The organism is Janthinobacterium agaricidamnosum NBRC 102515 = DSM 9628 (assembly GCF_000723165.1).
GTDB lineage: Bacteria > Pseudomonadota > Gammaproteobacteria > Burkholderiales > Burkholderiaceae_D > Janthinobacterium > Janthinobacterium agaricidamnosum.
The window spans coordinates 494,723-550,943 of record NZ_HG322949.1; the positions used below are offsets into that span (position 1 = coordinate 494,723).

The 56,221-nt window shown below is 57.1% G+C and carries 56 protein-coding genes, 1 tRNA gene and 2 pseudogenes (1 of these 59 only partly in view); 30 read left to right on the top strand and 29 right to left on the bottom strand.

The features are described 5' to 3' along the window. Positions 1-46 precede the first annotated feature (46 nt). The 7 genes from GJA_RS28110 to GJA_RS02040 all read left to right on the top strand — a co-directional run bounded on the left by GJA_RS28110 (position 47) and on the right by GJA_RS02040 (position 4,450). Positions 47-850 carry a tetratricopeptide repeat protein gene (locus GJA_RS28110; RefSeq protein ID WP_479686739.1) on the top strand — a complete coding sequence of 268 codons (804 nt, stop codon included), beginning with the start codon at positions 47-49 and terminating at the stop codon, positions 848-850. Between the two features lie 267 nt (positions 851-1,117). After that, the gene (locus GJA_RS02015; protein ID WP_038488206.1) at positions 1,118-2,077 is read left to right on the top strand and encodes a CsgG/HfaB family protein; all 960 of its coding nucleotides are present in this window, start codon (positions 1,118-1,120) and stop codon (positions 2,075-2,077) included. Positions 2,078-2,082: 5 nt separating this feature from the next. Next, entirely contained in the window at positions 2,083-2,388 is a 306-nt protein-coding gene (locus GJA_RS02020) for a hypothetical protein (RefSeq protein ID WP_038498399.1), read from the top strand. A 14-nt stretch (positions 2,389-2,402) separates the two neighbouring features. Continuing rightward, entirely contained in the window at positions 2,403-2,783 is a 381-nt protein-coding gene (locus GJA_RS02025; RefSeq protein ID WP_038488208.1) for a DUF4810 domain-containing protein, read from the top strand. Then, positions 2,780-3,442: a DUF799 domain-containing protein gene (locus GJA_RS02030; RefSeq protein WP_081905207.1), complete on the top strand. Its 663-nt coding sequence runs from the start codon at positions 2,780-2,782 to the stop codon at positions 3,440-3,442. Before GJA_RS02025 ends, GJA_RS02030 begins: the two co-directional genes overlap by 4 nt. Before the next feature lie 150 nt (positions 3,443-3,592). Then, positions 3,593-4,288: a DUF4197 domain-containing protein gene (locus tag GJA_RS02035; RefSeq protein ID WP_038488214.1), complete on the top strand. Its 696-nt coding sequence runs from the start codon at positions 3,593-3,595 to the stop codon at positions 4,286-4,288. Positions 4,289-4,376: 88 nt separating this feature from the next. Further along, positions 4,377-4,450, top strand: a tRNA-Gly gene (locus GJA_RS02040). A gap of 6 nt (positions 4,451-4,456) precedes the next feature. Here the strand turns inward: GJA_RS02040 and GJA_RS25940 are convergent. Further along, on the bottom strand, positions 4,457-5,440 hold the full coding sequence (locus GJA_RS25940; protein WP_081905208.1) for an NPP1 family protein: 984 nt from the start codon (positions 5,438-5,440) through the stop codon (positions 4,457-4,459). Between the two features lie 276 nt (positions 5,441-5,716). On the opposite strand from GJA_RS25940, the gene trmB reads away from it, so the two are divergent. After that, positions 5,717-6,397 (top strand): tRNA (guanosine(46)-N7)-methyltransferase TrmB, encoded by a 681-nt coding sequence (gene trmB / locus GJA_RS02050; protein WP_038488217.1) that lies wholly within the window; start codon positions 5,717-5,719, stop codon positions 6,395-6,397. Between the two features lie 119 nt (positions 6,398-6,516). Here trmB and GJA_RS02055 read toward each other — a convergent pair whose 3' ends face one another. The 4 genes from GJA_RS02055 to GJA_RS02070 all read right to left on the bottom strand — a co-directional run bounded on the left by GJA_RS02055 (position 6,517) and on the right by GJA_RS02070 (position 11,137). Next, entirely contained in the window at positions 6,517-7,803 is a 1,287-nt protein-coding gene (locus GJA_RS02055; protein WP_038488219.1) for a Glu/Leu/Phe/Val family dehydrogenase, read from the bottom strand. A gap of 147 nt (positions 7,804-7,950) precedes the next feature. Then, a complete protein-coding gene (locus GJA_RS02060; RefSeq protein ID WP_038488222.1) occupies positions 7,951-8,904 on the bottom strand; it encodes a LysR family transcriptional regulator in 954 nt (317 codons plus the stop codon). A gap of 74 nt (positions 8,905-8,978) precedes the next feature. Continuing rightward, positions 8,979-10,181 carry a cation:dicarboxylate symporter family transporter gene (locus GJA_RS02065; protein WP_038498402.1) on the bottom strand — a complete coding sequence of 401 codons (1,203 nt, stop codon included), beginning with the start codon at positions 10,179-10,181 and terminating at the stop codon, positions 8,979-8,981. A 32-nt stretch (positions 10,182-10,213) separates the two neighbouring features. Beyond that, positions 10,214-11,137, bottom strand: a complete 924-nt coding sequence (locus GJA_RS02070) for a LysR family transcriptional regulator (RefSeq protein ID WP_038488225.1) — start codon at positions 11,135-11,137, stop codon at positions 10,214-10,216. Positions 11,138-11,250: 113 nt separating this feature from the next. Between GJA_RS02070 and GJA_RS02075 the strand changes: the two genes are divergently transcribed. After that, complete coding sequence (locus GJA_RS02075; protein ID WP_081905209.1) at positions 11,251-12,543, top strand: alpha/beta fold hydrolase; 1,293 nt, start codon at positions 11,251-11,253, stop codon at positions 12,541-12,543. Between the two features lie 99 nt (positions 12,544-12,642). After that, positions 12,643-13,698, top strand: a complete 1,056-nt coding sequence (locus GJA_RS02080) for a porin (RefSeq protein ID WP_051780164.1) — start codon at positions 12,643-12,645, stop codon at positions 13,696-13,698. Here the strand turns inward: GJA_RS02080 and GJA_RS02085 are convergent. Further along, entirely contained in the window at positions 13,695-14,585 is an 891-nt protein-coding gene (locus tag GJA_RS02085; RefSeq protein WP_038488232.1) for a DMT family transporter, read from the bottom strand. The genes GJA_RS02080 and GJA_RS02085 overlap by 4 nt on opposite strands. A gap of 146 nt (positions 14,586-14,731) precedes the next feature. Between GJA_RS02085 and GJA_RS02090 the strand changes: the two genes are divergently transcribed. Both GJA_RS02090 and GJA_RS28065 read left to right on the top strand, forming a co-directional pair. After that, positions 14,732-15,646: a helix-turn-helix domain-containing protein gene (locus tag GJA_RS02090; protein ID WP_038498404.1), complete on the top strand. Its 915-nt coding sequence runs from the start codon at positions 14,732-14,734 to the stop codon at positions 15,644-15,646. A 114-nt stretch (positions 15,647-15,760) separates the two neighbouring features. Next, a complete protein-coding gene (locus tag GJA_RS28065) occupies positions 15,761-15,928 on the top strand; it encodes a hypothetical protein (RefSeq protein ID WP_156484106.1) in 168 nt (55 codons plus the stop codon). 24 nt (positions 15,929-15,952) lie between these two features. Here GJA_RS28065 and recQ read toward each other — a convergent pair whose 3' ends face one another. The 12 genes from recQ to GJA_RS02150 all read right to left on the bottom strand — a co-directional run bounded on the left by recQ (position 15,953) and on the right by GJA_RS02150 (position 27,066). After that, positions 15,953-17,788, bottom strand: coding sequence for a DNA helicase RecQ (gene recQ, locus GJA_RS02095; protein WP_038488235.1), 1,836 nt, complete (start codon positions 17,786-17,788; stop codon positions 15,953-15,955). A 4-nt stretch (positions 17,789-17,792) separates the two neighbouring features. After that, positions 17,793-18,641, bottom strand: a complete 849-nt coding sequence (locus GJA_RS02100; RefSeq protein WP_038488238.1) for an undecaprenyl-diphosphate phosphatase — start codon at positions 18,639-18,641, stop codon at positions 17,793-17,795. Between the two features lie 253 nt (positions 18,642-18,894). Next, positions 18,895-20,040 (bottom strand): MFS transporter, encoded by a 1,146-nt coding sequence (locus GJA_RS02105; RefSeq protein ID WP_038488241.1) that lies wholly within the window; start codon positions 20,038-20,040, stop codon positions 18,895-18,897. Positions 20,041-20,080: 40 nt separating this feature from the next. Next, positions 20,081-20,851 carry a DeoR/GlpR family DNA-binding transcription regulator gene (locus GJA_RS02110; protein ID WP_038488243.1) on the bottom strand — a complete coding sequence of 257 codons (771 nt, stop codon included), beginning with the start codon at positions 20,849-20,851 and terminating at the stop codon, positions 20,081-20,083. Between the two features lie 304 nt (positions 20,852-21,155). Further along, complete coding sequence (locus GJA_RS26460; RefSeq protein ID WP_061301566.1) at positions 21,156-21,434, bottom strand: YkgJ family cysteine cluster protein; 279 nt, start codon at positions 21,432-21,434, stop codon at positions 21,156-21,158. Between the two features lie 135 nt (positions 21,435-21,569). Then, a complete protein-coding gene (locus GJA_RS02120) occupies positions 21,570-22,493 on the bottom strand; it encodes a catalase family peroxidase (RefSeq protein ID WP_051780169.1) in 924 nt (307 codons plus the stop codon). A gap of 38 nt (positions 22,494-22,531) precedes the next feature. Further along, positions 22,532-22,750 carry a hypothetical protein gene (locus tag GJA_RS02125; RefSeq protein ID WP_038488246.1) on the bottom strand — a complete coding sequence of 73 codons (219 nt, stop codon included), beginning with the start codon at positions 22,748-22,750 and terminating at the stop codon, positions 22,532-22,534. After that, positions 22,747-23,331 carry a sigma-70 family RNA polymerase sigma factor gene (locus GJA_RS02130; RefSeq protein WP_051780171.1) on the bottom strand — a complete coding sequence of 195 codons (585 nt, stop codon included), beginning with the start codon at positions 23,329-23,331 and terminating at the stop codon, positions 22,747-22,749. Before GJA_RS02130 ends, GJA_RS02125 begins: the two co-directional genes overlap by 4 nt. A gap of 15 nt (positions 23,332-23,346) precedes the next feature. Next, complete coding sequence (locus tag GJA_RS02135) at positions 23,347-24,333, bottom strand: catalase family peroxidase (protein ID WP_051780173.1); 987 nt, start codon at positions 24,331-24,333, stop codon at positions 23,347-23,349. Positions 24,334-24,457: 124 nt separating this feature from the next. Beyond that, a complete protein-coding gene (locus GJA_RS02140) occupies positions 24,458-24,859 on the bottom strand; it encodes a RidA family protein (protein WP_038488249.1) in 402 nt (133 codons plus the stop codon). A 91-nt stretch (positions 24,860-24,950) separates the two neighbouring features. After that, positions 24,951-25,844 carry a LysR family transcriptional regulator gene (locus GJA_RS02145; RefSeq protein WP_038488252.1) on the bottom strand — a complete coding sequence of 298 codons (894 nt, stop codon included), beginning with the start codon at positions 25,842-25,844 and terminating at the stop codon, positions 24,951-24,953. A 289-nt stretch (positions 25,845-26,133) separates the two neighbouring features. Then, positions 26,134-27,066, bottom strand: coding sequence for an alpha/beta fold hydrolase (locus GJA_RS02150; protein ID WP_038488255.1), 933 nt, complete (start codon positions 27,064-27,066; stop codon positions 26,134-26,136). A gap of 759 nt (positions 27,067-27,825) precedes the next feature. Between GJA_RS02150 and GJA_RS02155 the strand changes: the two genes are divergently transcribed. Then, positions 27,826-28,149 carry a hypothetical protein gene (locus tag GJA_RS02155; protein WP_144241404.1) on the top strand — a complete coding sequence of 108 codons (324 nt, stop codon included), beginning with the start codon at positions 27,826-27,828 and terminating at the stop codon, positions 28,147-28,149. A gap of 92 nt (positions 28,150-28,241) precedes the next feature. Here GJA_RS02155 and GJA_RS02160 read toward each other — a convergent pair whose 3' ends face one another. The 6 genes from GJA_RS02160 to GJA_RS26475 form a co-directional block, all read right to left on the bottom strand. Continuing rightward, the gene (locus tag GJA_RS02160) at positions 28,242-28,730 is read right to left on the bottom strand and encodes a 3'-5' exoribonuclease (RefSeq protein ID WP_038488261.1); all 489 of its coding nucleotides are present in this window, start codon (positions 28,728-28,730) and stop codon (positions 28,242-28,244) included. Positions 28,731-29,221: 491 nt separating this feature from the next. Continuing rightward, positions 29,222-30,361, bottom strand: a complete 1,140-nt coding sequence (locus GJA_RS26465) for a TniQ family protein (RefSeq protein ID WP_081905210.1) — start codon at positions 30,359-30,361, stop codon at positions 29,222-29,224. Then, on the bottom strand, positions 30,358-31,311 hold the full coding sequence (locus tag GJA_RS02170) for a TniB family NTP-binding protein (protein WP_038488267.1): 954 nt from the start codon (positions 31,309-31,311) through the stop codon (positions 30,358-30,360). The genes GJA_RS26465 and GJA_RS02170 overlap by 4 nt, the downstream gene beginning before the upstream one ends. Before the next feature lie 3 nt (positions 31,312-31,314). Further along, positions 31,315-33,219 (bottom strand): DDE-type integrase/transposase/recombinase, encoded by a 1,905-nt coding sequence (locus GJA_RS26470; RefSeq protein WP_081905211.1) that lies wholly within the window; start codon positions 33,217-33,219, stop codon positions 31,315-31,317. Beyond that, on the bottom strand, positions 33,216-33,908 hold the full coding sequence (locus tag GJA_RS27055; protein ID WP_144241405.1) for a PDDEXK family nuclease: 693 nt from the start codon (positions 33,906-33,908) through the stop codon (positions 33,216-33,218). The genes GJA_RS26470 and GJA_RS27055 overlap by 4 nt, the downstream gene beginning before the upstream one ends. A gap of 287 nt (positions 33,909-34,195) precedes the next feature. After that, positions 34,196-34,423 carry a DNA-binding protein gene (locus tag GJA_RS26475; RefSeq protein ID WP_081905212.1) on the bottom strand — a complete coding sequence of 76 codons (228 nt, stop codon included), beginning with the start codon at positions 34,421-34,423 and terminating at the stop codon, positions 34,196-34,198. Between the two features lie 258 nt (positions 34,424-34,681). On the opposite strand from GJA_RS26475, the pseudogene GJA_RS27060 reads away from it, so the two are divergent. The 5 genes and pseudogenes from GJA_RS27060 to GJA_RS28115 all read left to right on the top strand — a co-directional run. Next, positions 34,682-34,893, top strand: a pseudogene (locus GJA_RS27060) (IS5/IS1182 family transposase); the annotation flags it as partial. A gap of 454 nt (positions 34,894-35,347) precedes the next feature. Beyond that, a complete protein-coding gene (locus GJA_RS02180) occupies positions 35,348-36,511 on the top strand; it encodes a dsDNA nuclease domain-containing protein (RefSeq protein WP_038488270.1) in 1,164 nt (387 codons plus the stop codon). Further along, entirely contained in the window at positions 36,508-36,987 is a 480-nt protein-coding gene (locus GJA_RS02185; RefSeq protein WP_038488273.1) for a hypothetical protein, read from the top strand. Before GJA_RS02180 ends, GJA_RS02185 begins: the two co-directional genes overlap by 4 nt. After that, the gene (locus GJA_RS02190; RefSeq protein WP_156484105.1) at positions 36,984-38,762 is read left to right on the top strand and encodes a hypothetical protein; all 1,779 of its coding nucleotides are present in this window, start codon (positions 36,984-36,986) and stop codon (positions 38,760-38,762) included. Before GJA_RS02185 ends, GJA_RS02190 begins: the two co-directional genes overlap by 4 nt. A gap of 37 nt (positions 38,763-38,799) precedes the next feature. Then, positions 38,800-39,738, top strand: a complete 939-nt coding sequence (locus GJA_RS28115) for a hypothetical protein (RefSeq protein ID WP_038488278.1) — start codon at positions 38,800-38,802, stop codon at positions 39,736-39,738. Between the two features lie 32 nt (positions 39,739-39,770). Here GJA_RS28115 and GJA_RS28640 read toward each other — a convergent pair. Beyond that, positions 39,771-39,863, bottom strand: a pseudogene (locus GJA_RS28640) (ATP-binding protein); the annotation flags it as partial. Positions 39,864-40,257: 394 nt separating this feature from the next. Between GJA_RS28640 and GJA_RS02200 the strand changes: the two are divergent. The 10 genes from GJA_RS02200 (at position 40,258) to GJA_RS02235 (ending at position 51,006) form a co-directional block, all read left to right on the top strand. Beyond that, complete coding sequence (locus GJA_RS02200; protein ID WP_038488281.1) at positions 40,258-41,586, top strand: AAA family ATPase; 1,329 nt, start codon at positions 40,258-40,260, stop codon at positions 41,584-41,586. After that, positions 41,573-42,214, top strand: a complete 642-nt coding sequence (locus tag GJA_RS26490; RefSeq protein ID WP_167541079.1) for a retron system putative HNH endonuclease — start codon at positions 41,573-41,575, stop codon at positions 42,212-42,214. Before GJA_RS02200 ends, GJA_RS26490 begins: the two co-directional genes overlap by 14 nt. A 113-nt stretch (positions 42,215-42,327) precedes the next feature. Next, a complete protein-coding gene (locus tag GJA_RS27065) occupies positions 42,328-42,663 on the top strand; it encodes a hypothetical protein (RefSeq protein WP_144241406.1) in 336 nt (111 codons plus the stop codon). Positions 42,664-43,325: 662 nt separating this feature from the next. After that, the gene (locus GJA_RS02205) at positions 43,326-46,385 is read left to right on the top strand and encodes a DEAD/DEAH box helicase (RefSeq protein WP_051780180.1); all 3,060 of its coding nucleotides are present in this window, start codon (positions 43,326-43,328) and stop codon (positions 46,383-46,385) included. A 244-nt stretch (positions 46,386-46,629) separates the two neighbouring features. Then, the gene (locus GJA_RS02210; protein WP_038488285.1) at positions 46,630-47,289 is read left to right on the top strand and encodes a TetR/AcrR family transcriptional regulator; all 660 of its coding nucleotides are present in this window, start codon (positions 46,630-46,632) and stop codon (positions 47,287-47,289) included. A gap of 184 nt (positions 47,290-47,473) precedes the next feature. Next, entirely contained in the window at positions 47,474-48,124 is a 651-nt protein-coding gene (locus GJA_RS02215) for a protein-L-isoaspartate O-methyltransferase family protein (RefSeq protein ID WP_038488288.1), read from the top strand. A 13-nt stretch (positions 48,125-48,137) separates the two neighbouring features. Then, positions 48,138-48,461: a rhodanese-like domain-containing protein gene (locus tag GJA_RS02220; RefSeq protein ID WP_038488290.1), complete on the top strand. Its 324-nt coding sequence runs from the start codon at positions 48,138-48,140 to the stop codon at positions 48,459-48,461. A 143-nt stretch (positions 48,462-48,604) separates the two neighbouring features. After that, entirely contained in the window at positions 48,605-49,921 is a 1,317-nt protein-coding gene (locus GJA_RS02225) for a TolC family outer membrane protein (protein WP_038488293.1), read from the top strand. 202 nt (positions 49,922-50,123) lie between these two features. Next, positions 50,124-50,804, top strand: coding sequence for a GNAT family N-acetyltransferase (locus tag GJA_RS02230; protein WP_038488296.1), 681 nt, complete (start codon positions 50,124-50,126; stop codon positions 50,802-50,804). Between the two features lie 16 nt (positions 50,805-50,820). Then, complete coding sequence (locus GJA_RS02235) at positions 50,821-51,006, top strand: type 2 periplasmic-binding domain-containing protein (protein WP_038488300.1); 186 nt, start codon at positions 50,821-50,823, stop codon at positions 51,004-51,006. An 11-nt stretch (positions 51,007-51,017) separates the two neighbouring features. On the opposite strand, the gene gloA is transcribed toward GJA_RS02235, so the two are convergent. The 4 genes from gloA to GJA_RS02255 form a co-directional block, all read right to left on the bottom strand. Beyond that, positions 51,018-51,425, bottom strand: coding sequence for a lactoylglutathione lyase (gloA, locus tag GJA_RS02240; protein WP_081905217.1), 408 nt, complete (start codon positions 51,423-51,425; stop codon positions 51,018-51,020). Positions 51,426-51,506: 81 nt separating this feature from the next. After that, a complete protein-coding gene (locus tag GJA_RS02245; RefSeq protein WP_038488303.1) occupies positions 51,507-51,932 on the bottom strand; it encodes an OsmC family protein in 426 nt (141 codons plus the stop codon). 108 nt (positions 51,933-52,040) lie between these two features. Beyond that, positions 52,041-53,357: a PQQ-dependent sugar dehydrogenase gene (locus GJA_RS02250; RefSeq protein ID WP_038488306.1), complete on the bottom strand. Its 1,317-nt coding sequence runs from the start codon at positions 53,355-53,357 to the stop codon at positions 52,041-52,043. A 167-nt stretch (positions 53,358-53,524) separates the two neighbouring features. After that, the gene (locus tag GJA_RS02255; RefSeq protein ID WP_038488309.1) at positions 53,525-53,791 is read right to left on the bottom strand and encodes a hypothetical protein; all 267 of its coding nucleotides are present in this window, start codon (positions 53,789-53,791) and stop codon (positions 53,525-53,527) included. Positions 53,792-54,105: 314 nt separating this feature from the next. On the opposite strand from GJA_RS02255, the gene GJA_RS02260 reads away from it, so the two are divergent. Beyond that, complete coding sequence (locus GJA_RS02260) at positions 54,106-55,017, top strand: NAD kinase (protein WP_038498425.1); 912 nt, start codon at positions 54,106-54,108, stop codon at positions 55,015-55,017. Between the two features lie 45 nt (positions 55,018-55,062). Beyond that, positions 55,063-56,221, top strand: partial view of a DNA repair protein RecN gene (recN, locus tag GJA_RS02265; protein ID WP_038488312.1) — the 5' portion only. Its footprint extends 506 nt past the window's final position; 1,159 of the gene's 1,665 nt are visible here — the first part of the coding sequence; the start codon lies at positions 55,063-55,065; its stop codon lies off the right edge, out of view.

Here is a 56,221-nt window from a genome sequence, read left to right on the forward strand (position 1 = left end):
CAGTTCGCAATTCAACCTCGGCCTGATTTTCGACAATGGCCAGGGCGTGCCGCGCGACGACGGCAAGGCGCAGGAATGGTATCGCAAGGCGGCCGGGCAAGGCCATGCGGCGGCCCAGCACAACCTGGGCCTGCACCATGAACACGGCAAAAGCACGCCGCAGGATTATGGGCTGGCGCTGGTCTGCTACCGCCAGGCCGCCGAACAGGGTTTCCCGACCGCGCAATACCAGCTCGGCCTGTTGCACGAAAACGGCCACGGCGTGCCGGCCGACCAGCAGGAAGCGATCTTCTGGTACCGCAAGGCGGCCGGCCAGGGCCATCTGCGGGCCCAGCTTGACCTCGGCCTGCGCTACGAAACCGGGCAGGGCGTGCCGCTGGATTTGCGGCTGGCGATGCACTGGTACCGGCGCGCGGCGGAACAGGATTATCCGGCCGCGCAATACCTGCTGGCGCTGCTGCACGACCTCGACGACGGCCCGGCGCCGGATGGCAGGCAGGCTGTCGAGTGGTACCGCAAGGCGGCCGGGCAGGGCCACGCGCTGGCGCAATTCGCGCTCGGCCTGCGCTACGACAATGGCCAGGATCTGGCCCAGGATTATGCGGCGGCGCTGGGCTGGTACGCGCAGGCCGCGCGCCAGGGCCATACGCGGGCGCGCTTCAACCTTGGCCTGATGTACGCCAGCGGACAAGGCGCGCCGCAAGACCCGGTGCAGGCATACCTGTGGCTGGTCATGGCCAGCCAGGACGGTATCGCGGACGCCGCCAAATTCCTCAAGCAGGCGGCGGCCCGCTTGACGCCGGACGAATTGGCGTTGGCGCAACAGCGGCTGGAATTGCTGCCAGCATAAATCTGTCATAAAAATGACCGCCGGTTTTTATCGCGCGCGTATTGTATCTATTCCTTTCATTTCCGATTTCCTTTGCAAAGCCTGATGTTTGGCTGATTAGGTACTGCGCACGATATTTTTGCCAGCGACTTTTAACATGATATTCATCTTAAAACGGCTTAAATGTAAAGATATTTTTGTAAGAATAAGTGCAAAAATAATAAATTATCTTGCTAATTTAAAAGTTATACTTGCCGACCCAATAAATTGCAAAGAGGAAATATTGTGATGCATCGTACAATCACCGGGGCGGCGTTGTTATTGGTATTGGGCGGCTGTGCCGTCGTCAATACCCCGCCACAATCGGTGGACGCACCGGTTTCGCGGGTTCAACAGCAGCAAGCGCAACAAGCGGTCGCGATACCTGAAGTAAAGTCTTTCAAGCGTAAAGTGGCAATTGGCCGTTTTACGAATGAAACACGTTATGGCCGTACCTTCCAGACCGACGCCAATGCCGATCCTTTGGGCAAACAAGCGTCCGACATGCTGGCAACCCGCTTGGTTGCATCGAATAAATTCCTGGTATTTGAGCGTCAGGACTTGAATAAGATCAAGGACGAGCAAAAAATCACCCAGCAATCCGATCTGATTGGCGTCGATGCGCTGATCCTGGGTTCGGTGACGGAATTCGGCCGCAGCACCAGCGGTAAAACCGGTTTCCTGAGCAATACCAAAATTCAAACCGCACGCGCCAAAGTCGAAATCCGTTTGGCCGATGCACGCACTGGTTTTGTGTTCTTTACCGCCTCCGGCGTTGGTGAAGCCAATACCGAGTCAGGCGAAGTCGCCGGCTTTGGCAGCAAGGCCGATTACGACAGCACCTTGAATGACCGCGCCATCGGCGCCGCCATTTCGGACGTGCAAAATGCGCTGATGTCGAAACTGGCTGAACGTCCATGGCGGACCGACATCCTGAAAATGGAAGACCAGCGCGTCTTCATTTCCGGCGGCAAGAGCCAGGGCATTAAGGTCGGCGATACGCTGGCGGTGATGCGCGAAGGTGAAAAAGTAAAAAGCGCCCAGACCGGTTTTGAAATCACCTTGCCTGGTACGACGGTAGCAACGCTGCGCGTGCAAAGCTTGTTTGGCGATGCTGAAAGCAATGAAGGCGCGGTTGGCGAATTGATTTCCGGATCGCTGCCGAAAAACCAGGGTTCTGCATTTTTTGTTACTGAAGTTAAAAACTGATGACCATGAAAAAACTGACTATCGCGCTGGCATTGCTGGCGTTGGCCGGCTGCGCCCTGCCTGTCACCCAAGTGAAAACCGGCGCTGTGCGGCCGACGCTGAAAGTACTTGGCGCCCCTCCGTATTCCAGCCTGTATGTCGACGGCTTGCTGATCGGCGACGCGACCATTTATAACGGCAGCCAGAAACAGGTGTTTGTCGAAGAAGGCGTCCATCAAGTCGAATTGAAGCTGGATGGACGCGTTTTATATACGGCCAAAGTATTTTCCAGCAATGGCGAAACCAGCACCGTCACTTATCAGGCCGAATAGGCCGAGGTTAAATAATGAAAATATCCTTACTGTTTGCCGCCATTGCCATGAGCTTGCTGAGCGGTTGTGCCACCGGACCTCAAAGCAAATATGACTGGGGCAATTACGAACAATCGGTGTATAGCTACTATAAAGAGCCGGCCAATATCGATGCATTCAGCACCTCGCTGAACAATGTTATCCAGGCGGCGGAATTGAACAAGCGTCCGGTGGCGCCTGGCGTGTATGCCGAATACGGCTATCTGTTGACCTTGCAGGGTAAAACCGAAGATGGCCTCGCATTCTTTGACAAGGAAAAAAAGCAATGGCCTGAATCGGCCGTTTTCATGGACACCATGAAAAAAGTTACCTTGGGAAGCGCTAAAAAAACTGCTGACGAAGGAGTCGCAAAATGATGAGAATCAAAAAAAGACTGATCGCATTGATCGGTGTGCTGGCCGTATTAAGCGGTTGTGCGGCTCAAAAACCAATCGAGAAAGCCGACTATAGCAAGTTGCGCGCCGCCAACCCGCACTCGGTGCTAGTGGTGCCGGTGGTCAGCCGTAGCGTCGATGTCGATGCGCCCGATTACTTCCTGTCGACCATTGCGCGTCCGCTGGCGGAACGCGGCTTTTACGTTTTCCCGATCAACCTGGTGAAACGGGTGATGGAAGATGACGGCCTGGGCGACGCCGACATGGTGCATGGCAGCGATACGCATAAACTGGCGTCAATGTTCGGCGCCGACAGCGTACTGTATGTCACCATCGAGCGCTGGGATTCGAAATACATGGTGTTGTCGACCGTGACCACGGTGGAGCTGACATATAGCCTGAAAAGCGGCAGCAGCGGTGAAGAATTGTGGAAAAAGACCGAGCATGTGGCGTACGACCCGAGCGCCAATTCGCAGAATGGTTTCCTGGGCAAGCTGATTGCCGCTGCGATTGAAAAAGCCAAGCCTAACTATCTGCCGTTGGCACAGCAAGCCAATAACAAGGCGATTTACCAGGCTGGTCAGGGTTTGCCGGCTGGACCGTACGACGCGCTGTATCAAAAAGACCAGGAACAATTCTGATCTTTTCCTGCCGGCGGCTCTTGGTGTATCAGACTTGGCGGCAGGTACTCATGGCGTTGGCGGCGCAGGCCGCGACGATAGCAAAAAGCTCTTGCATGATGCACCACTGTCTTGAGATGATTTCAGTATCATCTCAGACAAGGAAAAACCATGCCGCGCCCATCCCTCTCTTCTGCCACCGCGCTGATTTGCGCCATCGTTTGCACCCCGCTGGCGCTTGCCGGCACGTTGGACGCCATCAGCAACCAGGAAGCGTCTAGCGGTTTGAAAGCCGCATTGGACGCCGGCTCGGCCGCCGCGGTCGCCAAGCTCGGCGTCGAAAACGGCTTCCTGAACAACGACAAGGTCAAGATCAAGCTCCCGTCGATTCTCGAACAGGCGCGTCCGCTGCTGAAAATGACCGGCCGCGGCCAGCAGCTCGACGACCTGGTGGTGTCGATGAACCGCGCCGCCGAATCGGCGATCCCGCTGGCCAAGCCGCTGCTGGTCAACGCCGTCAAATCGATGAGCGTGACCGACGCGAAAAACATCCTGAGCGGCGGCGACACATCGGTGACCGACTTCTTCCGTCAAAAAACCGCGGCGCCGCTGGCCGTCAAATTCCTGCCGATCGTCAAATCGGTAACCGACCGCTCCGGCCTGGCAAGCCAATACAATGGCGTGGTCGGCCAGGTCGCCAAATCGGGACTGGTGCCGCAGCAGCAATCGACGGTCGAAGGCTACGTCACCGACCGCGCGCTGGACGGCTTGTACCTGATGATAGGCGAAGAAGAAAAAGCGATCCGCAAGGACCCGATTTCGTACGGCAGCAGCATCATCGGCAAGGTGTTCGGCAGCTTGAAATAAATTGCAGCGGGTACGGCGCCGGGATGCCGGCTCCGTATGGTTGGAAAGATTGCCAGTGGCTGGCAATCACGCGTAAAATGCAGGCCACGCGGGTGTAGCTCAATGGTAGAGCAGAAGCTTCCCAAGCTTACGACGAGGGTTCGATTCCCTTCACCCGCTCCAACCCGCCTACTCCCTGATCTGCTGATAATTCTGCGGATAATTCGCCTGAAATTCCCTGGCCCGGGTGGCCCATACGTCATCGAAGCTGAACGAGAAATTTTGCCAGAATGGATCGTTGCGCGGGATCGCGCTGTTGGCGTTATACAGAATCTCTCCGTCATTGCGCGTCTTGAAACTGGCGCTGCCGAAATTGGACCCTTCCAGTGTCAGCCGGTAGTTCCGGTTCGCTTGATAGCGGTTCCATTCATCGTTGTCCCATGACGCCAGCGCGCTGTAGTGGCTGACGATGTCCGGCGCATAAAATTCGCCCCAGTTGCCGAGGAATTCCACATGGGCCTTGTCCTGCGCATTGGCGTAGCGGAAGGCGTGGGTGCCGGCGCCGTCCTTGTGGTAGACCACCATCGGGTGTCCGGACTGGATCAGGATCTCGTTCAGGCGTCTGGTGGTGAATTTGCCGTGGGCGCTGACGCTGGTATGGGACGCAAAATCTCCCTGGCCGTTGATTTTCGCGGTCCAGACGATGACGGTTTCGACATCATGCCGGTGGCCGCCCAGGAAAGAAAATCCGACGGCCTGGTCTTTTTCGAAGTACAGCTCGTAAAAGTGCGCGCAGCGTTCGACCTTGTTCGAGCCTTCATCCGTCTCTTTGCAAAGTTGCCGGTGTATCGTGTTGGCGTATACGCCCCAATGGCTATACTGGCATGAGCCCGATAGCGAGGCAGTGGCATTTCTCCCGGGATTCTGGCGCAGATTCGCATTGCGGTCGAATGGCGTGGCCGGATAGCAGCCGTCCGAGTCGAAATCGAATACCGGATGGAAGTTCCGCACCTGTTTTTCATTGTATTTCGTGATCGCGGTATCCCATCTTGGCAGCTCGTCGGCGTGCACGGCGAATGCCTGCAGCGTCAGCACCGAGACCACGCCGGCGGCGGCAAGAGCTTTGAGGGACCGGGAAGAAGTGGAGTGTCCGAGGCTGAATGTATTGTTCATCGTATTTCCTTTTGGTAGAGGAGCGCTGCGGTCCGAAGTGACGTAAAAGCAGATGAAATAATTCTTTTGGATAATAGTGCCAAGCTGATACTACAGTATGTATATGACAATTTGTTGACAGTAGTAAACTTTTTAAGCGTGGCCGTGGCATGCCGGCCGGTGGCCGGGGGCTGGTATAATGACCCTTGCGCCGCCTAGGCTTTTTTCTCCTTTATCCTGTACGTTTGCCTTATTCCCATGTCTTCAGATACGCCACAAAACGGCCCAGCGCGGCCGATGATGTACGACCCTACCGAACACCGGATCCGCAGTTTCGTCACGCGCGCCGGCCGCCTGTCGGTGGCGCAGGCGCGCGCGCTCGATACGCTGGGGCCGCAATTCCTGCTGCCGTTCGCCAGGCAGCCGCTGGATGCCGCGCAGGCGTTCGGCCGCAGCGCACCGATGATCCTGGAAATCGGTTTCGGCATGGGCGCCACCACCGCGCATATCGCCAAGGCGATGCCGGAAAAGGATTTTATCGGCGTCGAAGTGCACACCCCCGGCGTCGGCAGCCTGCTGAAACTGATCGGTGAAGAGCAATTGACCAATCTGCGGCTGCTGCAGCACGACGCGGTGGAAGTGCTTACGCATATGATTCCGGCCAATTCGCTGGCCGGCATCCACGTATTCTTCCCCGATCCGTGGCACAAGGCGCGCCATAACAAGCGCCGTTTGATCCAGGCGCCGTTCGTCAAGCAACTGACCGATCGCCTGGCGCCGGGCGGCTACCTGCATTGCGCCACCGACTGGGAAGACTATGCCGTGCAGATGCTAGAAGTATTGAGCGCCGAGCCGCAGCTGCAAAACAGCGCCGAAGGCTACGCGCCGCAACCGGCCTACCGTCCGTTGACCAAGTTTGAAAACCGCGGCCTGAAACTGGGGCATGGCGTGTGGGACCTGGTGTTTATCAAAAAATAAGCAGGAAGTCAGCCCGTCGCCGCCCATAAAAAAATCCCGCTCACGATATGAAGTGAGCGGGATTTTTTTTGAGCAGCCCAATGACACCTGAAATGTCCTGGGCAAGTTCACTACAGGTATTAAGGGTACAAACCGCGCACTTCACGCGCCTGCAATACGCGCGTGCACGCCAGGATGAAGGTGGCGGTGCGCATCGATACTTTCTTTTCCTGCGCCACTTGCCATACCGCGTCGAACGCTTCGCGCATGATGCGGGTCAGGCGGCTGTTGATTTCCTCTTCGGTCCAGAAGAAGCTGGAGAAATTTTGCGCCCATTCGAAGTAGCTGACGGTCACGCCGCCGGCATTGGCCAGCACGTCCGGCACGATCAGCACGCCCTTGTCGGTCAGGATGTCGTCGGCGGCCGGCAGGGTCGGACCGTTGGCGCCTTCCAGGATGATCTTGGCGCGGATGGTGTGCGCGCGCTCGGCGGTGATTTGCTGTTCCAGCGCGGCCGGAATCAGGATGTCGCAATCGAGGCCCCAGAAATCGTCGCGCGGCAGGAAGGTCTCGGCGCCTGGGAAACCTTCGACGCTGCCCGCTTCGGCCACGTGGGCCAGCAAGCGTGGAATATCCAGGCCGCCGGCGTGCACCACGGTGGTCTTGTGGTCCTGCACCGCGACGATTTTCGCGCCGGCTTCGGCGAACATGCGCGCGGCCACGCCGCCGACGTTACCGAAACCCTGGATGATCACTTTGGCGCCTTCGATCGGCATGCCGATCCTGGCGGCCGCATCGCAGCCGACCACGTACACGCCGCGGCCGGTCGCATCGCGGCGGCCCAGGCTGCCGCCCAGCGAGATCGGCTTGCCGGTCACCACGCCGGTCGACATATTGCCGCCGATCATGGCGTAGCTATCCATCATCCACGCCATCACTTGTTCATTGGTGTTGACGTCCGGCGCCGGGATGTCCTTGTTCGGTCCGATGATCATGCTGATCTCGCTGGTGTAGCGGCGCGTCAGGCGCTGCAGTTCGTTGCGCGACAGGGTCTTCGGATCGACCCGGATGCCACCCTTGGCGCCGCCGTACGGCACGTTGACCGCCGCGTTCTTGACCGTCATCCAGGCCGACAGGGCCATCACTTCGGACAAGGTCACGTCCTGGTGGAAGCGCACGCCGCCCTTGCCCGGGCCGCGCGACAGATTGTGCTGCACGCGATAGCCTTCGTAGTGGGCGATGCTGCCGTCGTCGCGTTCGATCGGCACGTCGACCGTCAGGATGCGCTTCGGACGTTTCAGCGTTTCGACCCAGCGCGACAGGTTGCCCAGGTAAGGCGTGACGCGGTCGATCTGTTCGAGGTAGACGCCCCATGGACCGAGATCGTCCGGATTCAGATAGGAAGGCAATTCGTGTTGGCGTGTCATGCTTGATGCTCCTGACGATACGTTAAGGCGTCGCAACTCGTGGCGGCGCGCGGTGACCCGCATCGTAGGGCAGGAGAGAGGGTGGCGGCCAATGCTTTTGGCGCATCCGATGATGCATTTATTGCATAGTTTCTTGAGCCTGTATCGTTAGGGCTGGTTTTTCCTGGGTCTTTTTTTTGCCGATTGCGCCAGCGTCAGGTATTGCCACAGGCTTTCGACCAGCGGTTTGCCCGGCCGCAGCGGCGACGGCCGTTCGCGGTACAAGCGGATTTCCATCTCGATTTCCCAGTCCGGCGCGCCGCCGTCGGCGCGCGCCAGCAGCTTTTGCTTGACTTCGCGGGTCACCGCCGATTCGGGCAGGAAGGCGATGCCGCGGCCCTCCAGCGCCATCACTTTCAAACCCTCTGCCATGTCGGTTTCGTAGCAGGTGTCGAGGAACAGCGGCTGCTTGGCGTCGGCCACGATCAATTCCACCATGCGGCCCAGGTAGGCGTTGCTGGTGTACGATAAAAACGGCAACGGCGCCTTGACGCTGCCCGGCAGCGCAAAGTCGGGCGTCTTCACCTTGTCGCAGCGGGCATAGGCGCGTACTGCTTCGCGGCCCAGCACCAGCATGTCGTAGCGGCCCGGGTCGAGCTGCACCGGCTGGCGCGGATGGTGGTAGCACAGCAGCAGGTCGCAGCCGCCGTCGACCAGTTGCAGCACCGCGTCATGCACGTTGAGCGCCATCAGCCGGGTGTTGAGCGGCGCAAAACCCTGTTCCAGCGCGGTCAGCCATTTCGGCATGAAGGTCAGCGACAGCGTGTGCGGCACGGCGAAATCGACGCTGGCCTGGGTTGCCGTCCGCTTGCCGCGCAACAGCGCGCGCACGCCGTTGATCTGGCTCAGCATTTCCAGCGCCTGCTCGTAAAACACGGCGCCGGCCGGCGTCAGGCGGGTCGGGTATGAGGTGCGGTCGACCAGGTCGATGCCGAGCCAGTTTTCGAGCGACTGGATGCGCCGCGAAAAGGCCGGCTGGGTGACATGGCGCAGCGCCGCCGAGCGGCTGAAATTATTGGTTTCAGCGAGCGAAATGAAGTCTTCTAGCCATTTGGTTTCCATCGCGTGATGGTACGCGGCTTGCGGGTTAAAAGCAAAACCGCCAAAGCAAAACCGTCAAGGCAAAACCGGCATCGCTAGCGCGCCAGGCCGCAGCTGCGCAGCTTGGCGCGGTCCAGTTGCCGGTCCCACGCGGCGATGGCCAGGCAGGCCACGCCATTGCCGGCCAGGTTGGCCAGCGGCCGGCATTTCAGCAAGCGTTCGATGCCGACGATGAACAGCAGGCTGGAGACCGGGATTTCCGGCACCGCGGCCAGCGTCGCCGCCAGCGCGACAAAGGCCGAGCCGGCGACGCCGCTGGCGCCCTTGGAGGTGATCATCGCCAGCGCCATGATGGACAGCAGATGGGCCGTGCCGAGGCTGATGCCCTGCGCCTGCGCCAGGAACACCAGCGCCATGCCGAGATAGAGATTGCTGCCGTTCAGGTTGAAGGAGTAGCCGGCCGGTATCACCAGGCCGGTTACCTGCGCCGGGCAGCCCGCGCGGGCCATTTTTTCCATCAACGGCGCCATCGCCGTGATCGACGACGCGGTGCCGAACACGATCAATAATTCTTCCTTGATGTAGGCGATGAAGCGCAGCACCGAGAAGCCGCAGGCGCGGCCGATCGCACCGAGCACCAGCAGCACGAACAGCGCCGTCGCCAGGTACAGCGCGGCCATCAGTTTGAGCAGCGGCGCCACCGATACCAGGCCGTATTTGCCGACCGACCAGGCGACCGCGCCGAAGGCCGCCAGCGGCGCTGCCCTCAGCACGATCCTGAGCCCGGCCAGCAGCGCGCCGGCGGCCCGGTCGCACCAGCCGGCCGGCCGCCGGCCGCGTTCTCCCAGCAGCGCCAGCAGCATGCCCGCCGCCAGCGCCAGCATCAGCGCCAGCAGCAGCGGGCTGTGCATGAACGCGTCGCCGATGGCGGCGCCGATCGTCGGCGCCGCCATGGCGCCAGCCGGCGTGCCGGCATCGATATGGAAGCCGGCGCCGGGCCGCAGCAGCAGCGCCGCGACGATGCCGCTCATCAGCGACAAGAACGACAAGGCTTCGAAGTACAGCAGCGCCTTGATGCCGATGCGGCCCAGCTGTTTCAGCTTGCCGATGCCGGCGATGCCGCCGCTGACGGTAAAGAAAATCAGCGGCGCCACCATCAGCTTGATGACGCTGATGAAGACGGCGCCCAGCGGCTGCATGGCGAGCGCCAGCGCAGGCTTGCACAGGCCGAGCACGATGCCGCAGGCAATCGCCGCCAGGATCTGGCAGAACGGGCTGCGCAGCGCGCTCATGCTCATGTGCAATTTCACGCGCAGGTTCATGCGCAGTTTCATGGATTCGCGCCGGCCAGCACGCGCCGGGTCAAGTCCAGGAAGTGCCGCGCGGCGGGCGAAATGTCGTGTTCCCGGCTGGCCAGCGTCAGCGGCGCGCTCAGGCCGGGACCGGCGTCGGCGATTCGGCAATACACCACGCTGTCGGCATGAAAACCCTTCATCGACGCCGGCACCGCCGACACGCCGGCGCCGGCCGCGACCAGGCTGATATTGGTCAGCATGCGTTCGACTTCGATCACTTTCGACGGCGTGAAACCGGCCCGCAGACAGGCATCCATCAAGTTCGAATACATGCCCGGCGCACCATGCCGGCGCACCAGGATGAACGGTTCGTTTTTCAGCGCGGCCAGCGCCACGGTCGGCGCGCTGTTGCCGCGCCCGGGCGGCAGCGCGGCATGGCCGGCCGGCAGCACCAGCAGCATTTCCTCTTCCTGCAAATGGGCGAACAGCACGCCCGGCGGACGGCTGACCGGCAGCCGCAGGAAGGCCACGTTGAGTTTGCCGGCCGCCACCGCATCGCTCAGTTGCGCGGCGTTCGCTTCGCTGAAATCGAGGCTGACATCGGGCCATGCGGCGCGGTAGGCGCGCACGATTTTCGGGATCAGGGGATGCGCCGCGGCCGAGCTGGTGAAGCCGATCGACAGCTTGCCGGCCGCGCCGCGCGCCGCTTGCGCCGCCCTTGCCGCGCCTTGCTGCAAACCGTCGAGGATGGCGTGCGCCTCCTTCAGGAAGGCATGGCCGCCGGCGGTCAGTTCGGCGCCTTTCGGATGGCGCCGGAACAGCGCGAAACCCAGTTCGTTTTCCAGTGCGCGTATCTGCAGGCTCAGTGGCGGCTGCTGCATGCCGAGCCGTTCCGCCGCGCGCGTGAAGTGGCCTTCTTCGGCGACCACGACGAAGTAACGCAAGTGTCTCAGTTCCATCTTGTTTGTCTCTTATCTTGATACTTTTTTAGTATGGTACTCGATGAGTCAAGATATTTTACATTAGGTTTAAAACTCCCTACCATGTTTATCAAAGACTACAGGAGACCTGCATGAATCGTATTTTGAGTGCGCTGCTGTGCGCCGGCGGCTTGCTGGCCGCATCCGGCGCGATGGCGCAAACGGCGGCGTCCTGCCCGGCCGGACTGGACCCGGTCGCGCAGTGCTACAACGGCCAGGACGCCAACGGCGCCTTTTACTGGATCGCGATGCCGAAACAATGGAACCATACGCTGATCATGCACAGCCATGGCGGGCCGCGCCTGTCGGCCATCACGCAAGACAGCAATATCGAAGACCTGGAACGCTTTGCCGTCACGGTGCGCCAGGGCTATGCGTGGGCCGGCTCGACCTACCGCCGGCCCGGCTACGGCGTGCGGATGGCGGCCGAAGATACCGAAAACCTGCGCCGGATCTTTGTGGCGCGCTTCGGCCAGCCCGGGCGCAGCATCTTGCATGGCCAGTCGTGGGGCGGCAACGTCGCGGCCAGGGGCATCGAACTGTATGGCGCGCATTATGACGGGCTGGTGCTGACCAACGGCATGCTGGCCGGCGGCAGCCGCAACTATATGCACCGCGCCGATTTGCGCGCCGTCTACCAGTATTACTGCGCCAATCACCCGCGTCCGGACGAGCCGCAATACCCGCTGTGGACGGGCCTGCCGGCCGACTCGGCGATGAAGCCGCAGGAGCTGGCGGCGCGGGTCAACGAATGCACCGGCGTCGCCTTGCCGGCGGCCAGCCGCAGCGCGGCGCAACAGCGCAAGCTGGATGATATCCTGGGCGTGATCCGCATCCCCGAACGCACGCTGGTGTCGCACCTGAACTGGGCCACGTTCACCTTCCGCGACCTGACCCAGCGCGTGCTGGGCGGCCGCAATCCATTCTCGAACCGCGGCGTGGCCTATCACGGTTCGCATGACGATGCGGCGCTCAATCGGGGCGTGCCGCGCTTCGACGCCGACCCGCAAGCGGTGGCCGATCTGGCGCACGATTCCGACATGGACGGCAAGCTGAACGTGCCGGCCATCAGCCTGCATGCGATCGACGATCCGACCGCGCTGGTCGAGTATGAAACCGAGTATCGCAACCTGCTCAAACGGACTGGCCGCGACGCCAAGCTGGTGCAGGTGTTCAGCGACGAACACGATCACAGCAAGCTGGCCGACGCCGAATATGCGGCGGTGTTCGACACGCTGTCGGCCTGGCTGGACAGCGGCAGGAAACCGACCCCGGACAGTATCGCGGCGGCCTGTGTCAAACAGTCGCAACAGTTCGGCGGCGGCTGCCATATCAAGACGGACTTCGTTCCGGCGGCCTTGTCTTCGAGGGTCGAGCTACGTTAATCAACAGTTTTATCGCAGTACCATCAGCACCCATAAAGGACCGCCATCAAGGACCAGCAATAGGTCCATGGCGGTACCATAAAAACTACAGGAGACAACATGAAACATGCAATCATCGGCATCGCCCTGCTGGGCGGTTTGCCGGGCCTCGTGCTGGCCCAATCGAACGTCGATGTCTACGGTTCGATCGACGCCGGCCTGCGCAACAGGACCAATGTCAACCAGGCCGGCGACAGCCAGTTGACGATGGGCTCGAACGGCACTTTCCGTTCCAACCGGCTCGGCTTCAAGGGCACCGAAGACCTGGGCGGCGGCCTGAAGGCCAACTTCCTGCTGGAGTCGGGTTTTAATACCGCCACCGGCGCGCTGAACAACACCACCGGCACGCTGTTCCAGCGCGAAGCCCATATCGGCCTGGAGAGCGCGCTGGGCGCGATCGACCTGGGCCGCCAATACACGGTGGCCTATAAAACCATCGTCGCTTTCGATCCCTTCGTCTACCGCTATCCCAGCATCACCTACGTGCTGTCGTCGACCGCCGGCACGCGCCATAGCAACGACGTGCAATACACCGGCCGTTTCAATGACCTGACGCTGCGCGCCGAATATGCGCTGGGCGAAGTGGCCGGCGACAGCAGCAGCGGCAGCGCCAAGGCGGTCGGCGCCAACTACGTCAGCGGGCCGCTGAAGCTGGGCGCCTCGTACACCAGGTCGAAGGAAAACGTCGGCAGCACGGCCGCGCCGGTGTACATGGATTACGACCATGTCGCGGCCGGCGGCGCTTATACGGTCGGCGCGGTGACGCTGGCGCTTGGATATGTCGATGAAAAGCAGGCCACCATCGTCGCGCGCGACGACCGCGCGACATGGCGCTGGGCCGGCCTGACCTATCGGACCAGCGAGCGCTTCAGCGTGACCGGCGCGTGGTACGGCAACAAGGTACACAACCGCAAGGCCGGCGCCACCGTGGCGGCCGGCGACGGCAAGAAGGATTTGTACATGCTGGGCTTGCGCTACGACCTGTCGAAACGCACCGTGCTGTATGCCGAAATCGACCGCAACAAGTTCGACGGCGCGTTCGCCAGCGGCGGCACCACGCCGCTGAACCAGCGCGGCCAGACCGGCACCTCGGCCGGCATCATGCACATGTTTTAAGCGGTGCCGGCCGGCTTGCCGCGCTGCGGCAGGAAGGCCAGCACGTTGCCGAGCAAGACCAGGGCCAGGCCGGCGAATGCCGGTCCGGTCCAGACATAGCCCTCGAAGAAGGTCGAGACCGTCAGCGCCACCACCGGGAACAGCACGGTGGCATACGCGGCGCGGTCCGGGCCGATGCGGCCGAGCAGCAGCAGGTAGGCGGTAAAGCCGACCACCGAACCGGCGATCGCCAGGTACAGCAGGGCGCCGATGTAGCGGCCATCGGCCGGCAGCGCGAACGGCATGCCGAGCGCCAGCGCGCCGGCGCCGACGATGGTGGCGCCGATCAGCATGGCCCACGCATTGGTCAGCCACGGCGCCAGGCCGAGCGCCTGCATGCGGCTCGACAGCAGGCTGCCGCTGGAAAAGCACAGGGTGCCCAGCAGCGCCAGTCCCAGGCCCAGCAGCATGCCGCCATCGTGCCAGTGGCCGCGCATCTGCGGCAGCGACAGCAGGGCGATGCCGGCCAGTCCCAGCAGCGCTCCGGCCACTACCTGGCGGCGGATAGCGCGGCCCAGGAACAGGCGTCCATTGAGCGCATTCCAGATCGGCGCGGTCGAGAATATCACCGCCACCAGGCCGCTCGGCACCGATTTGCTGGCGTAATAAAAACACAGGAAATTGCAGCAAAACAGGCCGAAGCCTTGCGCCAGCAGATACGGCCAGGCGCGCCTGGGCGGCCACAAAGGCTGGCGGCGGGCCAGCAAGATCAGCATCAGCAGCGCCGACGCCAGCCAGAAGCGGTAGGCGATCGACACCGGCGCCGGCACCGCACCCAGCTGGAAGGTGATGGCGATCCAGGTGGTGCCCCATATCAGCACGGTGAGCAGGTAAAGGAAGACGTTCATATTGATCGGGTAGCTTGAAAAACCACAGCATCGCCGATGGCGCCGGCGCCGGATTGTCTGTGCTTGCTGTTTTTGGGGCCGCCGCCAGCGCCCGCTACACCGTCGTGTTAAGCTTTTTGATACCGATGATTACCTGTGATTGCACGATGTCCGTCCGACCCGTCCCCGCCGCCGACAGCCCGCCCGCCGCCGATATTGCGCACAAGGTATTCCATACCATGTCGCAAACCGAAGCGCGGCTGGAACGTTATGCTTTACTCGGCGACAATCTTGCAATGGCGATATGGGACCGCCGTACCGAACACTCGCACACCTCGTATATCCAGCCCGGCCACCATACGCTGTCGTTTTACCTGGGCGGCGGCTACGGCACCCAGCGCCGCGAGGAACCCGGCTCGCATGGCGCGCCGCAATTGCTGTGCGCCTTGCCCGACTGGCATGAATCGCGCTGGCTATTGCGGGGCAATGTGCGCATGCTGCACATCTATTTCCTGCCCGAGCATTTCACCCGGCGCGCGGTAGTCGAGCTGGACCGCGAACCGCGCGGACTGACGCTGGCCGACCGCACTTATTTCGAGCATCCGCGCATCGTCAGCCTGTGCCGCACGCTCAGTGACATGCCGTGGCATGGCCCGGATGCGGCATTGCGGGCCAATGAAGTCACGCATGAAACGTTGAGCGAATTATTACGTTCGCAGACCGTTCCGCAGCGCCAGGGGCGCCTGAACGGCGGCCTGGCGCCGGCGGTGCGGCGCCGCCTGGCCGAATTCATCGACGCTGAACTGGCGCGCAATCTGACGCTGGGGATGCTGGCGCAAGTGGCGTGCCTGTCCGAATTCCACCTGGCGCGCATGTTCCGGGTCTCGTTCGGCATGCCGCCGTCGGCCTGGATCGCGCAGCGCCGCATCGACCGCGCGCGCCATTTGCTGAAAACCACCGCCTTGCCGCTGCAGCAGGTCGCCGACGCCTGCGGCTACGCCGACGCCAGCCATTTCAGCCACCGCTTCCGCGCCGCCACCGGCGTGCCGGCCGGACATTACCGGAAATTGCTGCTGGCTTGACGGGGGCATCCGCGTAAAAACGTGCGCACGGTATTGTGCGTGTCATGTGTGTAACATATGATTGCGTATAAAATAACATCATTGGATGCGTTATTTTATTCATGTGGAGTGCATATGAAGACGATCGCCAGATCCCCATCGCCAGGGGGAACGATGCAGCGTACGCCGCGCAGCGGCTTGCATGACGCGACGGCGTTGCTGCCGCCACGGGTGCGCCAGGCCGCCGCCCGTTACCGCCGCGACGGCGCCACGCTGCAGGCGCTGCCGCGGCGGCGCGGCTGATTTGCCCGTATCAAGCGGCCTGGATCAGGTCAGCTCGATGATCATCGCGACGATTTCCTCGCCATACGACGCCAGTTTTTTCTCGCCGACGCCGGTCACGCCGCGCAAGTGTTCCAGCGAAGTGGGCTTGGCCTTGGCGATTTCGCGCAGCGTCGCATCGACAAAGATCACATACGCCGGCACGTTGTGGGCGCGCGCGGTTTCGACGCGCCACCAGCGCAGCTTGTCGAAGATCGCCTGTTCGCTGGCCGACAGGTCGGTTTCGACATAGCCCTTGGCGGCGGTCGAGGTGCGCTTGCTGGTCTTGACCGGTTTCTGGTACTGGCGCAGCTGCACTTTCTGGCCGCCCTTGAGCACCGGGCGCGCCGCATCGGTCAATTTCAGCGAACTGTATTGTTCATGGTCGACGCTGACCAGGCCCAGCGCGATGGCCTGGCGCAAGATGGCTTTCCATTCCAGTTCGCTGCGGTCGTTGCCGCAGCCGAATACCGACAGGGCATCGTGGTGCCAGGTCTTGATGCGTTCCGATTCGACGCCGCGCAGCACGTCGATCACGTGGCCGCCGGCGAAACGCTGGTCGACCCGGTAAATCGCCGACAGCAGTTTTTGCACCGGCACCGTGCCGTCGAACGACACCGGCGGCATCAGGCAAGTGTCGCAATTGCCGCACGGCGTGGCCGGTTCGCCGAAATATTCGAGCAGGCGCATGCGCCGGCAGCTGAGGGTTTCGCACAGGCCCAGCATCGCGTCGAGCTTGACGCCCAGCACGCGTTTAAAGGTTTCGTCGGCTTCCGATTCGTCGATCATGCGCCGCTGCAGCACCACGTCCTGCAAGCCGTAGGCCATCCATGCATTGGCGGCCAGTCCGTCGCGGCCGGCGCGGCCGGTTTCCTGGTAATAGCCCTCGATACTTTTCGGCAGGTCCAGGTGGGCCACGAAGCGCACGTCGGGCTTGTCGATGCCCATGCCGAAGGCGATGGTGGCGACCATGACGATGTTTTCTTCGCGCAGGAAGCGGGCCTGGTTGGCGCTGCGCTTCGCGTATTCCATGCCGGCGTGATAGGGCAGCGCGCGGATGCCGCTCTGGTTCAGGAATTCGGCGGTTTCCTCGACTTTTTTGCGCGACAGGCAATACACGATGCCGCAATCGCCTTCGTGTTCGGTCGTGATGAAGTCGAGCAGCTGCTTGCGGCCGTTGCCCTTTTCGACGATCTGGTAGCGGATGTTGGGGCGGTCGAACGACGACACGAACTGGCGCGCATCGGCCAGTTGCAGCCGCATCGCGATTTCGGCGCGGGTTTGCGGGTCGGCGGTGGCGGTCAGCGCGATGCGCGGCACGTCCGGGAATTGCTCGTGCAGCACCGACAGCTTGATGTATTCGGGGCGGAAGTCATGTCCCCATTGCGACACGCAATGCGCCTCGTCGATCGCGAACAGCGCGATCTTCGACGCCTGGAACAGGTCCAGGCAGCGCTGCGTCATCAGGCGTTCCGGCGCCACATACACGACGTCGATCTGGCCGGTGCGCACCAGCCGCTCGATGCGGCTCGATTCTTCGTAAGTCTGGGTCGAGTTCAGGAAGGCGGCGCGCACGCCCACCTCGGCCAGCGCGTCGACCTGGTCTTGCATCAGCGCGATCAGCGGTGACACCACCACGCCGACGCCGTCGCGCAGCAGCGCCGGGATCTGGTAGCACAGCGACTTGCCGCCGCCGGTCGGCATCAGCACCAGCGCGTCGCCGCCATGGCTGACATGGTCGACGATATCGGCTTGCTGGCCGCGAAAGGCCGGGTAGCCGAACACGGTTTGCAATACGTGCAGCGCGCGCTGGTTCAGGTCCTGCTCTGCTTGAAACGTCATACCATTATTCCGCCCACACTACCAATCCGGAATAGGCGCTGGCGATCACCACCAGGCCGAATACGATACGGTACCATGCAAAAAAAGTGAAGTCATGCGAGCTGATGTAACGCAGCAGCCAGCGCACGCACAGGAAGGCCGAGATGAACGCGGCCAGGGTGCCGATGCCGAAGAACGGCACGTCGGCCACCGACAGGATGGCGCGCGCCTTGTACAGCGAATAGACGGTGGCGCCGAGCAGCGTCGGGATCGCCAGGAAGAACGAGAATTCGGTGGCCGCCTTGCGCGACAGGCCCAGCATCATGCCGCCGATGATGGTCGAACCGGAGCGGCTGGTGCCGGGAATCAGCGCGAAGCATTGCGCGCAGCCGACCTTGAGCGCGTCGAGCAAGCTCATGTCGTCTACCGTCTCGATGCGCACCGCCTTCGGATTGCGCCGCGCATGGCGCTCGACCAGCAAAATGATGATGCCGCCGACGATGAAGGCGGTGGCCACGGTGATCGGGTTGAACAGGTGCTGCTTGATCGACTTGCTGAACAGCAGGCCCAGCACCACCGCCGGCAGGAAGGCCACGATCAGCTTCAGTGTGAACAGCCTGGAGCGGGCCTGGCCGGCAACCAGGCCGGACAGCACTTCGGCGATGCGCGCCCGGTATTCCCAGCACACCGCGAAGATCGCGCCGGCCTGGATCGCGATTTCAAACACATCCATGACGTCCTTGCTGACTTGCCGGTTCAGGTCGAGCAGGCTGCCGGCCAGAATCAGGTGGCCGGTCGACGAAATCGGCAAAAATTCGGTGAAGCCTTCAACCAAGCCCATGATGACGGCTTTTAGCGCGAGTATAAGATCCATATGTGTCTAGACGGTGCTGATATGTTTGATGGGAAATAAGGCAGCGGGCGCGCACGATCGCTGCGCGGGGTCGAAGCTTACCACGAGAGCGGCCCGCGATTCTGATTCCGGCGCAAGATGAGGCCGCTTTTTACCGGGGGCGAATGGCATGGCGGCAGGATGTCCTTGCTTGCCATGCCGCATCAATACCAGGCAAGCAAGGAAGTGGGCGCCCGCTTACCATGCGGGCGCCTATTTTTGAGGAAGAATGGCGTCAGGCGGTTTTTTTATCCGGGCCGATGCGCGAACTGGCGGCCACCAGCAGCAGTGCGCAGCCAAGCGCGGCGAACGAGAACTTCAGGTTGGTGGCGTGGGCGATAAAACCGATCAGCGCCGGGCCGGCCAGGATGCCGGCGTAACCGATGGTGGTGATGGCCGCCACCGCCATGCTGGCCGGCATCGTATGCTGGCTGCCGGCGGCGGTAAACAGGATAGGCACGATATTGGCGCAGCCCAGGCCGACCAGCACAAAGCCGAGCAAGGCCAGGTTGGCCGACGGCGCCAGCACGGTCAGGAAGAAGCCGGCGGCGGCGCACAGGCCGCCGACCAGCAGCACCCGCTTGCCGCCGAAGCGGCGCACGATGGCGTCGCCGGTGAAACGGCCGGTGGTCATCGCGATGGCGAACGCCGCGTAGCCGAGGCCGCCCTTGGCCGGATCCAACTCGCGGGTGCTGGTCAGGAATAGCGCGCTCCAGTCGAGCACCGCCCCTTCGGCCAGGAACACGATAAAGCACAGCAAGCCGATCAGGATCACCGAACCGTGCGGCATGACGAACAGCGGCGACTTGGCGCCGGCCGGTTCCGGCGTGTGCAGCAAATGGTTTTGCGCGGCGGACAGCACCAGCGCCATCAGCACGATGATCACGGCGCAAGACCAGGCCGGCGCCAGGCCCAGCCACAACAGCAGCGCCATCAGGCCGGCGCCGGCAAAACCGCCGACGCTGAACAGCGCGTGGAAGCCGGACATCATCGAGCGGCCGCTGGCCTTTTCGACGATCACGGCCTGGATATTGATGGCCACGTCGAAGGTGCCGGCCGAGGCGCCGAACAAAAACAGCACCAGGCCCAGTTCCCATGGGCTAGCCGCCAGCGCCAGCCCGGGCAGCAGCAGCGACAGGATCGCGCCGGAGGCCAGGATCACGCGGCGGCAGCCGAAGCGGGCCGACAGCGCGCCGGTGAACGGCATCGCGAACAGCGAGCCGCAGCCGAGGCACAGCAGCAGCAGGCCGAGCGCGCCTTCTTCCAGGCCCAGGCGTTCCTTGGCGTATGGCACCAGCGGTGCCCAGGTAGCCATGCCGAGGCCGGCGGCAAAAAAGACAAGACGGGTGGCGCGTTGCTGCAGGGGGCCGATACATTCCATGGACGGGGTCTTTGTGTGGTCGGGTTAAGGGGGGAGGGGCTTATTGGGCGTGCAGCACGCTGACGCCTTGCCGGGTGAAGGCGTCGGTGTGCGCGCTGTCGGCGTCGCTTTCCAGCACCAGGTGGCTCAATTGGCCGGCCGGCAAGATGAAGAACGGCGCCGCGGTGCCCAGTTTTTCGGTGGTGACGGCGGCCACCGTGACCTTGCTCATGGCGGCGATGGTGCGTTTGCATTCGGCGTCTTCATGGCCGAAGGCGGTCAGGCCGGCTGCGGCGTGCACCCCGCATGTGCCGAGGAAACACAGGTCGCTGCGGATGGATTCGATATCGCGCAAGGCCTTGGCGCCGAGGCAGGCGCCGGAAGCGGCGTCGAGTGTACCGCCGATCAAGATGACATCGATCGCGGGCCGGTCCAGCAAGGCGATCGCGATCGCCGGCGCGTTGGTGACCACCGTCAATTTAATATCAGGCAAGGCGTCGGCGACCGCCATATTGGTCGAGCCGGCGTCGATGAACACGATCTGGCCCGGCTGCACCAGCCGCACGGCGGCTTGCGCCAATTGCGACTTGCGGTCGCGGGCCTGGCCCTGGCGTTCGCTCAGCGGGCCGGACGACGGCGACACCGGCAGCGCGCCGCCATACACGCGCTGGCACAGGCCGGCCGAGGCCAGGTCGCGCAAGTCGCGCCGTATCGTATCTTCCGACACATGCAATTGTTGCGCCAAGTCCAGCGCCAGCACCCGGCCTTCGGCCAACAGGCGTTGCTGGATCAATACATGGCGTTCTTTCAGTAACAGGTTGGCGGCGCTCATTTTCGTCAATCGTGCATGAATACGCATAAATATACGGAAACGTGCAGAATCGGTCAATCTTTTAATGAGGGAGGTGCAACAAGGGCTGCAAAGCCAGCCGTGTGTATATCGCAGGGAAAGGCGATGAATCAGGCAGCGTGGCTGGAAACGATGACTTGGACGTAGGGTTTTGCCACGACGAGTTTTCCTTGGCCAGCAGAAGACGCTCACTACTGGGATAGGCTCTAAGCACGAAGACGCCTGCGCCAACCGGGCTTGCTCCGCTTCCATTGGTGCTTGCCGCCGTTCGGCCATGCCGCGAGGATTATGCCGGAGCAGTCGCGCGCTCCAGCTCGCTAATCCAGCGGATTGCCTGTTCCCGCGTCGAACCGCACATTTCCAGCGACGGCTGCAATCCGCCACAGCAAGCCGGGCGCCCGGCTTGTCCGAAGATCAGGCAGCGTTTGTCCGGGCCCAACTGGATGCAGGGGACGCCGGCCGGCTTGCCATTCGGCATGCCAGGAATGGGACTGGAAATCGATGGCGCCGTGCAGCAGGCGCCGCAGCCGGGACGGCACTCGATGGTGGAAGTTGCTGGATTCATTGCGCGGCTTGTCGGTGAGTGTTTTTCCGCCGATAAATAAGCGGAAAGGCGCACAGTATATACCGGCGGCGTGCCGGCAGCGGCGCACGCCGGTGGCGGAAAGCGGCGTGTTGAAGGCATGCTGGCCGAATCGGCTCAGGCCGGCGCCGTGCTGCGGCGCGCCAGCGACACCGCATACGCGGCCGCGCGCGCGAGCAGGATAGGGTCGTCCGATGGCGCGATGCCGCGCGGCAGTATCAGCGGCACGAATTCCAGCCCGTCGCACAGATCGCTGCCGGCCAGCGCCGTGACATGCAATTGACCGAGCGCCACCCGGCCGGCCCCTTGCCATGGCCGGCTCGGGTCGTCCAGCGGATCGCCGTCGGCCGGCAGTTGCGCGTACAGCGTGAACGATGCGCGGCCTTGCACCAGCCGCGCCGCCAGCTCATCTTCGAGGAAATCGTCGGGCAGGCTGCGCTCGTCGTCGACGCTCAGGTAATGGGTGCCGGCGGCCGGTTCGACGACGATGCGCGCGGTGGTCCGCGTGCCGTCGGCGGCGGTAAATACAAACGCGTTATTGGAAAAATAGGCGCTGGTCGCGTACGACGCCGGCGCCGCGTGGCTGGCCAGCAGCGACGCTTGCAGCAAGCCGTCGGGAAAGGCGGCATTGTGCGCCGCGAGCTTGGCGGGATCGGGTTTTTTCGTGAGCGGGTCGGCCACGCGGGCCGCCAGAAAGCTGACGAAGGACGCCGGCGTGGCGGCGAAGAACACCGGTTCCGACACCAGCACCAGGTCGTATTTTTCCGCCGCGCCTTGCAGGCGGATCGCCAGGCCGCGCACCGAGCGGCTCTTGTCGGATGCGGCCGGATTGCCGCCGCCGATCGAAAAGCGCAGGATCGCCTTCAAGGGGCCGGCGCCGAACAGCGGGCTGTCGACCAGCTTCGACAGGCCATCGGCCGGGATGAATTCGCCGCTGGCGCAAAAACCCTTGGCGTGCGACGCGCGTTTGCCGGGGTGTTGGCCGAATGTGTTGTTGAGGGCGTCGACCAGGTCGGCCGGGCCGGGTGGGGGTGGGTGCATATCAGCCTCCGTAAAATTAATTGTCGTGATGTGGTCGCTCAAGGCTGGCTACGGGCCAGCAACTCGTCCAATTGTGAAAATAGCTGGCTGAACTGCTGCGCCGCGACCTTGCAATAAGGGCAGCTTTGTATATGGCCGGCCAGCAGTGCCTGTTCGTGTCCGGTCAGCGCACGGTCGCGCGCATCGCACACCAGGTAGGTGGTGTCGCGGCAGGTCAGCGATGACGCCGGCGAGGACGCCGATGATGGTTTGCTCATTCGAATTCTCCCCAGCCGCGTACGGCGCAATCGCGCAGGCGCATCCGCGCGCGGTACAAAATGATGCGCAGGTTGCCTGGACTGAGCTTGCAGCCGGCTTCGATTTCATCCAGGTCCATGCCCAGGTATTCGCGCATCAGGAATAAGCGCGCGCTTTGTTCCGGCAAGCGCGCCATGCATAATTCGATGATCGCCAGCAGTTGGCTGCGTTCGGCGATTTTCTCGCCCGACAGATGGTCGACGAAGGTCGCCGGATGCCAGGCGTCGTCGCCGGTGAACCAACTGTCGATGATGGCGTCGCTATCGTCAGCCTGGGCCAGCGCGATGCTGGCGCCGCGGCAGCGGATCGCATCGACGATCTTGTGGCGCAAGATGCCGCACAACCAGCTGCGCACGCTGGATTTTTGCGCGTAGACGGACCAGTTGCGCAGCGCGGCGAACAAGGTTTCCTGCACCGCGTCTTCGGCGTCGGCGTCCGACGCCAGTTGCAAACGCGCCAGGCGCAGCAGGAAAGCGCGTTCACGCGTGATCTGGTCCCAGGTGTCGGGCGCGGACTGTGACGCTTGCTGGTGTGCGCTCATCTGCTGTTACTTCCCTTATTTCCGCAAACGGCGCGACAGCGACACCGCATAAGCGCCGCCGCGCGCCTGCAGGATCGGATCGTCGGAACCGGCTATGCCGGTCGGCAATTGCAAGGGCATGAACACCACCGGGTCGCAGGTGCCGTTGTCGGCCAGTGTCGAGACGGTTAATTTTCCGAGCGCGATACGCTGGCTGCCGCTCCATTGCCGGCTCGGATCGATCAATGAATCGCCGGCCGCCGGCAATTGCGCGAACAGCGTGAAGCCGGCCGGAGCCTTGGCCAGGCGGTTTTTCAGCTCGCCTTCCAGGAACAGGTCGGGCTGGCTTTTTTCTTCATCCGCGCTGAGGTAATGCACGCCGGCGTCCGGCTCCACCACGATGCGCGCATATTGCTTCTTGCCGGCGGCATTTGAAAACACGAAGGCGTTATTCGAGAAATACGGCGTGCTGGCATACGAAGCCGGTGCGGCGTGGGCGGCCAGCAAGGCCGGTTGCGTCCTGCCGTCCGGGTAGCGGGCATTATGCTCGGCGATTTTTTTCGGATCGGGCTGGCGGGTGGCCGGATCGGCGACGCGAGCGTCGAGGAAGCTGACGAACGATGCCGGCGTGGCGGCGAAAAACACCGGTTCCGAAATCAGCACCAGGTCGTAGGTCTCGTCGCCGCCGCTCAGGCGCAGGGCCAGGCCGCGCACGCTGCGGCTCTTGTCGGACGCGGCCGGGTTGCCGCCGCCGATAGAGAAACGCAGCAGCGCAGGCACCTTGGCTTGCTCGAACAGCGGGCCGTGCACCAGGCTGGCCGCCTGGCGGTCCGGGGTGAATGCGCCGGCCGCGCAAAAGCCCTTGGCGTGCGAGGCGCGCTGGCCGGCGTGCTGGCCGAAGACGTGATTGAGTGCGTCGACTTGTTCGACCGGACCGGGAGCGGCCGATTGGGCGTGGGCGCCCGCCAGCATGGCGGTGGTGGTGGCAACTGCGGCAAGGCCGCGTAACAGCGTGGCGTTCAAGATAACTCCTTCAGTTTTTGTTCAGTTAAGTCGGTTTGAACAAGCACTTGTTACAACTATTTTCGGGAGTATGCAAAAAACAGGAACTGACACTATAGCAGCGCTGTCGCCATGCCGGCGCCGCTTATTTGGCAACCTTGGCCACTGCTTCAATTTCAATCAGCAGGTCCGGACTGGCCAGCGATGTCACGCCGATGCCGGTCAGCGCCGGACGCGATACGCCCAGGTATTTGACCAGCACCGGCACCACCTTGTCGAGATGCTCGCTGATTTCGCCCCTGATATAGACCCGCAGTTGCAGAAGATGCTCGACCGAGGAACCAGCCGCTTCCAGTACCGTGATCAGGTTTTTCGCGGCGCTCTCGGTCTGCGCCGCGATGCCGGGATGGTTGGCGCGGTGCTCGCTATTCCAGTCGACCTGGCCGGACACAAAGACCAGCCCGCTGTCCGTGTCCAGCGTGGCCTGGGACATGCCGGAAGCAGCGCCGTCATAGAGGGCGGCAGGATTGATATGCTTGATCGTCATCAGAAACTCTCATTGGGGAAATGGAGAATCAGCATAGCGGCGTAGATGGCCCCCATCAATCAAGGCGGGCTTGTAAGGGATACCAGCGCTGTCAGGTTGACGGCGACAGCCGCCGCTTGACCCGGTCGAGCAGCCATCGGATGAAAGGATCGTTCTTGATACCGGGATGATAAGCGGCGACGACTTCATATCCCGGCGGATATTTTTCCAACGGAATCTCGAACAGTCCTTCGGCCGGCAGCAGGCGGGATGGCAGAAAGCCGACCATCGTCGATTGCTTCAAGTATTCCTGCGCCATGAAGAACGACGGCACCGACACCGCCACGTTGCGGCGCAGGTTCTGCTTGTCGAACCAGGTGTCGGCCGACCCTTTGGCACTGGCGATCCCCGGCGAGGTAATAATGAAATCGTGCTGCACCAATTTTTCCAGCGGTAAATAATCATCAAATACGATGGTGGTATCGGCGGATACGCAGCGGTATTTTTCAATAAACAGCGCTTCGGAAATCAGTCCGACCGGCACATAGCCATCCACCGTGAAGGTCAGGTCGATTTCTCCCTGCTGCATTTTGCGCGTCAGACTGCTGCTCTCGATATCGGCGACGATGATTTTCACCTTCGGCGCCGAAACTCTCAGGTCGCGGATCAGCGGGCCGACGATGACTTTTTGCGTGTAATCCGTGGCCGAGATGACCAGCGTTCTTGCGATCTGTTCCGGCGTGACGGAATCCGGCAGCGGGATATCGTGCAAGTGCACCAGCACCTGGTGTATATGGGGCGCGATCAGTTTGGCATACGGCGTGGCCACCATGCCGTGGCCGGTGCGGACAAACAGCTGGTCGCTCAAAATCGTGCGGATTTTCTTCAACTGCAGGCTGATTGCCTGCTGCGACACGCCCAGATGTTCTGCCGCCGCCGATATATTGGCGAATTTATACAGGGCGGCGAGGGTCCTGAGGTGCGTGATTTCCAGCTTTTCTATCATGAGCGATGTTCCTGCCTCGGTAGCCCGGCAGCACATTCAGCGAGCTGGGTAGTTCATAGCGATCTAGTTCTTTTCAATGCCTGGCACTTTATCGCGTTTGAGCCCTCCATGACAGGGAGCCGGCTTAGAGCCTATCCCAGTAGATGAATACGTCCCCTGCTGGCGCCCCTCAGCAGCGGGGACTGCGTTGATCGTCGTCGCGTGGCCCGCCACGCTTCCTCCTCACGCCTGGTCCGCGCTGCTGATGCGCTGCCAGCAGAAGACGCTCACTACTGGGATAGGCTCTTACTCAGTCCGAGTCAAGGAAGGATTGCACCGCCTTCACCGTTTCGACTGGAGCCTCTTCCATCAACCAGTGGCCGGCGCCGTGTATGATCACTTCAGTGACATTGCTGGCGGCGTTACGCATCTGGGCAGCCTGGTTGGGACCGAACGACTTCTCGGCGCCCACGGCCAGCACTGGCATGGCGAGCTTGGTCTTGACCAATTCTGCATTGTCCTCGTTATCTTTGCGGATCGACTGGAACTGGGCAAAAGCCGCCTTCATGGCTCCCGGGCGGGCATATAACTTCGCGTAGTGGGCGCGGGTGCCTTCATCAATCTTGCTGGCGTCGCCGGCAAAGTCATTCCAGAAGCGGTCCAGGTAGATGCGCTCCCGCCCCTGGACCAGGCGCAGCGCGTCCTTGCCGCCGAAATCGAAATGCCACAGCACCGGCAGGCGAACGATCTGTTCCCAAGGCGGAATGCCTGGTACCGGACCATCGAGCACCACCAGTTTCGTGGTCTTGCCGGGATAGCGGGCCGCATAGGCATAGGCGACCATCGTGCCGATGTCGTGACCCACGATGTCCGCCTTGTCGATACCCAGCTGGTCCAGGATGGCGCGGATGTCGCTTGCCTGGGTTTTTTTATCGTAGCCGCCTTCAGGCTTTGACGACAGGCCCATGCCGCGCAGATCCGGCACGATGACCCGGTGGTTTTTCGCCAGCGCCAGCGCCAGCGGCGTCCACATGTCGCCAGTATCGCCGAAGCCGTGGATCAGCACGACGGCAGGGCCACTGCCGCCGACACGCACATACAGCCTGGCGCCATCGGCGTCGACCAACTCGGTCTTGAAGCTTGCCGGATAAGGGATCGGCTGGGCCAGCGCTGGCACGCTGGCAGCCAGTACGGTGGTGGCGAGCAGGCTCGCGCAGACGACGTGTTTGAACGTGTTAAACATGATGATGCTCCATAGGATGAGGTAGGACTAATCGGGACGCGGCCATCGGCCAGGCATGGCAGTGCGATGCTTCAGGCAGCAGGCAGCACATGCGCTGTTTTGCGCAACTGGTTTTTATCTGGTTTCATGGGGACTCTGAGGTAAGGTGGACTCAACTTTCCGGCACTCTTCTGTTGCCCGGAGGGAACTCACTATACTTAGGTCACACAAATCGATAAATGTACGCCGTGGTAATTGACTTGATACATCATGTAAAATATCCGGTCATAAAGCGCCAGGTAGCTTCCATTACCGGTCGAGGGCCGGCATCCTCTGCCACTGGTGTAAAATCGGTGCCCGGCGATTGTTGGTGGCCCTCGTCGCCACGTTAACGGTCGCACGCCCCGCGCTTTCCGTTCAGTCCAGGCACTGGCCCGGCAGTCGTGTATCGTTTCTATCGCTCTCAGTCGTGCCATCGACCGCCATGCTTCTTGCATCCACGACGATGGGCCGTACGCGTTGGACGACACATAAGTTTGCACCGGACGTTATGTAAAAACAGGGACTTACGAATTTCGGCGACACATAAGTTTGCACTGGACGACAGATAAGCTTGCACTACGGTCTGAAAACGACACATAAGCTTGCACTCTACTCACAGGCCATCCGGCAGACTATCGCGAATTGCGTTGAGCACAGTGCGGCCCGTGATACCATGCGCTGTGAGATAGCTGCTTGTTGTGCGAGCGCATCGGCATAGTCCACTTACTTGGTAGGGCGATGATGGCAATTGAGCAAAAGATACGTTCGCTGTCCTGCGGCATGCCCGTTGGCATACAGTTTCAAGAGGTTGGCGAAATGACTGTGCTGCCGCTTTCGGCGGTTCCCTACGAGCTTGAGCGCACTATCGAAAATTGGATACTTGCCTTGCCTGCGGAGTTGCACGCCGATGCGCTTTATGTCGTGGATGGCGTGCCAGAGGCGCTAACACATGCTGGCTGGTGCGCTTTCGTATCATGGATGTTGCAAAGTCTCACTGAGGCGCAATCCGCAAGTAACTTCAGACACACAGTAACTCAATGTAGTCTCAAATCGTTCCGTTAAGCTTTTTTGACGGAGTCTTTAATGCTTCATTAAAGACAAGGTGCGCTCAGCCTTACTCTACACATTGAAGATGAAGCTGTGCTCCTTAGACATTAGGCGTACTGACTCTTTCTGCCGTCTTGCCAAGCAAGCCACCCATGCCGGTGCGCACGCGCATCGTGTAAAGCATGGTGCCATGGACCGTAGCGTTCATGGTATTTGACTACGGCATGATGAAATTCCGATGAGTCGATATGCCCACGTAAATCGTAACGGCCGGTCAGGTTCGATGGACGTATTCCATCCATCGCGGCAACGAGTAGCTTCCAGTCCGTGGTGCTGTCACACGCGATAGTAACGCTACGCGGCAGCGTTAGAAACCATGCGGCCAACTGTGCGGTTAGCTGGGATCGGGTGATAGCCGGGCCAGTCTTGCCCAGTAGCGGCAACACAGTGGAGTGAACAAATTCATTACACCATGCCACCCGAAAATCTGAGCGTTCCAGATACAGCTCATTCTTGCCATCCTCACCCACCATGCCAATGCTGATGAGGTCACAGTTCACTGGATCGGTATATTCAGTGTCAAGGAAAATTAGCATTTAGTCCTCACATGTAATGTGCAGCATGCTGCACTTTTCTTTGCTACTCATCATCATTGTGCCGTATGCGGCACATCATGGACACCGTAGTAACTAGTAAAATTATCGCGCAGAAACGGCAGAAGCTGGGCGTGCAGCAAGAATTGGCAGATTAAGCGAGCGTCAGCTGGTGGACGTTGTTTGAATTAAAACATGGCCGTAACGATACCAGTGTGCAGTGATTGTTACGAGTTTTTCTGTCGCTGTGAACTACAATCCTATTTTGGAATAATTTTTATCAGATGGTTACATGGACGGATGAAATCCATCCATGACCTACGCTACATCCTACTTATTGAATGATTTGTTGCGTTCAGGGAAAAGGTGGGGGCCACACCAATCGAACTCGCTTAACGACTCCGCAAGCCGCAGTCTTATGTTGCCAAGGTAGAAACCTTAATTGGCGTTTCGATGTTGTCGAGATCGCTGACTGGTTGACCGCGCTGCGAACGTCACCTCTGTTTTTCATGGCTGATCTGGTAGCGTTGAAGCTTCTGAACTGGCCGAGCCCGTGGTCTAAATGAGCAGTCAGGCACATCAGGGTATAGGTAAAGGATTTCGGTCTGCGAAAATCCGTGTTCTCGCAGTTCTCTTTCCGTTATCGCAATTTTTTGCTGACGACTGCCGTCATCTGGCCAGTTGATGGCACCTCTCGTGATTAGCCGCGTCAGCTTTGCGGGCGGCATCTTCAAAATTATGCAAACTTCGCTCTTGCTTAGATGAGATAGTCGCGACTCCGCTGCGCCGATCTGGGTCAGTGGCCACACTTGACTCAAGACTTCCTCGCCGAAGCGGTTGAGTGAGGGACTTCCTGATAAAAATGGCAATAGTTGAATGCGCGGACCCGTAACGGGAATGCGCGGCACAACCTGAGTCGCCACATGTTCGACCGCTGTGACTTCGCTCCGGAAGAATGCGATGGCAACTTCGAGCCGGGCATATTCGTTGGCCGGGCTATCGTCCAGTTCATCGAAACGCTCCAGGGCACTCCAAAATTCAAGCACGCTGTTCACTGCGGCGGCGTCGGCTGACTTCAGCAGTTCTTCTATTGTTTGCATGACCTCAGTGTTTGCCGGCGCACCGTGCATAGTCAGCAAAGAGGTCTGACAATGATTGCATGCGACGATTTCGCTTCTGCCGATCGATGGAATCCTTTTGCAATGAACGCAATGGTCTACCAAGAGGCACTTGTGCCGAGTACAGACTGCAAAAGGACGGACCAGCCATTGCTGTCGCCAGTACGGAAGCTCAGTTAAGCAAGCTGCACAAAATGCTCTTGCATCATCCCGCCGAAAGCAGCGGTCAGGTATCTCAATGGCGTGATATCGGCGCGATGACCGTCTTGATGATGAAGCGCGCTTGAGCGACAGTGCTGCCGCGTCATCCGTCAGGCCAAGTTGTCTGACGATAGCGACGAATCGACCAGGGTCGATAATTGCAGCGCGTAAACTTGGCTCATTGATTGACATACCGCTCCCGGCAAGTAGCTGATACACAGATGCGTGGCCATTTTCTTTGGCTGCACGTATCAAGATGCTTGCGGCAGTTTCGTCCTTGAATGGGATTGGGCGGAAGAGCAGGCGGTTCGTCATGCGCGCCTCCGCATCGCCGTTGCTAGTGCGCCATGTGATAGCCGAAATGGATTTTCGTTGACGATGCTTGCCTCCGCCGTTGTGCCACAATCCCAGGCAGCAGCAAAATTCTCAAGTGTCACATGTTCTGTACCTGATGTTAGCGCTTCTAAAGTAGCCTGTTTGATCAGCGCGACTACGAAGGATGGAATTCCCCCGGTTGCTGCGTATATTTGCGTTGCACTGTAGAGGCTATCAAATTGAGGGAGTGATGCAAGCGCAAGCCGCTGCTTAGCCTTTCTGATCGCCTCATCCATAAATGGGACTAACTCGCCCGGATTGCTTTGATCCCCCGGCATCAGTGGTAACAAGTGAAATCGCATGGGGAATCGGCGTGCTAGCTGACCGTCTTCAGACAGAATCGGTTCGAAGACGGGATTACCCACAAGGCAGAAAGAGATGCCTGTGCGATTTACCAACGTCTTGATCCAGTTGCGGACTTGATTGTTCGTTATCGATGATTGGCTCTTATCGCCAAACAAGTTATGCATTTCATCTGCAAACACCAAGATCGTCTTCGACCTTTCCAACAGAGTGCATAATCGTTCAGTGAGGTATTGCGCTGATTTCCCAGAGGTCGATGCGTTCGCACCGAGCGCGCTAAGCATGCTAGCAGCGACGGATCGGACGGTAGCCGGTGATGGGATTTCAAAATAAAAGGCTGGGACAATCGTCCTTTCAACGTGGGCGTCGCGTTCCATTGAAATCGGCATACGGGCCAGAAGTGCACGGCTCACTGTGGTTTTACCCAGCCCTGCCTCGGCGAGAACCAGACTCCCAACCGGTTCAAGATAGTGCCGGGATTTCAAAACGCATTCCTCGATTCCCAGCACTGCTTTCTCGAAAGCAGCGTGCAGAATGATGACTTTATCGAGTTCAGCCACGCGTGCTATCAGGCTTTCATTTAGCATGGCCTACTCCGTGTCGAGAGATTTGATCGTTGGAATGACATTCCACCCCGCCTTCGCAGTACTCTGAGGGGCGGAAGAAGGCTGAGGAGCAAGCGTACTTTTAGGACTATAGATCTGCTCGACCCGCTCAAGCTCGCTGCATTCACTGCCGGCCGATTTTGCATCAGTTTTACGTAGCTTGCGACCAACGCCATTGGTCAGCTTACGAAGCCACTTCTTTGCTGCTTCGCTTTCGTGCTGAATTCGCGACATCAGCGTCCAGCGAGCAATACGGTTGGCGTTCGTGCCGAACCGCTTTCTGTCTGCATCGGAAAGTGCCTTTTTGATCTTCATTGCCTCTAAGTGTGCAAACAGCGTTAGATCGTCTGTGTAGTCCGGGTCAGTTGATTCGGCCATTAGGTATTCCCCCCTCAAAGAAGGGTTTTCGAAGAAAACGGTTTGCAGATTCAACTCGTCGATTAAGATCGTGATCTTCGAATTGCCTTGCGCTTCAAGACCAATAAGCGCATGTGAAAAGTAGTGCAGCCCTTCGAACTGAACCCGGCCACCATGGATGGTTCGCTCATATGGGCGTCTTGCCAGAATATCCACCTCCGCAGCGGTTAGTTTCATTGGGCTCATCACACTCGCTTTTTCTTCCCATGCTATGGCTGGAGCACGAAGGGTTCGTGAGTGAACTGTCTTGTGATAAACCTCGTTAATCCACTCGTCGACAAAGGACTTGACTTGCTGAATGGTGAACCGCGCATTTCGACTGGAGTCGTAGTCACCTCGTGCCGCTGGACTAGAAAAAGTCGTGCCCGCCAAGCTTTGTATCAGTGCATTGGTTAAAGTTCTGAAGAAGGATTCCACGTGCGCTTTGCCATTCGGGTCTCGCGACTGTGCTGGCGAAATCGTTATCTTCAACGTACCGCATACCAAGATAAATGCTGAGTTCGCAAATTCGACACCATTGTCAGGAATGACTAACGACGGGATGCCATACCGGACCAGCATGTCCTTGAGTGCGGCCAGCGCGGTCGTCGCGCTGGGATCGTACATGCTGATGTACGTGCCAACAATGCTCCGGGTGTGCACATCAAGAACGGTAGTAAGGAATGGCCGTCCGAGTACATCGCCAGTATCAGGATCAACGACCAGCACGTCCACCTTGTGGGTATCCATCTGAACGATTGATAAGCAATTTCGCGCTTCGATTGTTCTCCCTGCTGCACGTGCAATCTTGCTTGCGGCCAGCGGGCCCAACTGCGCACATGCGACCGTATGCGGATCAAGTTGTTTTATCCGTCGTTGAATTGTACGGATAGATGGGAGCGCGACTTTGCTGGCGTGAGAGTCGCAAAGACCAAGCTGTGCAGCTCTGCCTATGACCTGGCTGTGCACAGCATCGCCGCCGCCACGTTCACGTCGCAGGAACTGTTCCTCAATAGCCTCAGAAATTAGTTGCTCGACTTCGACAGCGAAGCGAATTGTCCGATTTCCGCGGCGAGAATATCGCGGCGGGAGGGATTCCTCCTTTCGCTGCTTGAAGTTGGCGATCCAATATGACACTGTTCTAACCGATGGCGGCTTTGCATCGGAAAGGTCCGCGCAAACAGTTCTGATTACCTCAGCCAGCGGTGCCCTCGCGGTGGGATGTGGCAGTGTTCGTATCGCTGCTTCAATATAACGATATTTTATGATGCTCGCATGGCTACTGTACGTGTTGATAACTGCGTTGGTCGCGTCGCTGACATCAAGCGATCCTTGAATTTGCAGATCAAGAAATTTCGCATATGGCATCCGGTGGACTTGCCCGCCCGCACTGCTTGAGTAGCGAACCGTACCATCTGCTATGAAGCTGATCTCGAATCTTGCACCGTGTATGGTGAATCGTGTTCCCAGTTTCGGTTCAATAACGGATTTCATCGAACACCTCGCGATTTAAATGTATTGGCAGTCGGTTGAATGAAAGACCACAGCTGATGAAAGCTCAGAAAATCGATTATTTGCGCGGGTAGCCCATGTAGAGCCATCAGTTGATAGGCTGCTTCAAACGTACAGTTAGCATCGTGTGCAAGCAGCGATCTTGCGATGTCGGTCTGCGCTTGAGAGAAAGCTTGCAGGTGGCCGCGCGCATAACGTTGTAATAGCTCTTCCAATACCGGCGGGCTCGGTAAACTGTGTATGTCGATTAATCGAAAGCCGACACCTGCTTGGCCCAGTACGTTTCGCATGAACGTGAAGCGCTCCACGTCAGCTTTGGGAAGATGTTCGATAGATGGTTTTACCTCATGGACCTCGATTTGGCCACAAGTCGTTCGAATCAAGAAATCCGGATGTGCGAATCCTCCGTTTGGTAAGCAGATTCGAATTGCCTGGGTTCTATATTCTTGAACGCTTGGAGAGCGTTCGAGAACTACCGCATATGCAAGTTCGAGTCGACTTTCCAGCGGGATACTGCCCCCGGATTTGGTACTTGGGAATAGTGCAGTTCTTCTGCCCCTGCTACCCTGTCGGATTTTTCGATCACCATGAAGGATGCGGGCGAGGCTAGGTGGTCTTTGGAACGCTTGAGCTATTTGAACAAGTAGATCAGCAGATGCTGCTTTGGCCATGGGATACTTCTGCGAAGCGACCCCGGATGGCGGATTAAGGCGTTGGTCGTAGCAATTTCCAGACATAGTTATCTTCCGAGAAATAAGTTACACGGTACCGCTACCCGTATGGGCGTGCGCTACCGCGACGCGCCTTCAAAAAAACGAAGACGTGCTTGACTCTGGGTTGCATTCGGAAGAAACTACGGGTGCGAACCGTTGTAAGTGTCTTTCGATGCTGCAACCGCAGGCGGACCCGAGAGGGTCCGTTTGTGTTTGTGCGGATAGGTTTGCTTCTTAAGTTCCTCCTATTCTTGATAGCGGCTTGTTGAAAAATCGAGATCAGGCTCTGTAATGCCATTCTTCATGCCCAAACGCACAGCGATAGTGTGGCTTTTCCCGCGCGAAGGAACGCTTCGGCCTCGCAGCACTTGATACACCAAAGACGGAGTGAATCCATTCTGTCTTGCCCACTCGGCAACAGAGACGCCGCGAAACTTGAAGTCTTGCAGTACGTCGTTAGCGGTGCGGTTCATAGATGTGCTCCAGTTGCTTGCTCAGTTGTGAGGGAACATACACGTTTATAAAAGTTAGCGCAAGTCATTGATTAAATTGAACTTATTAGAATATTGTCGATGTATTTTTCTTACATTTCGACAGAATTTCATCTTATATTTCGCAAAATTGTTATCTGGATGATGCTTTGTAAATTTTTGCAATGAATAAATTCCCTTGCGATAGATGGATCAGCGATTGGGCTGGCGCGCATGCTCCGTATATAGGTGCCCCAGTAATGCTTCGGCTTATCGGACGAAGGCATCGAAGGCGCGATCTACGGCAGCCAATCCATTTGGGCATTTGTCGGCATTGATCTGGACGGCGAGTCGGCGCCTGACGCAACAACCTTGCTGAAGTCCAGCCATTTGCTCGAAGCCAACGGTCTGATGCACCAAAATTCGAGACGATCTACTGGCGTCTTGCCGAGAAGGACCTGATGATGCGCGAACGTAGACGCCTATCAACCGAGCGCGCACTTCCTCTCTTCGACAAATGTAGCCGACTATTTTTCAAAGGATTATCAGGATTTGTGGTTTTGCAGGCCTAATATAAGCGGATCATTTCTTGATTTGACATCGGATTTAGCCACCAAATGTGACAATTGGCGTATTTCCAAACAGCAACCATCCAGTAAAATAATAGTCCTAAGGGAAATAGTACCTAGGAGCCACAAAGAGGCTTCTTATTTGGAGGTAGCATTTAAGGCGCCATGCGCTGCACATCAAAATACTGTACATTTATACAGTATTAATGCCGATTCCTCTATTTCCTCTAAGCACACCGGCAGTCAACGGTGGAGAGAGAATTTTCTATTTTCCCGTCGCTATCAGCACGGATTAGACTATGTTGCGCCCGCATTTCACCTAACGCGAATTGCAACCAGGGAGATAAAAGAACAATCCATGGGCACCCTCCATGACAAAGCGCCACGTGAAACTGTCGGCCGAGAAACCAGCAACCGCTTCCGAATGCAATTTCAAGCTGCGGCTTTTGCCGCTCTGGAGATTTTAAGTGGCAAGGATGTTGACCGAGTGTATTGCGACTATCATGATGATTTCGTCGTGCGGCGTAATGTCGACGGCTCAGTCCAATATCATTTTTTCCAGGTCAAGACCAAGGGAAGAGCAAATCAACAATGGAAGGTCGATGAGGTCTTTTCACTGAAGAAGACGGGAAAACTCGACACGGAAGAGAAGCTCGTAGCCATTCGAGATAGCATTGCCGGCAAATTGTTCGTCCATACAATTGAGTTTGGTGAAGAATGCCGAGAAGTTACGGTTCTCAGCAATGTTCATTTTCAAGAGGACGTATTCAAGGTCCAGGAGCACCTCAAGGCAGGAGCGTCTGATCGTTCTTACATTACCCAGTTCATCGAGAAGTTTGGCGAAATCTTCTCACCTGAAATACCGCTTTCTGATGACCAGATCAAAGCGGCTAGAGCGAAGCTAACTCTTGTGCAAGTTTCCTATATGGGGGAAACCCTCGAGCAGTTCGCTGACGCCGCGCGGAACGCTATCTGGAAGCATAGTGAAATAGATCTCCACAAGCATGAGGTCGACGAGATTGCAAACAGTCTCGTGGCATTAGTAGAAGCGAAGTCTTGCGAGCCAATCAATGGAGTAACCAAAGACAAGATAGACGTCGTCGCGGGTGTCGGAATCGATGACCTGTTGAAGGTGCTAAGCATCTCCACTACGGTGTACAGGAATCTACTTAGTGGGGACGACCCTGCTGCTATCAAGACGGCTTCCATACTTCAGCGCGAGCTAAAATCTGCCGGCGCTCCGGAAAGCATGATCGAAGCTGCATCTCGTGCAAAGGTTTCATGGGACGTTTGGCTTCGCACAGCGCGTCACACCTATCCCGAGTTCGATCTCGAACTGCTCCTCAATGAGATCGATGCCAAGTGTCGCGTTTGGATTGTTAGCAGTGGCGCGCTTGGTCAATTAAGAGAGAAGATCGATGAGATAGTCGGTTCGGCGTTAGGTAAGAAATTTCCTCGCTTGGACGTCGACCTGTTACTCGGTGCATTTTGCGCATCAATTGTACGGAGAGCTTCGCGATGAATGCTTCCGAATTTTTCGAAGAGGCCATAAGGCTGGACATTCGGCTGAAACTCCCAGTCGAACTCTCAGTTCCCGCTCATTCGCTTAGCAACGAAGCGCTATTTCAGCTGCCATTGCTAGCGATGACAATTTTGGCCATAGCCAAGGGATCGGCAAAGCCGCTACTGCCAGAGATTGGTCAGTTGGTCGGCGAGTGCCTGGAACGCACGGTAGTCGGATTTAAGGGCTCATCACAAGATATAGGATGGTCTGGAAATTTGCGCATCAGAACTATCAAGGCGCTGACGTTCCTTGAATCCACAAGACAAATTTCCGTCGATAAGTTTACTCAACGAGTATCGGCAACCGATCTTGGAAAGAAGGTTTATCAAAGTGCGGTGGACGGCGAGAGTCCATTGGCCATGTCAATGAAGACCATTGAACTTAGCTACCAGTACATCAGGGACGAGACTCGAATCAGGGGAGAAGTGAAGTGAGGTTGAAGTCTCTAAAAATTGAACCGCTTGGTCAGAATGGTTGGGAAAGCCCGCTACTCGAATTTGGCTGGCGAACCACGCTCATCTTCGCCAAGAATGGTAGTGGTAAGACTCCGATTATCCAGTCATTGGCAGCTAGTCTTGGATTCCCGCCGAAGTTCCGGGACGAGATTTTCAGCAAATGCTCTACGGTGACATTGGAGGCCGAGAACGACGGTGAGCCACTAATCATCCGCCGAATTCTAGGAGCGAACAACCGCGACTTCCACGCGATCATGACCTATCGGGGTCAAGAGTCTGAGCATTACAATGAAGGAGCCTTTTCTGCGGCTCTTTTCGAGGCGCTTGGTCTAGAGCCTCCCCGCCTCGTAACGACCGGCGGGCAGGTAGCACAACCTTACGTGTCTACCGTCCTGCCAGTTTTTTACCTGAACCAAGGCGATGGCTACACGGCGGTCTATAAGTCGAATAGTGCGTTCATCGCTGACCAGTTCGTGGAGATGGTCCGCTTCGTGTTTGGCTTAAATCCCAAGCACTCGTTCGATGTAAAGAAGGACCTAATTGGTGAGAAGGCAGCGCTTGAAGCGCAGACACGGAAGATCGTGGCAGCGCAACGAATTTTCGAGTACCAATCACGAGGCGTTGACTATGCCCCTGCCAACCAAGATGTACTTCAACGCCGGGTAGCTGATATCACAGGCCAAATTAACACGCTGCGAGATTCAGTCGACGCGAAAGGTACTGCTAGTTCAGCAGTCACCGAACTGCTTCGTCAAAAAGACCAACAGATACGATCAAAGCAAATTGAACTCTCCGAACTGCAGAATCGCGTTTCTGGGATTGACTCCATTCGAACGGAAATCGAAGGTGAAGTAAAGACACTTGGTCTCAATGAACAGGCTCGCCGAGTGTTCTCTTCTTTCGGCGAAATTTGTGGTGCAACTAATTGCGGCTTGTTCATGGGCAGCACTGAGTCGTATGGCAAGAATCTCTTATATCTCCGTGACCAAATCAAGGACCTCGACCGCAATGCGTTACGCGCCGAGATTCGTATTGAGCAGATCATAGAAGTCTTGATGAATCTGCAAGTAGAGCGCCAAGTCCTGGTGACTCAACTGAACTCACCAGCAGCGGCCGGTATCGATCAACTCGTGACCGCTGTTCAGGGACTGACCAAACAGCTGGTAGAAGCCCAAGGCGAACTCGGGAGAATGGTCGCGCTTCAAGGGGAGCGATTTAAGATCGTAAAGCTAGAAGAAGAGCGGCTGCGAATTCAGGAGCGTATTGATAGCTTATCCAATAGTGGCCGAACCGATTTCGATTTCAATAAACTTCGCTACCAATTGCGTGAACTGGCGGTGAAGTGGATGGACATTCTGGATACCCATAACGTATCGAGGAACGTCGACATCGATTTAGACCTTAGGTTCAAGTTCGACGGTGAGTCCTTAGATCTCTTCTCCGGAAGCACAAAAATCCGTTTGGTATTGGCAATCCATGCCGCGCTATTCGAAGCCTACATATCAGAGCCATCGCGACCATTCAGGCTGATTATTCTGGATACACCGAAACAGCAGGAGCTTCATACCGAGGACCTCGCGAAATACCTCCGTGAGTTGGAAAATCTTTGTGCAGCAAAGAATGCTCAGCTAATTCTTTCGTCAACAGAGTACGACCATCCGACTGGACCGCAGGACAAGCGATGGCTGCCGAAATATAAGGGAGCTGACCATCCGATGTACTTAGGCACCGCCGGCGATTTCATTGGCGATTGAGCCTATGATGTATTAATTCATAAACAAAGGAAAAAATATGGCCTTCGTCGAGCCACTAAATACTATTGGCGCCGCTCTCCTTCGTGTCGCTGCTGCCATTATCGGCAGGAAACCCTTAACCCAAGATAAGTATCTGAAATCACGCCTTGTCATGCGCGGTATCGTGGCTGAACTCCCGACGGAGTTCCCCTTCCAAATCGCGGACGAGGACGGTCGCACCCATCGCGGGGTCTACGCCCTCAATCTCGTGATTTGGAATCGCGGGACGCATGCAATTTCTCCCTCCGATTTTCTCGACAACGCGCCGCTCCGCTTATCCATTGGGAAAAATGCATACATCATTAGGGCGGACCTTCTTTCGAATGATGATCAACTCATATGCTCCCTTTCTCAGGGAGACGATCAAAACGTGGATATCTACTTCGATTGTATCAATCCTGGTGACCACATAAACGTCATTCTCTTCTACGGTGGCGAAGCAATGGCGGATGTTGAAATACTCGGCCGAATTCGCGGTCAAGCAACTAGCTTGGATCATCACGCTGAGGAGGTTAAGGCCGGTATAGGAGAATGGCTTGCCACATTATTTATCTTACTTTGGACTGCCAACATGTTTGTGGGGCTGCCGATTAGTTCGTGGCTCATATACAGCAACTACAGTTTTGCAAAACTCCTACAAACGCCACCAAGCATTCCCAGTGCTATTGTGGCGTCGTTTTGGCTGGGCATCATGCTCCTCTTTATGTTCGTACAATCACGTATTGGCATGTGGTGGGAGCGTCGCAAATATCCACTTGGCTACCCCCTCCACGCAGACTTCGAGCCGCCCCTCATCGAAAACGTCAAAGGCATGATTCTGACTGTATTCACAGCGAAGAAACAACGTCTCTCGACGTCGATGTTTGACTGGGCGAAGCCAGTTATTGTGACTCGTAAGAAAAGCAAACGCCTCAGCGTTGACGACTGGGTTGCATAAGACTGCATGAGCCAAACCGGGTTTAGGCCGGCGTTGTGAACCAAGCAGTCAAGGATCGTCTTGGTCAAGGTGGCGTCACCGATAGCGGCGTGCCGATGTTCAATGGGAAGCTGGCTGGTGACCATGGTCAAGCGGCTGCATTGGCGGATCGAGCACTTTTAGCAGGTCGCGCCGGTGCGCGTCGTCGAGCACGACTAGTCCCCAACCATCAATCACGAGCACAGCTATGTTGACAAGCTGCCTGAGCAACTTCATGCAGGGGCCCTCCGGTGCGGCCAATAGCCAGCTCGTAGAGCAAGCACGGCAGATGAACGTAATACCCGCCTTTTCGGGACCCCGAGTCGATTCACCGTTACAATGAGTTCTGCGCTAAAGAATTTTCATATGGCAGTACATGCGTTAGGTAGTGTGATAAATCAAGAAATAGACCACACGGCCTAACCTTGAATTTCTTGGTCAATGCTACTCGTATAGATGCTCGGAAAGATCAATATCATTTAATTTAGTCAAGGACATCGTATGTGGTTAGAAGAAGTCAGTCTTGAAAATATTAAATGTTTCAAGAAAACCACCCTAAATTTAAAGCAAGAGGGTGGAAGAGCTGGATGGGTAACACTGTTAAGCGAGAATGGCGGCGGTAAGACCACTTTGCTCCAATCAATGGCCTTAGCGCTCGCTGGACCTGAAGTCGCATCACAGTTGTTACCGCGCCCCACGGGCTGGCTGCGGCAAGAAGGTGTGGTTGGAAAAATTTCATGCCGTATACATCAAGAGCCTTCTGATTCAGGCACTTTTGGCGTGGATAAAATTCGTACCTCCTTCGCATATACACAGCATGTGACAGGCCATGAACGAATCATCATCAGAGGAAAGGTTCATACGCAGCCGGGAGTACATGAGTCCGCTGACCGATCGTTGAGTTGGCTACGACAAAACGCTTTTTCATCAAGCAGCAAAGGTTGGTTCGCGGCTGGCTATGGCGCGTTTAGGCGGCTGACGAGAAGAAGCCAGGTTTTGGTTCCCTCAATGCAACAGCCATCTCGATTCACCAACTTCTCCACTCAGTTTGCAGAGGACGAAGGACTGGCAACTCTAGAAAACTGGTTGATGTATCTTGATTATCAAGAAGTAAAACGTTCAAAAAACACTTCGACTAGATTGAAAGAGATAAGTGTTGACGCGATAAATGGCTTGCTTCCTTCGAGTGTTCGCTTCGACTCGATAGACGATGAAGGTCGAATTTTGTTTGATGTGGATGGTGCCAAAGTTCCTACGTTCGCGCTCAGTGATGGTTATCGTAGTGTTCTCGCATTGGCTGGAGATCTGGTTTGGAGATTGATTGAAGGATTCCCAGATTTGTCGAATCCTCTCTCCGCTCACGGTGTCGTTTTAATCGATGAACTAGATATCCATCTGCATCCAGTATGGCAACGTTATATTGCAACCTGGTTGCAGGAGAAATTTCCAAATATACAGTTTATTGTTAGCACTCATAGTCCCTTTGTCGCTGCTGGGGCCGGCCGTGATGCGCTAACTCTAAAGATAATAAAAGATAATGAGTCTCCAAATAAAATAGTTCATGATGTTTTCGCTCTAGATGTTGATGATATTTTAAAAAGTGATGCTTTCGATCTTACGTCTACCTATGCGCCAGAGATACAAGATAAATTGAATCGATATGAATTTTTGATGGCAAAAAGGACTCGACTTACAACACGACAGAAGACTGAGCTGTCTAATCTTAGTGAGTTTTTTGCTATTTATAATCCCTATGGAATTGAAGAGCTTCCATCAGATTTTGAGAGAAAAATCAATAATTATATGGCAAAGCAAAATGATAAAAGTTAATCGCTCAGCCCAGCCAAAATCTTTGGCGACCAATGCTTCCAAATGGAAGAGCGAACTTCTCGCTGCTATTTCCGGTGGCGTCAAAAAAGATATAAAAAATGCTTTTTCTAAGTATGGACAGAAAGATGTTAAGGCGGCTCTTGAGTTAATGTTTAATGATAAGTGCGCATATTGCGAATCTGAGATCAGTAGCGTCACGTATGGTCACATCGAACATTTCAGGCCTAAAGGTAAATATCCGTCCCATACTTTTACTTGGAAAAATTTACTTTTGGCATGCGCGCGCTGCAACGATGCCGAACATAAAGGGCAATTGTTTCCGTTGGCGGCCCAAGGCGGACCGCTCGTTAATCCCTGCACGGAGGATCCAGACTCGTTCATAAAATTTACCTATGATGCTAAAACTCGAATGGCGCGAGCGGAAGGAAAAAATGGACGCGGTGGCAAGACTGTTGAGATATTTGGGCTTAATACTCGTAAGCATTTGGTAAGGCGACGCTCTATCATGATTAGAAATCTCGCTTTTATCCGAACAAAAGCCGCCACTGATCCGGAGGCAATGAACTTAATTATTGAGGCAAAAAAAACCACAAGTGAGTTTTCAGCTTGGGCAAAAAGCCTTTTTTAATGATGTTTTAGATGTTCTGAACACTTCATTTGTATTGCGCACGAATTGTCCGCGAACACGCGGCGACTGGTGGGATTCAACAGCCGGAAGGTGCCTAGCGATCGGGTGATCGAGTGGAGCTTGCGCAAGCGTGCAGCAACAGTCCTCGCTTTGAAAAGCTCTATACCGATGGCGCCTATTGTGGAAAATGTGCTCATGCCATCGAGCTGGCACATCGTCTTTCGGTTGAAGTGGTTTGTCATCCAACCAATGGCACGACCGGAACGTTACACGATCCCAATATCGCTCCTGAGCATGTTGCTGCTAAAGATGCCGGACTCATCGTCCTTCCCATGCGCTGGATCGTTGAAAGGACCCATGCGTGGAACGAACGCTGGCGCCGCACGATGATTGATGTATTACGACCGCAAACTCGATGTCTCGGAAGCTTGGCATTGGACGGCACATGAGCTTGCACCACCGCACATAAGCGCCAGATAGGTTTGGACTGATCTGAAACTTGGTATCTGACGACATAGACGTCGAATTTTCTCGCGATTACTTCAAATACGGGATTGCGTGTGCGGTTAATTTAATCGATGTTCAAGTCGAAGTTGTGTTCTTCACGGCCTTCTTTCATACGCAGCGTAACGGCAATTCGGTGGCTTGCCCACAATTTGGGATTGTGGGCGACCGCAACACTGATAGCCCATTGTCGGGCTAAACCCGCTCCGCCTTGCCCTTGAGCCGCAAAAATTCCGCGCAGGGTGAATTCCTTGTTTACTTACGCTGCCGTGCCCACACATAGTGCGCCCCACGTTTACTAATACTTGCACAACACTACATCAAGCAGTAGTGTTGCGTAAGCTATTGAATCTATGAATTTTCTTTCTTCCTTAGAATCTCGGATTTTGTACGAAAAAATAATTTTTGGTATGGTGGTTAACAACAAACGCAATGCTATACTTGGTACTTAATTAATATTTCTTGTCTATATTCAACTTGGAAAATGCGCCTGTAAAAAGTACATTAAAGGGACATATTTATAGACCCGTTCGTTATTTTTTTTGATGAGTATGTGGGCGAGCACAATACGAAGTTTTAATAATTTAGAATAAAAAAGGCGGCTCGAATGGAACAGATAGATAAAAATATACATGGCCTTGATCACGTACTTTGGTCTTCCCTTAGAGCATGTCAACAATTGAGCATTCAGAATGCCTTGCTATACACACAAACCCCATTTTCTGAACACGATCATAAATCTTGTTTGATAAGTCTTCCTACAGGGGCCGGAAAGTCAGGTGTAATCGCCGTTTTGGCACACCATGTTGATCAGAGTCGAATCCTGGTGTTATGCCATCGTCGCGCCGTATGTGATCAACTCGCCAAAGAAATTAGTGGCGGCTTTTTTACGAAGACTTGTCCGGCGGCTCCTATTCCGATGAGGCCAGTATTTCGAAGCATTGAAAATACAGATGCTAATGGAATTTATGTAACTACCTTCCAGATGTTGAATAGTTTAAGTAGTGACCGGCTGGAAGAAATAAAGCAATTCTTCGATTTGATAATTATTGATGAAGGCCACTCAGAACCTTCGCCGGTTTGGCGAACGCTGGTGCGTGGAACTTCTGCACATAAAATCGTAATTACTGCAACACCATATCGGAATGATCTTTTTCAATTCGATGTTAGTCCTACGGCCAGCTATGTCTACACATTTTCTGAGGCATTAGCGGATCAAGTTCTAAGTGAACCAGCTTTCGCTACTGTTGCCCAAGAGAATATTTTGCACAGTGTACTTAAATTTCTCGATGAATTTCCGACAGCGAAATGTATTGTCAAATGCAAATCGTTTGAAAAAGTTGAATATTTTTTTAATTTATTCAATCAACATGTTCCGACACTTGCAATACATCAGCGATATACGAACGATACTCGCGATAACGTAAAAACGGCTGTGCCTAAGGCTCTAAGCGATAGTGTATTTAGAGTTCTGGTCCATCAACATAAATTGGATGAAGGCGTTGATATCCCTGCGGCCAAGCTCATGGTATTAACGTATCCTTTAGGTAGTGGCCGAGAACTTGTTCAAACTGTTGGACGTGTGGTGCGTACTTTTGACGGCCTTCATCCAGTCGTACTCGAATTCGACCATCCAACCAATTTCGCAATGTGGTCTAGTTACCGTGACTTTGACAGCTCGCTTCAATCCGTTAACGGCGTTAGCAAGTTTCTGGCTTCTCTTAACACGGGAAGACTAATTGAATTATACTTGGATGCATTTCCTGAATTCAGTTACCATGAAAATCGGTTTGTAGGAAAATTTGATATTAATTCTTTTGATCCTGATAAGGCATTAAGTATTCCAACCGCTTCGATCTGTTTTCTACACTCGCAGGTCGGGTTTGCGCTGCCGCAAGCTGCTGACACGCTTTATTGGCGTGCGACGAATCAAGGGGAGTTGTGTAAAGTATTTAAATCAAATTCAACTGAAATAATTATTGTTCTGTCTGTCGCATTTAATAAATCTCGGTTTCTGTCCAATGAGCTTTTTTTTGAGCCAAGTCTTGAAATTGTTTTGTTGCGACAATTGGCGAACGGAATAGTCGCTGTATTCGATAGTCGTGGGCGCACTTACAGCTCTGATGCTGAGCTTAATTTTGGCTCCCCTCTGGAACAGAGTAAGTTGCTCAAAGTCATGACTAGAGGTGCTTCTATACGGCCCAAAGAAGCGAGCACTAGATCAATCAATTCAGCTCGTAAAAGACCTGAAGCAATGGTAATTAAGGGGGAAAACCTTGATGATCTTGGGGGGCAGCAGCAATTTGCAGCATATCGTATGTCGACAATAAAGTGCGACACCTTAGACAATCAAGGAAATAAGTCAGGTAGCTATTATATAGGGGTCGATGCTGGACGAATTTCGGATCATAAAGACCGTCAATTTAGTTTGGCAGATCTGGATGAATGGTTTGAAATGATTGAAAAATGTTTGGCATCTGATGTCGAAGCTTCGGGGCGAATTTTGAATTCGTTTTCAAAACCAATTATACCCACCGATGCTTTAATGGCAGAGTCAGTTGTGTTCGATTTTAGTATTTACGAAAAACCGATTGAGTTTCTTGTAAATGGAATTAAGTTTGAATTGGATAATAGTTTTTTATATTATCAATATGATTCGAAATTTGTTTTAAGTAATGGAGTTGAGGCATGCAATGTAAGTATAAATATTATTGCTGAGTATCCTTATGTTGAATTTGTTACGGAAAGTGATATTGAGATTATTGGTTTTGATGAGAGTTTTGGATTCGAAAAATTTTTAATCCGGTCATTGCATAAAATATTATTTAAAAATGGAATTACTTATGCGGGAGGTCGATTTTATGAATTAAGATTGCCGACGCAAGATGGTTTTGTTGTTGCTAATTCTGAATTGAGCGGTGTTCTCATCGCTATTCCTGGCCTGTTGCAAGATGGATTAACTGAAAAAGGACATGTAGACGGAATTATCCAGACCTCAGCCGATGAATTTTCATTAAATTCAGTATTTTATATTATTGATAAACTAAAAAATTACTCTTTGCCAAATCCAACAATATCAGAATTGGGGCCGTTCTATTCACATATTGCTGCGGCAGATTTCATCTTGTGTTCCGACATGGGAACTGAGCCTGCTGATTTTGTCATTTCCTCCCCAGAAAAACTTGTGTATGTACATGTCAAATGTGGCACGTCTGCGCAACGTCCGCAATCGTCTGCGGGCGCGCTAGCTGAGGTTGGCTCTCAAGCAACCAAAAATTTGGAAATGCTTGTTTCGGGCGACCGTAACCTGAAGGCTGCAAATTGGACAAATCTGTTGGCGGATTGGCCGGAGCCTGCCGCTCCTCAGCGCTTGGCAAATCGCATTCGTCTGTTCGAGGGGCGTAGATTTGATAGTACAGTTGATGCGCTTGAACCTGCACTTGAGCAGCTTTGGGCTGTAATAGCAGCACGCCGCAGAAGTGTCGGCGTTCGCAAGGAGGTCTGGATTATTGCGGCAAACAGCTTTTCGATTTCTGATTTTGAGACGCAGATGAGACTAGGTGTAGGAGGACGTAGTGAGTCACTCCAAGCTTATCAATTGTTGCAAGGATGGATGAGTGCGGCATCGAACTTGGACGCCGAGGTGAAAATATTTGTGTCCCGGTAATTTGCTCAGTGCAAGCCCATCTGTGGTCCGGTGCAAACTCATGTGTCATTAGTGCAATTGTGGTTGATGGGGTCGTCAGCAACTTGCATCCGAGCTTTACACCGTATGCAGCTTTATGTGTCGTCGCGTGCAACTTTATCTGTCGCCGGTGCAAACTTATGTGTCGTCCAACGAACTTGCTTGACGCTGCCTGTATAGACGACTAATATTAATGACTCAAGAGTAAGTTAGCAGATCGAAGCATATGCAAGTCCCGACCGATACCAAACCGCGCTGGGAGCGGCGCAAGGATGCCCGCCCGCAGGAGTTGCTCGCCGCTGCGCTGGATTTATTTGTCGAACGCGGTTTCGCTTCGACCCGGCTGGAAGACGTGGCCAAGCGCGCCGGCGTCTCCAAAGGCACGCTGTACCTGTATTTCGAGAACAAGGAAGAGTTGTTCAAGGCGGTGGTGCGCGCCAATATCGTGCACGTGATCGGCGAGGCCGAAAACAGTTTTGCCGCATCCGACAGCAATAGCGCGGATTTGCTGGCGTGCATATTAATGCAGTGGTGGCAACAGGTTGGCGCCACCAAGCTGGCCGGCCTGACCAAGCTGATGATGGCGGAAGCGGGTAATTTCCCGGAGTTGACGCAGTTTTACAACGAAGAAGTGATCGCCCGCGGTAATGCCTTGATCGCCAGCATGCTGGAGCGCGGCATCGCGCGCGGCGAATTCCGGCCGGTCGATCCGCAACTGACCACCGCCATTCTGATCGCGCCGGTCATCATGCTGACCATGTGGGCCAATTCCTTCTTGCCCTGCGATATGGCGGACATCGATGCGGACGCGTATATGCGCGCCTTTATCGACATGAGCCTGCGTGGCCTGGCGCCCGACCGGCCAGCCGGCAGTCCGGCGCCATGAGGACCGCCTCGCCTTGCAAGCCGGCGCCGCCATGCATCTGGCTGCGGTTTTTGCAAGGTTCATTCCCTTAAAACTGCAGACCGTCGCAAAATCCCCGAATCGCGCCGCCTTTATCGTTAACATGGGCTTTCAGTCAGTTCAACGATAAAATGGCGGATTATTATTCCACCCACCGAGTCCAAAGATGAATATCGAACAAGCCCGCTTCAATATGATCGAACAGCAAATCCGTCCATGGGATGTACTGGACCAGGACGTCCTGGAGCTGTTGTTGGTCGTCAAGCGTGAAAATTTTGTAACGGCCGCGTATAAAAACCTGGCCTTCGTCGACAGTGAAATCCCGCTCGCTTCCGGCGAAAACATGTTCACGCCGAAGCTGGAAGCCCGTATTTTGCAAGAAACCGGCTTGAAAAAGCATGAAAACGTGCTGGAAATCGGCGCAGGTTCGGGCTATATGGCGGCGTTGCTGGCGTACAAGGGCCGTCATGTGACGACGGTGGAAATCGTGCCTGAACTGAAGGCGCTGGCTGAAAAGAATTTGGCGGACAACGGCGTCACCAATGTCACCGTGGAACTGGGCGACGGCGCGCAAGGCTGGGCCAAGGGCGCGCCTTACGATGTGATCGTGGTGTCGGGTGGTTTGTCGGTGTTGCCGGAAGCGTTGTTGCAACAAGTGAAAGTCGGCGGCCGCATCCTGGCCATCATCGGTGAAGCGCCTATCATGTCGGCGCACCTGGTGACACGCGTTTCGGACAAGGCTTACGATACCCGCAAGCTGTTTGAAACCAATGTCAAGCCGCTGCAAGCGGCAGTGGTCTCGCATTTCCAGTTTTAAGCGGACGGGTTTGATGGAACACTTGAGCGCTCCCGACCTGGCCGCCTGGCTGGCCGATACTTCCCGGCCGCAACCGTTCTTGCTGGACGTGCGCGAGAACTGGGAATTCGAAACCTGCCATATCGACGGTGCGGCGCTGATGCCGATGCATTCGATTCCGGCGCGCATCGACGACCTCGATGAAGACGCGGCCATCGTCTGCATTTGCCACCACGGCGCACGCAGCATGCAGGTCGCGGCTTTCCTCGAGCGCAACGGTTTCGGCAAGATCAGTAACTTGACCGGCGGCATCCATGCATGGGCGCTGCAAGTCGATCCGGCAATGCCGAAATACTAAGTATAATTCAGTCAAGAAACACGCGGCGCAGGCCAGCCGGCCCGCCGCGGGGGGAGACTTGCGCCGTTTTTATATAGTCGAGCTAGCTTTAAGAATTATTTTTTGATTTCATCAACTTTTGACGACTCCAACGGAGAAATGCAATGCGGAAACCCTTTATCGCCGTGCTGATCAGCAGCGCTTTTTTGTCGCTCGACGCACAGGCGGCCGACCTCATCCAGGTGTACCAGCAAGCGCTGGCGAACGATGCGCAATATGCCAGCGCGCGCGCCGCCCTGGCCGCCGGGATGGAAAAGGTTCCGCAAGGCTTGTCCGGCCTGTTGCCGCAAATTGCTGCAACCGGCAGCAATACCAGTAACCATACCGAAGTCATGCAGGCCGCGCAGGGCCAGATGGTGACGCTGCCAAACGTGGCCAGCCATACCAATAGCTATAACCTGACCTTGTCGCAACCGCTGTTCCGTTGGGCTAACTGGCAGCAATACCAGCAAAGCAAACTGGCGCAAGCGGCCGCCGAAGCGCAATTCGCGCAAGTGCAGCAAGACTTGATCACCCGCGTCGCGCAAGCGTATTTCGACGTGCTGACCGCTCAGGACAACCTGGGCGCGACCCGGGCGCAAAAAGCCGCGACCACCGAACAACTGGCGTCGGCCAAGCGCAATTTCGAAGTTGGTACGCAGACGATTACCGACACGCATGAGGCGCAGGCCGCTTACGACTTGGTGGTGGCGCAAGAGTTTGCCGCGATCAATGACCTGGACAACAAGCGCGCCGCGCTGCAAACCATCATCGGCGATTTGCCGGGCGGCCTGGCGCCGATGCGCGTCGGCGTGGCCATCAATGCGCCGGAACCGGCTGCGGTGGAACCGTGGATCAAGTCGGCGGAAGAGCAAAACTATGGCGTCGTCAACGCCCAGTTGTCGCTGGAATCGGCCAAGCGCGATATCGCGCGCAACCGCGCCGGCCATTATCCGACGCTGGACTTGACCGCCAACGCCGGCCATACCTATACCACTGGTACTGGCGGCAGCAATAACAATGCCATCGGCGTGCAATGGTCGGTGCCGATCTTCAGCGGCTTTGCCGTGACCAGCAAGGTGCGCGAATCGATCGCGCTGGAAGACAAGGCCCGCAGCGACCTGGAAACCGCGCGCCGCAATGCATCGCAAGGCGCGCGCCAGGCTTATTTGGGCGTCAACAGCGGCCTGGCCCAGGTCAAGGCGCTGGAAGCGGCGGAAGTGTCGAGCAAGTCGGCGCTGGAATCGAATGAGCTGGGTTACCAGGTCGGCGTGCGCATCAATATCGACGTGCTGAATGCGCAGAAGCAATTGTTCTCGACGCAAAAGGATTTGTCGAAAGCCCGTTATGACACCATCATGAATGGCTTGCGCCTGAAATCGGCCGCCGGCACCTTGAAGGAAGCCGACCTGGTGCCGGTGAACGCCCTGCTGGAACGTTAAGAGTGTTGTCGCGGCGGCCGCGCTGGTGGCCGCCGCCAGTATGATTTCTTCCTTGCTGTCCTGTTTTGCGCTTTCCCTCGTTCGTACCCTGACGCATCGCGGTTGCTGCGTAGTTGCTTGTTTACTGCGCTGATAAATGACGATTATAATGTTTATGCCCGGACTTTTAGCCAGGTTCAACCATCGCCGCTTCAGGAATCGCATGACAGAACATCCATTAGACAATGCCGTATGGCAAGCGCTGACCACGCGCCAGGCGCATCTGGCGCTGGGCGGCCCGAAGGCGCGCCGCTATCCGGCCCATATCAGTCCGTTTGCCGGTTTGCCGGACACCTCGGCCGCCAGTTTCGAGGCGTTGGCTGGCCTGGTGGCGGCCGGCCAGCATGTGGTATTGCCGTTGGCCGAGCGGATCGAGGCAGCGCCGGGCTTCGATATCGTGCACCGTGGACTGGTCGACCAAATGGTCGGCGGCGGCGAGCCCGTGTGGAGCGGCGCCGCGCGTTGTCTGTTGCTGGGAGAGGCCGAGCTGGAGCAGATGATCGCACTGGCGCAACTGACCCAGCCCGGTCCGTTCGATACCGGCACCGCGCAACTGGGGCGCTTTGCCGGCATCAAGATGGACGGGCAGCTGCTTGCGATGGCAGGCGAACGCATGTGTCTCGACGGTTATACCGAAATCAGCGCCGTGTGCGTACATCCCGGCCATCGTGGCCACGGATATGCGGCCGAATTGGTCATCGATGCGGCGCAAGCTATTCGCCAGGCGGGCCGGATTCCTTGCCTGCATGTCTACAGCGACAATCTCGGGGCCATTGCGCTGTACCGCAAACTGGGATTCAGCACGCGGCGCACGCTGCACCTGGCCGTGTTGCAGCGCCAGTAAAAGTCATGAGGCAGTCTTGGCCATATTATTGGCCAGTTGCGTGACCACCACGCCGGCCGCCGCCGGACTGAAAATCATCGCGCCGCCATTCGACATCGTGCCATTCGTGTTCGAGCAAGTGTGGCATCAGCGCACCACCGGCGATGCCGGCCTGGCATGGTTGCGTGCAGCCATCCAGCGCGCGGCGCTGGACGATGCGTGATTACCCAGGGATTAAAGCCCTGCGCCTTCAGCGTCGAACTTGCGTTCGATTAATTCAATCTTATAGCCGTCCGGATCGGTGATGAAGGCGATCACGGTATTGCCGCCCTTGACCGGACCCGGTTCGCGGGTGACGTTGCCGCCATTCGCCTTGACCGCCTCGCATGCCTTGTAGATGTCGTCGGCCGAAATCGCGATATGGCCGTAGGCGGTACCCATGTCGTAGCTGTGCTTGCCGTAGTTATAGGTCAGTTCCAGTTCCGCGTGGTCCGGGTTGGAACCGTAGCCGACGAAGGCCAGCGTGTATTCGTATTCGGGATTGTCGCTGGTGCGCAGCAGTTTCATGCCGAGCACGGCGGTGTAAAAATCGATCGAGCGCTGGAGGTCGCCGACCCGCAGCATGGTGTGCAAAATACGCATCGTAAATCCTTGATGGTGATAGGGGAAAGACCGAATTTTATGCGTTTTGGCAAATTCCTGCCGGGACGGCGAGCAGGCCGGTTAATTATCCAGCCGGGTTTCCAGCGTGATACGGGCATTCAGCAGCTTCGATACCGGGCAACCCAGCTTGGCTTGCATCGCCGCGTCTTCAAAGGCCGCGCGGTTGGCGCCGGGGATGCTGGCAATCAAGTTCAGGTGGATTGCGGTGATCGCATATTCGCCATCGACCTTGTCCAGCGTCACCTTGGCGGTGGTCATCAGCGCATTGGCGCGCATGCCGGCTTCGCCCAGCTTGCCGGACAAGGCCATCGTGAAACAGGCGGCGTGGGCCGCGCCGATCAATTCTTCGGGATTGGTGCCGGGGCCTTGTTCGAAGCGGGCGTTGAAGCCGTAAGGCACATTGTCGAGCACGCCGCTTCCGGTTGAGATATTGCCCTTGCCATCTTGCAGGCCGCCACTCCAGACGGCCGATCCTGATTTTTCCATGATGAACTCCTTCTCGCTGATTGATGCATCATCATGGCCCCGTGTGCTGTGCGACACAGTGCGGTACTACACACACGGGCTGGCCAGTAATACCAGTTCATCCAAGCATCAGCGGCTGGCCGGTGTGATGCGCCACACGGCATTGCCGACATCGTCGGCCACCAGCAAGGCGCCGTTCTTGTCGACCGCTACGCCGACTGGACGGCCTTGCGCATCGCCGTCGCGGGACAGGAAGCCGGCCAGGAAATCCTGCGGCGGGCCGGACGGCTGGCCGTTGGCGAACGGTACGAAGATGACCTTGTAGCCGCTGCGCTGCGAGCGGTTCCAGGAACCATGCTGGCCGACAAATGCGCCGCCCTGGTAGCTGGCCGGAAACAGTTTGCCGTCATAAAAGGTCAATCCCAGCGAGGCGGTGTGCGCGCCCAGCGCGTAATCGGGAACGATGGCCTTGTCCACCAGGTCCGGACGCTGCGGTTTCATGCGGGTGTCGACATGCTTGCCGTAATAACTGTAGGGCCAGCCGTAAAAACCGCCATCCTTGACCGAGGTCATGTAGTCGGGCACCAGTTCATCGCCCAGTTCGTCGCGCTCATTGACCGAGGTCCATAGCTGGCCGCTGGCCGCTTGCCATGCCAAACCGACCGGGTTGCGCAAGCCATCGGCGAAGATGCGCGCCTTGCCGCTGGCCCGGTCGAATTGCCAGATCGCGGCACGCCCTTTTTCCGCTACGATGCCGTTTTCGCCGACATTGCTGTTCGAGCCTACCGACACATACAGGAACTTGCCATCCGGACTGGCGACCAGGTTCTTGGTCCAGTGGTGATTGATCGGGCCGCCCGGCAAGTCCAGCACCTTGTTGCCCTTGGCGCTGATCGTGGTCTGTCCCTCCTGATACGGAAAATGCATTACCGCATCGGCGTTGGCGATATACAAGTCGTTGCCGATCAGCGCCATGCCGAATGGCGAATTGAGTCCCTGCAAAAATACCGTGCGGATCTTGGCGGCGCCATTCGCATCGATGTCGCGCAGCAAGGTGATGCGGTTGGCTGCGGCCGGGCCGGCGCCGGCTTTTTTCATCTGGTATTTCATGATCGCGCCCCGGATGCCGCCGCCATCGCCCGGTTTCGGCGGGGCATTGGTTTCCGCCACGAGCACATCCCCGTTCGGCAACACGTACAGCCAGCGCGGATGGTCCAGCTTGCGCGCATAGGCGCTGACCGCGAAGCCGGGTGCGGCCAGCGGTTTGGCGTTGCCTTGCCATGGCTGGGCCGGCGCCACATTCATGGTGGGGATCAATTGCCTGTCCGGCTTGGGTAATGTCGGGTTCGGGCCGAAGCCGGGCGGCATGCCTTGCGCATGGACGGCCAGGGCGGTGCCGACCATCAATACTGCGGCCACGGCGGCGCAGCAAGTGAATGGATTCATCGTCGTGCTTTCAAAATAAAGGATATCAGCGCGTCATGCCGCGTAGGTCGCCGCGTAGGCCGGATTAGTGTGCAGCGCGTAATCCGGCAAGCTCACCAACAAGCTCGCGTCCGCGCTGTGTTGGCTTGCGCTGCGCTAAGCCAACCTGCGTAAGACAGCGACATTAGTTAACGCGCCTTTTTCGGCGTCAGATGGGGATCCGGCACGGCCTGCCCCGCTGGTGCCGGCTTGGCTTGTTCGACCCCGCGCTCTCCATGCAGATCGGTATCGACCAGCCCTTGCTCCAGATCGCTGGCGGCTTGCTCCATCACCGGGCGCGGCTTGGCGTTTTGCGCATCGGGCGACTGATCGCGCTCATGCGGCAAGCGGCGCGCGCCATCGTTGCGGACTTTTTCATCGGTATTGATCTTGCGGTCTGGATGATCGGCAGCCATGTTATCTCGCTTTCCCAGTCAAGTTTCCAAGTTGAGTTTGTGATATGACACCATGCTAACGATTTGATTCCATGCGGGGCGCGCAATTGCGGCCGCTATTGTTATTATCATTGAGCTAACGCAAAAAACCGCACCGTAGCCGCTGCTTTTCGCCTACTCTAGCCTGCATAAGCCGTTTAATATGCAGCCGAACTTTATCAAGCGCCCCTTGCAGGCCGGCCACTAGCGCACTATACTGTGAATATATACAGTATTTTGCTTGCCTGGACCGCCAGGGACGTATTGCCACCGTGAATATTTTTGCCGAGACTTTTATGCCCGTCACGCAAGCCAAGTACAAAACCATAGCCTTAGTTGTTCGCCAGCATACCGATGGTATCGAAGAGCCGGTGCAAAGCATCCTCGATTTTTTGCACGGCCTGGGCCACACCGTTGTGTTTGAAGCAGAAACCGCCGCCCACCTGGAGTTGCCGTCCAGGCCGGCCATCCAGGCCCTGAGCGCCGCCGAGATCGGCGCCGTGGCCGACGCCGCCATCGTCATGGGCGGCGACGGCACGATGCTGGGCATCGCGCGCCAGCTGGCGCCATTTGACGTACCGCTGATCGGTATCAATCAAGGCCGTCTGGGTTTCATGACCGATATTCCGCTCGAGCGCATGTTGCCGGTGCTGGCCGATATCCTGGCCGGCAAGTTCAAGGCCGAGCGCCGCACTTTGCTGGAAGGCAGCGTCTTGCGCGATGGCCAGGCGATCCACTTTGGCCTGGCGGTCAACGACGTGGTGGTGTCGCGCGGCGCCGGCGCCGGCATGGCCGAACTGAAAGTCGAAGTCGACGGCCATTTCATGTACAACCAGCGTTCCGACGGCTTGATCATCGCCACGCCGACCGGTTCCACCGCCTATGCGCTGTCGGCCGGCGGACCGTTGCTGCATCCTAGCCTGGGCGGCATCGTGCTGGTGCCGATCGCGCCGCATGCGCTGTCGAACCGGCCCATCGTCGTGCCCGATTCGAGCCAGATCGTGGTCGAAATCATGCGCGGGCGCGACATCAGCGTCAATTTCGACATGCAAACCTTTGCCAGCCTGTCGCAGCACGACCGCATCATCATTCGCCGTTCGCCGCATACGATTACCTTCCTGCATCCCGAAGGGTGGAGTTATTACGACACCCTGCGCGAAAAACTGCACTGGAACGAGTACCCGTCGGGCGAGGGCAAGCTGAACTAAGTTAGCGCTTTCGGGGTCTTCCCTTCCACCACTCATAACTAGCCTATGCTCCGCACACTGTCCATCCGCGATTTTGTTATTGTCGATTCGATTGAACTGGAATTTTCCGCCGGCTTTAGCGTGCTGACGGGCGAGACCGGCGCCGGCAAGTCGATCCTGATCGATGCGCTGACGCTGGCGCTGGGCGGGCGCGGCGACGCCAGCGTGGTGCGCGAAGGCGCGGCCCGGGCCGACATCACGGCCGACTTCGGCGTCAGCCCGGAAGCGCAAGCCTGGCTGGCGGCCCATGAATTCGCCAACGAGGAAGGCGGCGCGCTGCTGCGCCGCGTGATCGACAATGCGGGCCGCTCGAAGGCGTACATCAACGGCATCGCCGCCACCGCCGCGCAATTGCGCGAACTGGGCGACATGCTGGTCGATATCCACGGCCAGCACGCGCACCAGTCGCTGCTGAAGGCGGAGGCGCAGCGCGCCCTGCTGGACAACCAGGCCGGCAAGGACGGCACGGCGGCGACCGATGCGCGCAAGGTGGCGGCCTTGCATAAAAGCTGGCGCGCGCTGGTGCGCCAGCGCGAAGAATTCGAAACCAACGCCGCCAACGTGCTGTACGAGCGCGAACGGCTGGAATGGCAAGTGGGCGAGCTGGAAAAGCTGGCCGTCAAGCCGGGCGAATGGAGCGACATCACCAACGAGCACAGCCGCTTGTCGCATGCGGCCAGCCTGCTCGAAGGCGCACAGGAAACGCTGTCGGTCATTTCCGAAGCGGAAGATCATCCGATCTTGTCGCAACTGTCGCTGCTGAACCAGAAGCTGGGCAAGCTGGTGTCGGTCGACGCCGAGTTGCAGCCGATCGTCGACTTGATCGAATCGTCGCGCATCCAGTTGCAGGAATCGGTGTATGCGCTGAATAATTACCTGGACCGGGTCGAACTCGATCCGGACCGCTTGCGCCAGGTCGATGCGCGGATGGAGGCGCTGCACACGACGGCGCGCAAGTTCCGCGTGATGCCGGAAGAGTTGGCCGAAGAACATGCGAAGCTGTCGGAGAAGTTGCAGCAATTGGCCGACGCCAGCGATATCGAAGGCTTGCGCCGCCAGGAAGACAAGATCATGGCCGAGTACATGACGGCGGCTGGCCGCCTGTCGGTATTGCGCACGGCGGCGGCGCACATGCTCGGCGACGCGGTGACCCGCGCGATGCAGG

What these genes read in the sequence shown, in the direction of transcription:
- GJA_RS02015 (WP_038488206.1), top strand. Translation starts at nt 1,118, where the DNA reads ATGCATCGTACAATCACCGGGGCGGCGTTGTTATTGGTATTGGGCGGC.
- GJA_RS02020 (WP_038498399.1), top strand. Translation starts at nt 2,083, where the DNA reads ATGAAAAAACTGACTATCGCGCTGGCATTGCTGGCGTTGGCCGGCTGC.
- GJA_RS02025 (WP_038488208.1), top strand. Translation starts at nt 2,403, where the DNA reads ATGAAAATATCCTTACTGTTTGCCGCCATTGCCATGAGCTTGCTGAGC.
- GJA_RS02030 (WP_081905207.1), top strand. Translation starts at nt 2,780, where the DNA reads ATGATGAGAATCAAAAAAAGACTGATCGCATTGATCGGTGTGCTGGCC.
- GJA_RS02035 (WP_038488214.1), top strand. Translation starts at nt 3,593, where the DNA reads ATGCCGCGCCCATCCCTCTCTTCTGCCACCGCGCTGATTTGCGCCATC.
- GJA_RS25940 (WP_081905208.1), bottom strand. Translation starts at nt 5,440, where the DNA reads ATGAACAATACATTCAGCCTCGGACACTCCACTTCTTCCCGGTCCCTC.
- trmB (WP_038488217.1), top strand. Translation starts at nt 5,717, where the DNA reads ATGATGTACGACCCTACCGAACACCGGATCCGCAGTTTCGTCACGCGC.
- GJA_RS02055 (WP_038488219.1), bottom strand. Translation starts at nt 7,803, where the DNA reads ATGACACGCCAACACGAATTGCCTTCCTATCTGAATCCGGACGATCTC.
- GJA_RS02060 (WP_038488222.1), bottom strand. Translation starts at nt 8,904, where the DNA reads ATGGAAACCAAATGGCTAGAAGACTTCATTTCGCTCGCTGAAACCAAT.
- GJA_RS02065 (WP_038498402.1), bottom strand. Translation starts at nt 10,181, where the DNA reads ATGAGCATGAGCGCGCTGCGCAGCCCGTTCTGCCAGATCCTGGCGGCG.
- GJA_RS02070 (WP_038488225.1), bottom strand. Translation starts at nt 11,137, where the DNA reads ATGGAACTGAGACACTTGCGTTACTTCGTCGTGGTCGCCGAAGAAGGC.
- GJA_RS02075 (WP_081905209.1), top strand. Translation starts at nt 11,251, where the DNA reads ATGAATCGTATTTTGAGTGCGCTGCTGTGCGCCGGCGGCTTGCTGGCC.
- GJA_RS02080 (WP_051780164.1), top strand. Translation starts at nt 12,643, where the DNA reads ATGAAACATGCAATCATCGGCATCGCCCTGCTGGGCGGTTTGCCGGGC.
- GJA_RS02085 (WP_038488232.1), bottom strand. Translation starts at nt 14,585, where the DNA reads ATGAACGTCTTCCTTTACCTGCTCACCGTGCTGATATGGGGCACCACC.
- GJA_RS02090 (WP_038498404.1), top strand. Translation starts at nt 14,732, where the DNA reads ATGTCCGTCCGACCCGTCCCCGCCGCCGACAGCCCGCCCGCCGCCGAT.
- GJA_RS28065 (WP_156484106.1), top strand. Translation starts at nt 15,761, where the DNA reads ATGAAGACGATCGCCAGATCCCCATCGCCAGGGGGAACGATGCAGCGT.
- recQ (WP_038488235.1), bottom strand. Translation starts at nt 17,788, where the DNA reads ATGACGTTTCAAGCAGAGCAGGACCTGAACCAGCGCGCGCTGCACGTA.
- GJA_RS02100 (WP_038488238.1), bottom strand. Translation starts at nt 18,641, where the DNA reads ATGGATCTTATACTCGCGCTAAAAGCCGTCATCATGGGCTTGGTTGAA.
- GJA_RS02105 (WP_038488241.1), bottom strand. Translation starts at nt 20,040, where the DNA reads ATGGAATGTATCGGCCCCCTGCAGCAACGCGCCACCCGTCTTGTCTTT.
- GJA_RS02110 (WP_038488243.1), bottom strand. Translation starts at nt 20,851, where the DNA reads ATGAGCGCCGCCAACCTGTTACTGAAAGAACGCCATGTATTGATCCAG.
- GJA_RS26460 (WP_061301566.1), bottom strand. Translation starts at nt 21,434, where the DNA reads ATGAATCCAGCAACTTCCACCATCGAGTGCCGTCCCGGCTGCGGCGCC.
- GJA_RS02120 (WP_051780169.1), bottom strand. Translation starts at nt 22,493, where the DNA reads ATGCACCCACCCCCACCCGGCCCGGCCGACCTGGTCGACGCCCTCAAC.
- GJA_RS02125 (WP_038488246.1), bottom strand. Translation starts at nt 22,750, where the DNA reads ATGAGCAAACCATCATCGGCGTCCTCGCCGGCGTCATCGCTGACCTGC.
- GJA_RS02130 (WP_051780171.1), bottom strand. Translation starts at nt 23,331, where the DNA reads ATGAGCGCACACCAGCAAGCGTCACAGTCCGCGCCCGACACCTGGGAC.
- GJA_RS02140 (WP_038488249.1), bottom strand. Translation starts at nt 24,859, where the DNA reads ATGACGATCAAGCATATCAATCCTGCCGCCCTCTATGACGGCGCTGCT.
- GJA_RS02145 (WP_038488252.1), bottom strand. Translation starts at nt 25,844, where the DNA reads ATGATAGAAAAGCTGGAAATCACGCACCTCAGGACCCTCGCCGCCCTG.
- GJA_RS02150 (WP_038488255.1), bottom strand. Translation starts at nt 27,066, where the DNA reads ATGTTTAACACGTTCAAACACGTCGTCTGCGCGAGCCTGCTCGCCACC.
- GJA_RS02155 (WP_144241404.1), top strand. Translation starts at nt 27,826, where the DNA reads ATGATGGCAATTGAGCAAAAGATACGTTCGCTGTCCTGCGGCATGCCC.
- GJA_RS02160 (WP_038488261.1), bottom strand. Translation starts at nt 28,730, where the DNA reads ATGCTAATTTTCCTTGACACTGAATATACCGATCCAGTGAACTGTGAC.
- GJA_RS26465 (WP_081905210.1), bottom strand. Translation starts at nt 30,361, where the DNA reads ATGACGAACCGCCTGCTCTTCCGCCCAATCCCATTCAAGGACGAAACT.
- GJA_RS02170 (WP_038488267.1), bottom strand. Translation starts at nt 31,311, where the DNA reads ATGCTAAATGAAAGCCTGATAGCACGCGTGGCTGAACTCGATAAAGTC.
- GJA_RS26470 (WP_081905211.1), bottom strand. Translation starts at nt 33,219, where the DNA reads ATGAAATCCGTTATTGAACCGAAACTGGGAACACGATTCACCATACAC.
- GJA_RS27055 (WP_144241405.1), bottom strand. Translation starts at nt 33,908, where the DNA reads ATGGCCAAAGCAGCATCTGCTGATCTACTTGTTCAAATAGCTCAAGCG.
- GJA_RS26475 (WP_081905212.1), bottom strand. Translation starts at nt 34,423, where the DNA reads ATGAACCGCACCGCTAACGACGTACTGCAAGACTTCAAGTTTCGCGGC.
- GJA_RS02180 (WP_038488270.1), top strand. Translation starts at nt 35,348, where the DNA reads ATGGGCACCCTCCATGACAAAGCGCCACGTGAAACTGTCGGCCGAGAA.
- GJA_RS02185 (WP_038488273.1), top strand. Translation starts at nt 36,508, where the DNA reads ATGAATGCTTCCGAATTTTTCGAAGAGGCCATAAGGCTGGACATTCGG.
- GJA_RS28115 (WP_038488278.1), top strand. Translation starts at nt 38,800, where the DNA reads ATGGCCTTCGTCGAGCCACTAAATACTATTGGCGCCGCTCTCCTTCGT.
- GJA_RS02200 (WP_038488281.1), top strand. Translation starts at nt 40,258, where the DNA reads ATGTGGTTAGAAGAAGTCAGTCTTGAAAATATTAAATGTTTCAAGAAA.
- GJA_RS26490 (WP_167541079.1), top strand. Translation starts at nt 41,573, where the DNA reads ATGATAAAAGTTAATCGCTCAGCCCAGCCAAAATCTTTGGCGACCAAT.
- GJA_RS02205 (WP_051780180.1), top strand. Translation starts at nt 43,326, where the DNA reads ATGGAACAGATAGATAAAAATATACATGGCCTTGATCACGTACTTTGG.
- GJA_RS02210 (WP_038488285.1), top strand. Translation starts at nt 46,630, where the DNA reads ATGCAAGTCCCGACCGATACCAAACCGCGCTGGGAGCGGCGCAAGGAT.
- GJA_RS02215 (WP_038488288.1), top strand. Translation starts at nt 47,474, where the DNA reads ATGAATATCGAACAAGCCCGCTTCAATATGATCGAACAGCAAATCCGT.
- GJA_RS02220 (WP_038488290.1), top strand. Translation starts at nt 48,138, where the DNA reads ATGGAACACTTGAGCGCTCCCGACCTGGCCGCCTGGCTGGCCGATACT.
- GJA_RS02225 (WP_038488293.1), top strand. Translation starts at nt 48,605, where the DNA reads ATGCGGAAACCCTTTATCGCCGTGCTGATCAGCAGCGCTTTTTTGTCG.
- GJA_RS02230 (WP_038488296.1), top strand. Translation starts at nt 50,124, where the DNA reads ATGACAGAACATCCATTAGACAATGCCGTATGGCAAGCGCTGACCACG.
- gloA (WP_081905217.1), bottom strand. Translation starts at nt 51,425, where the DNA reads ATGCGTATTTTGCACACCATGCTGCGGGTCGGCGACCTCCAGCGCTCG.
- GJA_RS02245 (WP_038488303.1), bottom strand. Translation starts at nt 51,932, where the DNA reads ATGGAAAAATCAGGATCGGCCGTCTGGAGTGGCGGCCTGCAAGATGGC.
- GJA_RS02250 (WP_038488306.1), bottom strand. Translation starts at nt 53,357, where the DNA reads ATGAATCCATTCACTTGCTGCGCCGCCGTGGCCGCAGTATTGATGGTC.
- GJA_RS02255 (WP_038488309.1), bottom strand. Translation starts at nt 53,791, where the DNA reads ATGGCTGCCGATCATCCAGACCGCAAGATCAATACCGATGAAAAAGTC.
- GJA_RS02260 (WP_038498425.1), top strand. Translation starts at nt 54,106, where the DNA reads ATGCCCGTCACGCAAGCCAAGTACAAAACCATAGCCTTAGTTGTTCGC.